Source organism: Pseudoalteromonas sp. SG41-1, from assembly GCF_014164575.1.
Lineage (GTDB): Bacteria > Pseudomonadota > Gammaproteobacteria > Enterobacterales > Alteromonadaceae > Pseudoalteromonas > Pseudoalteromonas rhizosphaerae.
The window spans coordinates 1-40,980 of sequence record NZ_JACJFL010000043.1; the positions used below are offsets into that span (position 1 = coordinate 1).

General features: G+C 39.8%; 35 protein-coding genes. 25 read left to right on the top strand and 10 right to left on the bottom strand.

Translation table 11 applies throughout. The features are described 5' to 3' along the window. Nucleotides 1-61 precede the first annotated feature (61 nt). From H5203_RS18045 to H5203_RS18085, 10 genes are all read right to left on the bottom strand, one after another. Complete coding sequence (locus H5203_RS18045; RefSeq protein ID WP_145242520.1) at nt 62-394, bottom strand: immunity protein YezG family protein; 333 nt, start codon at nt 392-394, stop codon at nt 62-64. Between the two features lie 24 nt (nt 395-418). Next, nucleotides 419-886, bottom strand: a complete 468-nt coding sequence (locus H5203_RS18050; RefSeq protein WP_145242518.1) for a YrhA family protein — start codon at nt 884-886, stop codon at nt 419-421. A 122-nt stretch (nt 887-1,008) separates the two neighbouring features. After that, the gene (locus H5203_RS18055; RefSeq protein ID WP_182820053.1) at nt 1,009-1,857 is read right to left on the bottom strand and encodes a hypothetical protein; all 849 of its coding nucleotides are present in this window, start codon (nt 1,855-1,857) and stop codon (nt 1,009-1,011) included. A 40-nt stretch (nt 1,858-1,897) separates the two neighbouring features. Continuing rightward, nucleotides 1,898-2,233: a DUF600 domain-containing protein gene (locus H5203_RS18060; protein ID WP_145242514.1), complete on the bottom strand. Its 336-nt coding sequence runs from the start codon at nt 2,231-2,233 to the stop codon at nt 1,898-1,900. A gap of 33 nt (nt 2,234-2,266) precedes the next feature. Then, a complete protein-coding gene (locus H5203_RS18065; protein WP_182730839.1) occupies nt 2,267-2,599 on the bottom strand; it encodes an immunity protein YezG family protein in 333 nt (110 codons plus the stop codon). A gap of 99 nt (nt 2,600-2,698) precedes the next feature. Further along, nucleotides 2,699-3,172 carry an SMI1/KNR4 family protein gene (locus H5203_RS18070; RefSeq protein WP_145242511.1) on the bottom strand — a complete coding sequence of 158 codons (474 nt, stop codon included), beginning with the start codon at nt 3,170-3,172 and terminating at the stop codon, nt 2,699-2,701. A 2-nt stretch (nt 3,173-3,174) separates the two neighbouring features. Continuing rightward, nucleotides 3,175-3,969: an HNH endonuclease gene (locus H5203_RS22695; RefSeq protein ID WP_145242508.1), complete on the bottom strand. Its 795-nt coding sequence runs from the start codon at nt 3,967-3,969 to the stop codon at nt 3,175-3,177. A gap of 325 nt (nt 3,970-4,294) precedes the next feature. Further along, nucleotides 4,295-5,155 carry an immunity 49 family protein gene (locus H5203_RS18080; RefSeq protein ID WP_145242506.1) on the bottom strand — a complete coding sequence of 287 codons (861 nt, stop codon included), beginning with the start codon at nt 5,153-5,155 and terminating at the stop codon, nt 4,295-4,297. A gap of 13 nt (nt 5,156-5,168) precedes the next feature. After that, nucleotides 5,169-5,648, bottom strand: a complete 480-nt coding sequence (locus tag H5203_RS22995; protein WP_259401970.1) for a hypothetical protein — start codon at nt 5,646-5,648, stop codon at nt 5,169-5,171. Nucleotides 5,649-5,767: 119 nt separating this feature from the next. Beyond that, the gene (locus H5203_RS18085) at nt 5,768-8,995 is read right to left on the bottom strand and encodes a type VI secretion system Vgr family protein (protein ID WP_259401971.1); all 3,228 of its coding nucleotides are present in this window, start codon (nt 8,993-8,995) and stop codon (nt 5,768-5,770) included. 314 nt (nt 8,996-9,309) lie between these two features. Between H5203_RS18085 and H5203_RS18090 the strand changes: the two genes are divergently transcribed. The 25 genes from H5203_RS18090 to H5203_RS18210 all read left to right on the top strand — a co-directional run bounded on the left by H5203_RS18090 (nt 9,310) and on the right by H5203_RS18210 (nt 40,845). Then, nucleotides 9,310-9,729 (top strand): hypothetical protein, encoded by a 420-nt coding sequence (locus H5203_RS18090; protein ID WP_145242501.1) that lies wholly within the window; start codon nt 9,310-9,312, stop codon nt 9,727-9,729. A gap of 34 nt (nt 9,730-9,763) precedes the next feature. Next, complete coding sequence (gene tssJ, locus H5203_RS18095; protein ID WP_145242499.1) at nt 9,764-10,231, top strand: type VI secretion system lipoprotein TssJ; 468 nt, start codon at nt 9,764-9,766, stop codon at nt 10,229-10,231. After that, the gene (gene tssK / locus H5203_RS18100) at nt 10,231-11,571 is read left to right on the top strand and encodes a type VI secretion system baseplate subunit TssK (protein WP_182820054.1); all 1,341 of its coding nucleotides are present in this window, start codon (nt 10,231-10,233) and stop codon (nt 11,569-11,571) included. The genes tssJ and tssK overlap by 1 nt, the downstream gene beginning before the upstream one ends. Before the next feature lie 10 nt (nt 11,572-11,581). After that, entirely contained in the window at nt 11,582-12,307 is a 726-nt protein-coding gene (gene icmH, locus H5203_RS18105; protein ID WP_257326852.1) for a type IVB secretion system protein IcmH/DotU, read from the top strand. Between the two features lie 9 nt (nt 12,308-12,316). Then, nucleotides 12,317-16,033 (top strand): type VI secretion system membrane subunit TssM, encoded by a 3,717-nt coding sequence (gene tssM, locus H5203_RS18110; RefSeq protein ID WP_182820055.1) that lies wholly within the window; start codon nt 12,317-12,319, stop codon nt 16,031-16,033. A gap of 8 nt (nt 16,034-16,041) precedes the next feature. Next, complete coding sequence (gene tagF, locus H5203_RS18115) at nt 16,042-17,034, top strand: type VI secretion system-associated protein TagF (RefSeq protein ID WP_182730835.1); 993 nt, start codon at nt 16,042-16,044, stop codon at nt 17,032-17,034. Further along, the gene (locus H5203_RS18120; RefSeq protein WP_182733902.1) at nt 17,031-18,590 is read left to right on the top strand and encodes a TssA family type VI secretion system protein; all 1,560 of its coding nucleotides are present in this window, start codon (nt 17,031-17,033) and stop codon (nt 18,588-18,590) included. The genes tagF and H5203_RS18120 overlap by 4 nt, the downstream gene beginning before the upstream one ends. 64 nt (nt 18,591-18,654) lie before the next feature. Continuing rightward, complete coding sequence (gene tssB / locus H5203_RS18125; RefSeq protein ID WP_145242489.1) at nt 18,655-19,176, top strand: type VI secretion system contractile sheath small subunit; 522 nt, start codon at nt 18,655-18,657, stop codon at nt 19,174-19,176. 10 nt (nt 19,177-19,186) lie between these two features. Further along, nucleotides 19,187-20,713, top strand: coding sequence for a type VI secretion system contractile sheath large subunit (tssC, locus tag H5203_RS18130; protein ID WP_145242487.1), 1,527 nt, complete (start codon nt 19,187-19,189; stop codon nt 20,711-20,713). Nucleotides 20,714-20,956: 243 nt separating this feature from the next. Next, nucleotides 20,957-21,442: an Hcp family type VI secretion system effector gene (locus tag H5203_RS18135; protein ID WP_007584479.1), complete on the top strand. Its 486-nt coding sequence runs from the start codon at nt 20,957-20,959 to the stop codon at nt 21,440-21,442. A gap of 54 nt (nt 21,443-21,496) precedes the next feature. After that, nucleotides 21,497-21,904 (top strand): type VI secretion system baseplate subunit TssE, encoded by a 408-nt coding sequence (gene tssE, locus H5203_RS18140; RefSeq protein ID WP_145242485.1) that lies wholly within the window; start codon nt 21,497-21,499, stop codon nt 21,902-21,904. 24 nt (nt 21,905-21,928) lie between these two features. Next, nucleotides 21,929-23,647 (top strand): type VI secretion system baseplate subunit TssF, encoded by a 1,719-nt coding sequence (gene tssF, locus H5203_RS18145; RefSeq protein ID WP_145242483.1) that lies wholly within the window; start codon nt 21,929-21,931, stop codon nt 23,645-23,647. Continuing rightward, complete coding sequence (gene tssG, locus H5203_RS18150) at nt 23,644-24,627, top strand: type VI secretion system baseplate subunit TssG (protein ID WP_220495325.1); 984 nt, start codon at nt 23,644-23,646, stop codon at nt 24,625-24,627. The genes tssF and tssG overlap by 4 nt, the downstream gene beginning before the upstream one ends. 27 nt (nt 24,628-24,654) lie before the next feature. Continuing rightward, nucleotides 24,655-27,393: a type VI secretion system ATPase TssH gene (gene tssH / locus H5203_RS18155; protein WP_182719401.1), complete on the top strand. Its 2,739-nt coding sequence runs from the start codon at nt 24,655-24,657 to the stop codon at nt 27,391-27,393. Nucleotides 27,394-27,427: 34 nt separating this feature from the next. Beyond that, entirely contained in the window at nt 27,428-29,449 is a 2,022-nt protein-coding gene (locus H5203_RS18160) for a type VI secretion system Vgr family protein (RefSeq protein ID WP_182820063.1), read from the top strand. Nucleotides 29,450-29,466: 17 nt separating this feature from the next. After that, on the top strand, nt 29,467-29,883 hold the full coding sequence (locus H5203_RS18165; protein ID WP_182719402.1) for a hypothetical protein: 417 nt from the start codon (nt 29,467-29,469) through the stop codon (nt 29,881-29,883). A 4-nt stretch (nt 29,884-29,887) separates the two neighbouring features. Continuing rightward, nucleotides 29,888-31,057: a hypothetical protein gene (locus H5203_RS18170; RefSeq protein ID WP_145242475.1), complete on the top strand. Its 1,170-nt coding sequence runs from the start codon at nt 29,888-29,890 to the stop codon at nt 31,055-31,057. After that, nucleotides 31,047-32,081: a DUF2169 domain-containing protein gene (locus H5203_RS18175; RefSeq protein WP_182820056.1), complete on the top strand. Its 1,035-nt coding sequence runs from the start codon at nt 31,047-31,049 to the stop codon at nt 32,079-32,081. The genes H5203_RS18170 and H5203_RS18175 overlap by 11 nt, the downstream gene beginning before the upstream one ends. Nucleotide 32,082: 1 nt before the next feature. Further along, nucleotides 32,083-32,988 (top strand): hypothetical protein, encoded by a 906-nt coding sequence (locus tag H5203_RS18180; RefSeq protein ID WP_182820057.1) that lies wholly within the window; start codon nt 32,083-32,085, stop codon nt 32,986-32,988. Continuing rightward, a complete protein-coding gene (locus H5203_RS18185; protein ID WP_182820058.1) occupies nt 32,988-34,112 on the top strand; it encodes a DUF4150 domain-containing protein in 1,125 nt (374 codons plus the stop codon). The genes H5203_RS18180 and H5203_RS18185 overlap by 1 nt, the downstream gene beginning before the upstream one ends. 1 nt (nt 34,113) lies before the next feature. Further along, complete coding sequence (locus H5203_RS18190; RefSeq protein WP_182820059.1) at nt 34,114-37,164, top strand: hypothetical protein; 3,051 nt, start codon at nt 34,114-34,116, stop codon at nt 37,162-37,164. Continuing rightward, nucleotides 37,157-38,218 (top strand): hypothetical protein, encoded by a 1,062-nt coding sequence (locus H5203_RS18195; protein ID WP_145242466.1) that lies wholly within the window; start codon nt 37,157-37,159, stop codon nt 38,216-38,218. The genes H5203_RS18190 and H5203_RS18195 overlap by 8 nt, the downstream gene beginning before the upstream one ends. A gap of 67 nt (nt 38,219-38,285) precedes the next feature. Continuing rightward, nucleotides 38,286-39,317 (top strand): hypothetical protein, encoded by a 1,032-nt coding sequence (locus tag H5203_RS18200; RefSeq protein ID WP_182820060.1) that lies wholly within the window; start codon nt 38,286-38,288, stop codon nt 39,315-39,317. A 50-nt stretch (nt 39,318-39,367) separates the two neighbouring features. Then, nucleotides 39,368-39,847 (top strand): hypothetical protein, encoded by a 480-nt coding sequence (locus H5203_RS18205; protein WP_259401973.1) that lies wholly within the window; start codon nt 39,368-39,370, stop codon nt 39,845-39,847. An 8-nt stretch (nt 39,848-39,855) separates the two neighbouring features. Next, nucleotides 39,856-40,845: a hypothetical protein gene (locus H5203_RS18210; RefSeq protein ID WP_182820061.1), complete on the top strand. Its 990-nt coding sequence runs from the start codon at nt 39,856-39,858 to the stop codon at nt 40,843-40,845. Nucleotides 40,846-40,980 lie beyond the last annotated feature (135 nt).

A 40,980-nucleotide genomic window follows, 5' to 3' on the forward strand; every position in this document is an offset into this window, starting at 1 on the left:
GTTGTGTGTCCTTAGTGTTTTTTGTATTAGCGTAATTTACGCGTTTAAATTAGTGTGTATTTTATGCAGTGATAACGTCATCATCATTATTATCACGCTCAAAGTTCAGATTAAATTGGCCTTGGCGATTAATGGTAAAAATAGCGCGCGTCCATTTTTCTGGTTGGTGCTTTGTGGCTTTATCAAATACTTGTTTGAATAAATTGACAATCTCGTCTGTCACGGTAATCGGCTGTTCGCTTGTATCAGCAGCAGTTTGATAATGGGCTTTGCATTCAAGTACGTTTTCATCTTCGCAATTTAAAATGAGCAGGGCTTCAAGCCAAGGCTCATTTATTTGCTGGTACAAGTATTGCCCAAGTTGTTGTGGGATGTTTTTAATATTTGGTTGCATGTGCTGTCCTTAGCGTTGTTTGATTTATTCAAAAATATTTGCTGTTTTAAGTAAAGAGCTTATCGCCAAAGTTAAAGTCGGGAAACTTTCTAGCTCTTCCCACGTGAAAGAGTCTACAATCTGAAATTGATTCACCTTTAAGTTATAAACCACCCTGGAGCTGCTTTCATCACAAAAAGCGACGAAATTACGTAAAGATTCTTCCGTATGAAATTCTTGATTGGCTTCAATAATTCCAGCTAAGTAATATGGTTCATTTTGTTCTTTAGCACTATAGACATTTAATCCATTTACAGAAAAGCCATTTGATATCTTTAATATATCTAAAAGTTCATTTGGGGGTTGAAAGTTGAAAGCTTTTGTGAAATGCGCATTAAAAGCTTTTAACTCATCTAAACTAATTGGTGTTAGAAGAAAGCCTTCGCCAAAATGAGTTTGCTCTTCTGAGTTTTTCTCTATCAGGTAATTAATTAACTTTTTTATATCACTCATAGTAACTTTGGTCTGCCCCTACATAGAAACTTAAAAAGGTCAAAGAGATCTAATAAAAGGGCTTTAACCCATAACATTTTTGCATGCTAAGCTAGCGCTACTAAAGCCTTTTCAAATCAAGTTTAATTTTGCTGAGATAGCTGTTTTTCATATAATTGCTGAATGTCTATTTCGGCTTCTTCAATATAGTCACAGTCACCATAACCAATGGCAAGCTTCAGTCGTTGCTGAAATAGATTGGTTGATTTTTCAATTTCGCCTAATTCAAATTTAAGCACGGCTAGCTGGAATATGCTGTTAAACTTATTTATAAAAGTATCTTCAGGGTAACCACAGTCTGTTTTTGACATTTCTTTTAGGTAATGCTCAGCATCTTTCATCAAACCAAGTTCGTAACTATTGTTTGCTAAATTATTTAAAATGAGATGTTTTATTTCTTCTAAATCAGGATTACTCAAAATTTCTTTATTAAGCTGCAACGCTTCTTTATATCGCCCAACCTCATGGAAGCAAGCCGCTTTTAACGCAATTAAATTAGACACTTCGTTTTGAGTACGGTGGTTAGCATTAGCGATTGCTGCTTGTAAGTATTCAAGTGCATTTTGATGTTCATTGAATTCACTATATGCTTCGTATAAACGGTGATTTAAAGAAAATACTTGCTCTTGATTTAACTTTTTTAAAGTTGCATTTAATTCCAAAGCTATCGTTGAGTGACTAATAATTTCAGATTCATAGTCATAACTCTTAGAGTAAATCATTGATAAGTAGTAATTTGCGTATAGCTTTTCTTCATTTGTTTGCGAACTAGCTAATAATTCACTTAAATCCTCTCGCATTCCAGAGAAGCTAAACATACGTTCAGGGTCTTCTATCGTTTTACCCAACTCGAGGATTTTAGATACAAGGGTAGATTTTTTTGACTTAAATATTTTGTTTAGTAATGTAGAACCCACATTGAGCTTTTTCATTTCGTTCATCCTTAAATTTTAAATTGGCTTTCTAGTGCATTTACGAAGTAACGATGATGTCATGAACGGTATTCTCACGCTCAAAATTGAGATTAAATTGGCCTTGGCGATTAATCGTGAAAATGGCGCGCGTCCAGTTTTCTGGTTGGTGTTTAGTGGCATTCACAAATAGGGTGTTGAATAAATCGACTATCTCGTCTGTCACGGTAATCGGCTGTTCGCTTGTATCAGCAGCAGTTTGATAATGGGCTTTGCATTCAAGTACGTTTTCATCTTCACAATTTAAAATAAGTTGTGCTTCAAGCCACGGCTCATTTATTTGCTGATAAAGGTACTGACCTAGGTGATGCGAGATGTTTTTTATGTCTGGTTGCATGTGCTGTCCTTAGCCATAGATAAATTGAATCTATTAGTGATCATAACTTTCAATTTCATCAGCCAGCTCTTGATCCCATTCAAAATCAATATTGAAGTCGCCTGATGGCTCAAGTGTAAAGGTAGCCTTATTCCATTTAATTTCTGGGTTATCTGACATTATCGTAGAGAGACTTTGGAACTCTTTAAATAAGTAATACCCTGATTCTAAATCAAAGCTTTTATCCTCAAAATTTGTATATGTTGCATCAAACTCAGCAGCATCACCAAAAAACTCAACCTCAACCTTGCACTCTTTCCAATCAGCAGTGATTTGCTGTACTAGATATTCTGCAATATTCTCGTAAATATTATCAACATTATTCATTATAATTAACCCCCTATAGCAATAAAAAATTACTTTGATGGAGTTGTTTTAATTATTGAATCCAAGAAAGCATCATTAGCTAGCTTTAGCTTTGTTAGGTCATAATTCGTCGTCATTTTCTTCTAGGATAGCTAAAAACTCATGGAAATTTACGCTAATATTTCTTATTGCTTTATCACCATCTTCGAGTTGTGAAGAGATAATAAATATAACTTCGGGCTCAGTCAGTTTATGACGAAAATCAAAAGCGATTAAATTTGAATCAAAAGTTATAGCGATAGGCACTATTTTATTCGATAAAAATTCATCTATTTCTTCTTTTTGTTCGGAGATGCTATAAATGTCAAAATTATCATCTATTAACTCTTGGCAATGAAGGAAGTGTGCGATTGAGCTTTGCCCTTTCCCTACTTTAAAAGATGAATAAAATGGCTTATCTCCAAAGTGTAATTCTATGAAGTTTAAAAACTCTGACGGGAATTTAATCTGAAGTTCGCATTCAAGTTCCTTTAAGTAATCGGGATTGTAAGTTGGCTTATTTTCTTCCCACAAATACGGTTCACATTTTAACATAATTAATACCCTCCTCCCCAAATAGACATACCACCAGTATGCCTAAAAGTGTCATGTGTTGTTCTATCAATAAGCTGCATTCTGCCAGTATCTTGATGATGATGCCATGTTAAACCCTTTGCTGGATCTTTCGATGGTGGTTTTTTCATAATATGTACTACTTGTTCATTACTTAATCCTAGCGTCTTGGCTAAACTTGGGTTTCTTTCTAATTGCATAGCAAGATTTTTATTTGCTGCTTTAAAATGTTCAGTAGCTTTACCCGAAGTTATATGACGATCAGGTATGTGGGTATCAAATTTACTGTCAAATATGGGGAAACCATTCGAATCATACTGTAATTTCTTGCCTTTTCGATGTAAGTACCCATTTTCATCCAGGTTATTCTTATTTCTAATTGTAATTGCATCAGAGGGTTGTCCACCAATAGGGATAACTTTCCCATCTGGAGTTAATTTAGGTTTTCTGGCAAGATCATTTATTTTATCCAAACTATTAGGGTCAATAGCGGTGTTTCTGTTAACCGTTTTAGCCCCCTTTAAATCATTCCCTTTCGGCGCATCTAATTCATTGGCTACTGTTTTCTTCGGTTTCCCTACTACACCTGTACTTGCCGGTGGCTCAAATTCATCGAGGGCTTTATTTACGCGATTGCCAATTTCTTGCGCTGCGTTTCTTACCCCTTGGTCTATTTGCGGGGTGACTTCATCAAGCTGTTTGACCATGGCTTGCATGCCGTCAATGGCCGAGTCTGGCAGTAGGAGGTCGTATTTCCAGCTGGTTGAAATATCTTGCAAGGTATCTCTAAAGCTTTTAATAATTGCTTTGACTTCACTGGCGGCTTGTTTGCCTAAGTCTTGCCAGTTTATTTTACGTAAATACTGAACAGGGTCGCCTTTGCCTACTTTCGTTGGGTAAAGAGCCGGAATATTGCAATAGCGCCTTCCATGGACTCACCGCTGTTTTTAATCACGACTTTTCCCACGCCTTTTACAGCAGAGTATTAAAGCGTTTATGGAGTAAAAGCTAATGAAAGGCTAGGACGCTAGTCTTTAAAAAAACTGTAGCGCCTAGCTTCACAACATCCATGTTGTTAAAGAGCGGGTTTATTTATACGTTCGTTTATTCTGGTTTTGGTGGGTTTACATTAATTAACCAATCAGGAATATACTCATTTTCAACAGTAAGTTGATAACCTTTGACTTCTTTAGCGATAACAGCCATTGCGGTTAGTGGTATTGAAATGGCGCCACGGTCATTCCACATGCGCTCTTCATCACTGTAATATTCTTGGTGCAGTAATAAAGCTTTTTCCATGGTGCTGTTGTAGGCTTGCTCACCATTTTCGGTGAAAATCGCTTCGATAACAGAGACCAACGGCCACTTGAGACGACTGGCATACAAATACGCTTCATCAATAGGGTAATCATCCGGGTTAGAGGTGATATACGCTTGCTCTAGCAGGTGCGCTAAGTCGGCGCTTGGGGCGAACAGTCCTTTGAGTAAATCAGCTAAGGCATAATCAAACGGTTTGAGTTGATTGCCGTAATTAGAGTTTACAAACACCTCATTGTCGATGGTGGTTAAAAAATCTATGGCCTCTTGGTTGCGTACGATAATCGCGGCATATAAAGCAAGTAGCCAAACAGGGTGCTCTGCGTTTTCAGGGTTTTTCTTGCCAACCACCTCTAGGTATTCATCGTCATAAAAAAATGGAAAGGCTTGACCATCATTGGCGTTACTTTGAAAAATACCGAGGCCTAATTGCGATGCGCGTAGCAAGTACAGCCAAGCATGATAACCATTGGGGTTTTCAATGGCTTCCATTGGGAATGATTCAATTAAATTTCGTTTAAATTGAGTTTGCAGCCCTAAACTTGGGTTTTTTTGGATGCGAGGAATGTTTTTTTCTTCGTGTTTTTTGTATCGCTCACACATGTGTTCATAACTTACTTTTGCAAAGCTGTAATGGCTTTTAATCATCTAAAAAATCTCCTTAAAATCCGATATCAAAAATAGACACATCAATAACGTCAATTAGTCCATTGTCATTGGCTTTTTGTTGTATGCCAATATACTCTAGCGTTCCATCTAGTTTTGCGTCTTCTAGTGAATCTAACATATCTTGAATACCTTCAACCTGCTTAGTAAAGGCTTTTTCGCCGACTTTACCATAGCGAGGGTCTTTTGTGAGGCGTTTCATCTGCTCGGTATAATTATCAATCACAGAATCCATGTACTTGGCGGAGCCTTGCTGTGCACGTTCCTCTCCAGCTATTCTGCTACCCCATGTTGCATTACCGCCTTTGGCTTCCATGATAAGGACTTTACCATCTTCGATGACATACACTTGGTCAAACTCGCCTTGTTTGCCGTTACCGGGTAATTTGGTGTTTAACGGTTTGGCGTTAGGGTAATTTTGTTGTACGTAAATGCGTGCGGCTTCTTCACCTAAATCTTCACTGGCCAATCGCATGGCTTTTTGTGCATCTGTTAATGCTTTAGCGTCGCCTGCCAGTAATGCAGCGTCACGTTGTGCAACGGCTTTATTACGTGCTGTTTCTAATTTTTTTAAACGCTTTCTTGCGGCTGAATCTAAGTTGCTGTGTTTAATTTTAGTTTTTGTGAAATGGTGTTAAACACATCGATTTGGTCAGATACAGTAACTAACGCGCCATTTTCATAACGCAGTTTCGGTGGTTTACTCCCATCTATGCGCTGTATGATAACTTTACCGTCTGCATTGGTGTATGCACGGTAGTTGCCACGAATATCATCGGGAAGATTCTCTAATAAATAGTCAGCATGGGCTTTGGCTGACACCTGCGTGGTTACGCCTCGGTTTGTACCTGGTTGTAATGTCGCATCGGGTTTGTCAATGTGCTCAATTAATTTAGGTTGCTCAGGCGACACGGTATGCGAGGTGGTTTTGTTAAGTTGCTTGCGTTTGAGTATGTCGGCCATCTCGACTAATGAGCGATTCGCATTGACGAGATGCTTGGATTTACTTGCCGCAGAGGCTGCGGCTCCCGCACCGCCCGTTAACAGCGCTAATAATATCTCAAACGCCATAACACCGGTTAAACGTTGTTTATCAACGTAGGAATGCGCTTCAATATAGTCATACGGGAAGCGCGCTAATGCACTGCGGGTGTCTGCATCGTCCATTAAGGCAAGTAATAGTTCAAACGCCTGTGATAATGCGCTGGTCGTTTTTTTGCTAAAGGCTAAAATGGTTTCAAGTTCTTGTTTAACAGCGTTTTTATCACCACTTGCAACGGCGTCAATCATTCTAAAACAGGCCGAATACACACTGATATTGATATCAATCCCTAGTACGACTAAATCAGCGATACCCGTTACAAGGGATTTAGCGCCTTGATACAGACCCGTTGCTCTTGCGCCGGTTTCAATCATCCATTGGGTAAAAAAGTCTTCTTGCTCAAAAATGGCATCCCCAATCGCGGCTTGCCTGCGAATTTCATCAAGCATGGAGGTAAGGTGTTGATTGAATTCTTTGCGCAATTGAATAAGGCGTTGCTCATCGGCTTGGGTGGTTGCTGACAATGTCACTTGGCTTTTACCTTGTGGTAAATTAGCCAAGGTTGCTACGCCATTCGCCAGGGTGCCGGTGTGTTCAACACCATCATTATCAATAATATGGTAGTCAACACCTTCAATGGCAGAGCCATCCTCGTAGAAGTATTCAAGTTCAAGCTGAGCGAGTGCGCCTGCAGATAGCGTATTGTCACTTAAATCAAACGCGGTGATTTGGCTAATACTCGCAGGACTTGAGGCACTTGGGCTACTGGCTGTTTGCGGGCTTTCTATATCGTAATCAACTGGTCCATCAAAGGTCACTATGTTACTGTCGAGCGTGAGTATATTGGTAGCGATGATGGTGGCGTTGCCTTGGCTATCGAGTTTAATTTCGCCGCCAGCGTTATGAATGATTAAATCGCCTTGCCCAGAGCCTGTGATGTTAATTGACTTACTGGTTTGTAAAAACGTTGAGCCATTTGGTACGTTGAGCTTTAAATCACTGTTATTAGTCTTTAGTAAAATATCACTTTGCGCGTTTATTTTAACCGCACGCCCCGAAATTAATGATAGCTCTTGGTCAGCTTTAACATCGATTTTTTTACCTATGAACGCATTGTTGCCGGCACTCTGGTAATTTATATTGCCGTTGTTAGTTTGTTGTTTGAGTTCATTTTTAACATCAATAAATTGATTGTTCTTTATCACGAACTGTACATTGCTTTGCTCGGTTTCTAGGCAGAGGTCTTTTCCTGCGTGCAAGTTTATAGTGCCTAGTTGGCTTATCCATTCTATGAATTGGCGGCCAGACTGTTTGGCGTTTAGCTCAAAGTAATGTTCACTGGCAAGGGTTTGTAAAATAACTTTTGGCTCATTGTCGTCATCATCAAATAGTAGTTCGTTGTGGGCTGCGGTTAATAATCGGTTATGCGTTGGATTGGCGGCGGTTACTATGCTTGGTTGATCGCTATTTAGTGCAAAGCCCATAATGTAGGCGTGATTAGGGTCGTTGTTAATACAGCCTATTAGTACCTCTGAACCACCGACGAGTGGAAAGTGCCATCCAGTGGCCTGAGTTTGGTTTTGGCATGCATACAGAGCTAACTTTTGCAAGGCAGGGCTTGACTGCGTTATTGGTCTGGCATTTTTGTCAAAATCAACGCGGGCTCGATATTGCCCGTTGTCATCAATAAATGCATTGCCGGTCAGTGATTCTACTTTCGCAGGGAATACCATCGGTTTTGCTTGATGGGGAATAGGGAGTGGCTTAAAGGGGGTGCCTCGCTCAATAAATTGCGCTGTACAACTGTATTTAGTTAAACCCTCATGGCTACTTTCGTCACTTGGTTGCTCGCTGTAGTGCTCGACTGCGATACAGAGCAAGTCACCACTGCTACCAATGCCGGTGTTATCACTTAATGAAATCGAACATCCCGCAAATAAATCACATACGTTACCAGTTAAGCTAATAACTTTATTTAAACTCGCTAGTGCATTACTAAAATTTTGTGCTTGATTAGTTGCGGCGGATTGCGATAACGCACAGGGTTCAAAGAATGATTGGCTATTGCTGGCAATGGTATTAAATTGCCCATAGGCTGCACTGTTTGCAGTATTGTTATAAATAGACTCAGTAAGTTGAGCATGCATAAAGCCAACAAATTGCTCTCTGTGTTGGTTATTCATTCCAGCGCTACTGGTAACTTCTAAAACGCCGCGCTCAAGGTAGGGACTATTTAAATTACTGTCGCTTATCACCAGTATTTCAGCCGAGTCTTTGCTTTCAAACCAATAAAATAAACCATGGGAAGCCAGTAAACGATGAAAAAACTGCCAGTTACTTTCCATTGCTTGTACGCACTGAGGCATATCAGCAAACGGTTGGGTAACTCTAAAATCTACTTGACCTTGAGAGTATCCGGCTTGTGATGCTAGGTAGTGTAAAACATCTTTTAAATTAACCCCGATAAATACTTTGCTATCTGAGGTGTTTTTTAGCGTACTCAATCGATCTTTAATGACGATATGATAGCGGCGTTTTTTATTGAATAACCCAAGATCGGTGCTTTGTGTTATGAGGCCTGCTTGGTGGCGATAGTAATTGTCTTTATTTACAAATGTAATTAAGGCCGATTGTAATAATAAATCGTTTAAAGGCTCATCTGTGAGGGTGTCGAAAATCAGGTCAAACTCAAAGCTTTTATTTAAGCGTTCAATTCCCTTTACCTGAGTTACGTTCATTGTTTTATTATTAATATCTAACAATAATCGTGATTTAGACATTTCCTTGTCCTTTTTCTACCTTGGTCGATAATGCGTGTAAAAATACACATTAATCTAGCGATAATCAATGAAATATTTGTAATCAACGATATTTAGATTATATGAAAATAGGTTCATAATGTGTTCATTTTTAAAATTATATGGTGTGGTCGCTTTTATTGGGAACAACTTTAAGTTAGAAATAGTTGTATTTTCGCACTGAATTCGGTTGACATTTTAACAATTATGTTTGTATCATGCGCTAATTCTAAGGACTGAATAATTACCGCGTTAGTGCAACTTTAAGCTGACTATGTTAAATCAAGGATGATAAAATGAGAAAAAAAGATTTTATAAATCAGGTTGATAGCCTTTACTCCTTGGCTTGGTCTCTAACCTGTAACATCTCCTCTTTACTTGATCAAACAGGTATTCCTGCACATCGTGTTTTTTCTGAATCTGTTATAGATCAGTTTTTCTTCTTTTTGAATAATCCTCCAAAGAACGATGGAAATATTATTTTAATTAATGAAAATATATCTAGTTATATTCAAGAGTTAATAGTTTTAAATTCTAAATTAATATCTTCAATCGATCATGTTGTCATCAAGTCTCTAGCTGTTGAAAATCAAGAAAATAAAAGTTCAGGTTTTTTTTCTAGAATTTTAAATGACAATCGCTGGTCAGATTGTGCGTCAGTGCGTTTTAACAGGGTTATTTGCCCTGTTTATGAAGAGATCCTTTGTAAAAACTGAATAATCAATTTTAAAATATCTAATGAGGTATTAAATGCGTTTTGCAATAAATAAAGTAATCTTAGCTGTGCTGTTAATGTCACTCACTGCGTGCATGAGCACTAATGTAGAGTTAGACATTACAGCAACAGATAATTTAAATTTAAATCAATTTGATGAAGCACTTCCAGTGGTTCTCAGAGTGTATCAATTGTCTGATATTCAGAGCTTTAAAACAGCGACGTTTGAAGAACTTTGGAAGTCAGATAAATCAGTATTAGCAAATTCATTGATCACGTTAGAAGAACGCACTATTAATCCTGCCGAAAAAACAACGATCGCTTTTGAACAAGCTGAAAATGCTCGTTTTGTGGCAATTGTTGCGTTATTCAGAGATCGCCAAGGAGACAAATGGAAAACGTATTATCAATTAGGTGATGGTCCGGTTAAATTATCGACTGCATTAGATGTGCTGATCACAAATAATGAAGTGCAGTTGCCTGACGTGGATGAGGCACAGTAATGAGTACTAAAGCCCCCGTAAAACCCGTCTGGGCTGAAGGTGTATTATTAGCACAACACCATTTTCAGTTATTTGATGAGTATCATGAGCAAAATCAAATTGTAAGACAGCGACTTATTTCTCCATTGGTATTTGGTATCCAGCATCTTGCAATTGATGAGTCAGCGTTATCACGTGGGCTATTAAAAATTACTAGCTTCAAATTGTTACTTGAAAATGGTCGATTACTTGATTTTGATCGCCAACAACATGACGAATTAAAGCTGGAATTAGATCCTAACCTAGATGAAGTGATTATTTACATCGCGATTGCTGCCAATAAAATCGTTAGTAATATTGAAGGTTATGCAACAACCGGTCAGCTCAGTGCCTATCATGCAGACTATATTGAGTTAAATGATGATCATGATGCTGCACGTAATCGTGAAGTGCTGATAGCGCACCCTAAATTTATATTACTAACAGATAGTGATGTAAAAACTTATTTTGATACTTTAGCGTGTTTGAAAATAGTCCGCGCAGAAGACGGCTCTTTTGTTGTTAATAAACACTTTGTACCACCACTGTTAAATATCAGTGCTTCGGTATATTTAACTGAGCTATTAAATCGCACCGCAAATTTAGTGAATGCGAAAGTCAATGTGTTGCTTAGTCGCAGGAAAAACTTTGGTTCAGTGACTGACTTTGGTCCAAACGAGATGAATAGCTTTTTATTACTTAATGCGATGGCACCTTCAGCAAAGCGGTTGGATCATTTAAAAAGTTTGTCATTAGTTCATCCAGAGCGTTTGTACTGTGAATTGGTTGATTTGATCAGCTCTGTATCGATGTTTGAACACAGTGATTTAGTAAACCAAGTCCCTCCTTATCAGCATAAACAACTCAGCCATGTATTTGGTAAGTTAGATGAGTTGCTAACTAAGCTACTTGAAGGTGTTGTGCCTAAGAAAATGGCTGGCCTTAAACTTGAAAAAATTTCCAATGCTATTCATCAGGTTGCGACTATTGACTCAGCAATTTTTGAGCATAACGACTTCTATCTCGCGGTTTATTTTGAAGCTGAGGATACTAAGTGGATTGAAACATTTAGCGACCAAGCTAAAGTTGGCGCAACTGAAAAACTCGATATTATGATTTCATCAGCCCTTGCAGGTGTTCAGCTAACTCACTGCCAACGGCCGCCAAATAAATTAGCAATAAAGAGTGGATATGAATATTTCCGTCTTGAATCACATGGTTACATTTGGCAGCAAATAATCGAAGAGCAGTCGTTAAGTTTATTTATTCCATTTGGTTTGCAAGCTGCGCAAATCGAAATAGTTACTGTCGCACGCAATTAAGTTAGGTGAAATGATGCAACAACAATCACAACAACAAGATTTAATCGCCTGTATATCACCGGTTATAAATGCGTTATCGCCATTAAAGCTCAAGCAATCAACCGATCTTGAGCTGAACGATTTTCGTGATCAGTTATTAAATAGTTTTGATGAGTTTGAGCGTAATTGTTATGCCCAACAAGTGACGACTAGTGTGATGCAAGAAGTAAAATTTGCTCTTACTGCAATGTGTGATGAGTTTGTAATGAGCTCCGGAGCGCATTTTCGTATGGACTGGATGTCACGACCGCTGCAGTTAGAGTTTTTTGGCAATAACCGTGCAGGTGAAGAGTTTTTTGAGCGTTTAGCGACTTTGCGTACTGGCGGTGAAAATAAATTTGCGGCGTTAGAAGTGTACTATATTTGTTTGCAATTGGGTTTTGAAGGTATCTATAAAGTTAAAGGAATAGAACAGCTTAAAGCTTTGATAGTTGACATTCGTGCACAAATTGAAGATGTCAAAGGCACGCCTAATGCACTGCTTTCTGATAATGGCGTACCTGCTGAAGGGTTTGCTATGAAAGTCGGTCGTAATGTCCCTTATTGGGTTATTCTGTCGATTTGTTTAGGCTCAATCGCTTCCCTATTTGCAGGCTTTCATTTTGTGATCAACAAGCAGGCTACACAGAGTACGCAAACCATAAGTAATCAGGTGGAAGTACTCACTCAATTGAATAAAACCAACGAGACACGATAAGGCAATACCATGCAAGGAAGAGTAAATAAAAGTGGCCTAGTGCATTTTTTACTGGGCTTAGTGTCATCTCGCGCCACAGGACAGTTGATCGGTCTAATTGCAGTGCTGAGCATTGTTTGGTTTGCTGGGCGCATGGTGGGCTTAGACACGACTGATAAAAAGCTGATTGCTATGGGAGCAGTTACGGCGGTATTCATTTTATTTATTTTTACTCGTTGGTTATGGACTAAGCGTTCTGGCGATAAGTTAGCTTCTGAACTTGCAAATCACAATGCGGGCTCAAGTGCTGAGCTTGATGAAATAAAAGAAAAAATGCAAGAAGCGTTAGGCTCATTAAAAGCATCGCACTTAGGCGCTGGTTATCGTGGTAATACCGCTCTTTATGCACTACCTTGGTATATGATCATTGGTCCATCAGCGACCGGTAAAAGTACTTTATTTGCTAACTCTGGATTACATTTTCCGTATTCAAACTCTAGCGAACTGCATATTCAAGGTTTTGGTGGCACACGTAACTGTGATTGGTGGTTTTCAGATCAAGCGATCTTAATTGACACCGCAGGACGTTACACAACTGAGCAATCAGAAAACAAAGAGTGGTTATCATTTTTAAATTTACTGAAAAAGTACCGCCCAAAATTACCTATCAATGGCGTAATGGTCGCAATTAGTGTAGCTGATGTTTTAACCTCTGACAGTGAAGAAATTCGCCAGCATGTAAAGTTAGTCCGTGAACGTATTGAAGAGTTGATCACGCAACTAGGTGTTATTTTCCCTGTTTATATCACTTTCACAAAAACCGATTTAATTAGTGGCTTTGAACCTTTTTTTAATGACTTATCTGAAAAAGAGCGCGAGCAAGTGTGGGGCGCATATTTACTTGATATTAGTGAAGATCAAAAAACCGATCCGGCTGAAATGTTCGAGCTCAGAATGGATGAATTATACGAACGTTTGTGCCAGCAACGTTTAAGTAAAGTGGCCCGTGAACGAAATGAGCATCGTAAACAGTTGATCCTTGATTTTCCTAATCAGTTTAAATCGGCCTCAACAAAACTAACCGAATTTGTAAACTTGCTATTTAAAGCGAATCCGTACCAAGAAGTTCCTTGGTTTGCAGGCGTGTATTTTACCTCAGGTACACAAGAGGGCACACCAATTGAGCGAATCACCAACGGTGTACGCGATCAATTTGGCGCGGTTGTGGTTGAACAAAAACAAGAAACAATCACCCAAAGCTATTTTATTAATCGCGTTTTTAATGATGTTGTTTTTAAACTACAAGATTTAACTCGGGGTAATCGTAAAAAGCGCCTAGTTGGGCGTTGGTTAAAAGGTTTAACTGTAACCACGGGGCTTGCCTCAATAGCGGCGATTACAGCGTTATTGATTACCTCATACACCAGTAATCAGTTATTGCTTAACCAAGGCGAAGCACGCGTGAAAGCGGTGGTTGAAGTTAATGTAAATAAGGCGAAGGCGGATCAAAAGCTAGCTGCAACACTTGCATTATTTGAGCATTATCAGGAGCTTGTAAGTTATGAAAAAAGCTTACCTTGGTATTTTATTTTTGGTATTTACGAAGGTGACGAAACAACTCAAAGTGTCGCGAATGTATTATTTAACCAGTTAAACCAATTGATCACACTTCCTGCTGAAAAACAGGTGTTAGCACAATTAAAACAGTATGAAAGTCGTTGGAACTCTGATGAGCCGGAGTCACGCGTAGGTATTCGACAACCTTATTACGAAGCACTTAAATTACATTTAATGCTAAGCACACACCCCGAACATAAAAATGATGAATTTGCTAAACAGCAGCTACTTAGTTTTATTAGTAATCACTTTAATATTGATTTAACAGCGCAACAAGATACACCCATTTATAGTCAATTAACTGCGTTGTTAGATGTGTACTTAGCTAATTTAGGTACTGATCTAGAGCACCCTGGGAATATTAATTTTTGGCAAGCAAATGAAACCGCAATTTATACTGCGCGCGAAAGTTTAAATACTCAACCTGAGGCTGAGCCTCTGTATAAGCAAGTGATAACAAGCTTTGCTGAGCGCAAAAAAGCATTACAGCTTAATCAGTTTATGTCGGCTAATAACCGTGATGTATTAAAAAGTAGCTATGCAATTCCTTATGTATATACCAATGCTGGTTGGCAAGAATATGTCTATCCTGAAATTAAACGTATTTCACGGTTAGTGTTCTCAGGCGATTGGGTTATGGGCACCAGTAATGACGAAGGGCAAAATGCTGTAGATGAAGCACAAGCTGAGTCCTTAGCCAAAGCAATGCGTGCTTATTACTTTAAGGATTACGGTAATACTTGGTTCGAATTCTTAAATAGTATTCAAGTCCCAGCGTTTAGAGACTTAAACGATGCAAGTATTGATTTTGCTCGCCTTTCATCAAACGATGGCCCATTGATAGATTTAATGATGCTGGTGAACAATAACATAATGATTGCTGACGAACCTTCAGCCGTTACCGCGAATAATGACAAAATTGCGACCTTAGTTGCCGGTGCTGCCGACGTTGCGCAGAAAAAAGCAGCAAAAGGAAAGCTAGCTAAACAAGCTATTAACAGCCCTGATTTTTCACAAATGAGTACGGTTAGAGCGCCAGAGCTGGAATCTCGCTTTGCTGATTTACGCCGTTTTACACAAAACGATGATAATAAGCGCAGTTCTGATTACATGGGCCAGTACATTAGTTCATTAAGCAGCATCCACTCAGACATAAAAGCGATGGCGGCGAGTAATGAAGATGATGGCCAAGCTATGATTTTTGTCCAAGATTTACTCTCAGGTAATAATCAAACCAATGCTTTGCAGTCTTCATGGATCATCATTGAAAGCCAAACACGTGCTTTAGACCCACAAACAAAAGAAACGTTGGATACTCTTTTCAAAGCGCCTTTACAAGCGGGTATAGCCACAATTATGGCCAAAGCACGAAGCCAGTTAAATGAAGAGTGGGAAAACCAAGTTTATACAATGTACAGCAACAGCATCGCAGGAAAGTACCCATTTAACCTAAATGGACCTGATGCCGCGATTGCTGATGTGTCGGAGTTTTTAAACACTGAGTCGGGCATATTATGGAACTTTACTAACACTCAACTGAAACCTTTTATGAAAGTACGTCGTGGCGTATGGGAAGAAAAACAGTGGAATGGTGTTGGTATTGGCTTTAGTAAAGAATTACTCGATGGTTTAACAAAAGCAAATAAAGTAACACGTTCACTATTTACTAGTGGCGCAGATTCTGCGGGCTTTAATTTTCAGATGATGCCAGTACCACAAAGAGGCATTCGTGAAACTTATTTAGGCTTTTCAGAGCAAGGTTATCGCTATCGTAATGAGCCGGAGGAGTGGCGTAACTTTTCTTGGCCTGGTCGTGGTGCTGCAGAAAAAGCGATTCTTTATGGTTTAGATAATAAAGGCAATCGAATTTCGATTGAGCAAGATGGTCCGTGGGCGCTACTTAAAGTGCTTAATAATGCTAATGTAAAATGGATAAAAGGCACTGAGTTCTTAGCTACATGGGAACTAACCGATAAGTCAGAACAGCAATTAACAGTACAGTTTTCCTTAAAATCAGGGCGTAATAGCGGTATTTTCTCAAAATATATGCTGACTTCGTTTGCTTTACCGAACTCGTTGTTTTCGAAATCGCCGCAATATGCGCAGTCGAATAATAATTCGGTACAGTAGGGGCGGTTATGTTTAATTTATTTTCTAAAAAGAAATCGCCGTTACTAGTAAAACAGTTTTCTTACGGTTATATGGGGAAAACACCAGTACGACCCGATTTTGTGAAGTTAAATATTTCATCGCGTGAATCAGTGGCATTTGATCATTGGTTACAAGAAGGATTTGCTCACCTTAATCGTGGTCGAAAGGCGAATAATGTTGCTGTACTTAATGGTGTTAAATCGTTGTTTTTTGTATCTGGGAACAGTGAAGACAGTAGTTTGCTTGGTATTTTACAACCAAGTAAAGATAGTAGTGGCCGTTTTTACCCTTTTAGCTCTTTTATACATAGCGGATTAGACACTTATAAACGCCATCCAGCATTTTTGTTTTTATATGCTAGTCATGTGATTGAGCACTTAATTGGTGTGAATGATCGCATTAAAGAAGCGCCATCAATTGATGCGATGGCGGAACAAGCTCATGCTTATAACAAGGTTGCTGATGCGTTGAAGCAGCAACCAAATTTAAATCAAGAGCTAGATAAACTGCGCATGATACCGATGAGTGTGTTGTGGCAGCATCTCCAGATGAATGATGTGCATAAGCGTGCTGTATTAATTGAAGAACTATCTGCAGTATTGAAGTCGATTGCAAATAGAGGCTGTCTACGCAGTCAATTTGGTATTCGTTTACCAATGCCACAGTTTAGTCATGAGAGCGCCTTGGTCGCTGGGTTTTGGCTGCATTTAATAGCATCTGTGGTTGCTGATCACAACTGGCAACCGTGGTTCTTTTATCAACTAGGGTGTGAAGATCATGCGCCTAGTTTAACGGTGTTTTGTCGTCCTGTATCGGCATCCTATTTTAGCTCGATTTGGTTAAATGAAGACAAATCAACACAAATTATTGATTTGACGAATTTACCATTGAGCAAAGTGCCAAGTGACTACAGTATTAATTTTGCCGATATGGATAACGTAAGTGTATACGATGCACTAAGACGATGGTGTAAAGCATGAGTTTAAAGCAACCACATACTCACAATAGCTGGCAACTATGGCTGGATGAACTTGCTGCACCATTGCAAGGTTTGCCGTGTGGCGAAGATTTAAAATACGAAGAAACATTTAAAAGTCTCAAAGCATCTTCATCGGGTGTTGGTGAGGTTGATTTTAAAGTGATGTTTATTCAAGCAACTGACTTATTACAGAATAAGAGTAAAGATTTACGTATTGTTAGTTACTTATGCTTAGCTGCAACCAGTGAATTTGGGGTGCAGGGGTTAATTAGTTCAATCAAATTGTTTAATAAGATATTGGCTGATTTTAGCAACGACGTACACCCACTTAAAGAGCGTATGCGCAGTGCTGTAAATACCTGGTTTTTACAGCAACAAGAACGTCTAAAAGGGATTTCGCAAAGTCATTCGGCAACCGCAGAACAATGGGCCGAACTAGATGCGGTATTAACCGATTACAACCAACACTCAGTACCATTATTAGATAGTGAATCAGGTCCTTTATCTACTTTAAACGAGTGGACTGACGAGCAAATGAAACGCAACCCAGTTGCAAAGGCAGTCGAGCCGTCAGTTGTTAGTAAAGACGATACTGAACAAGCACCAAGCGACGGTACACCGGCAATACATTCAACATCATCAGTGCACAGCTCTGTAAGTCAAGTTGCAAGTATTACGGTTGGTGATCTCAGCAGTGACACGGCTTATTTATCAGCTATTCGTGAATTACTAAATTTTGATAAAGAACAAAATAACATCGAGCGGGTGATTAAATTATCACGTGCTGCACGTTGGTCTGGGTTGAAAATACCGGCTAATGAAAATGGTAAAACACGCTTACCAGCACCAAGAGCTGCGGCTTTTGCACCGATTGAAAATGCACTTGCCAGTGAACAACCAGAGCAGGCACTCATGCTTGCAGAAGGCTTATTTATGGAAGGTGCGATGCAATTTAATCTCAACTTACAAATGTTGGTATTAAGTGCGTTAAAACAATTAAATAAAGGCAAGCTAAGTCACTGGCTTGAGCAGCAATTGATTAATTTAACTAGTCAGTTTCCGCTTTTAACTCATTTACAGTACGACGATGGCACAGGGTTATGCAGCCCAGCCAATAAAGAAACGTTACTTGAAATTAGCAATGCACAAACGCCAGCAAGCAATAATTCGCAAGGCAATATTTTTGATGAACATTATAGCTTATTGGCTGATGAAGTAGTGCAAGGACAACTCAGTGCTGCGCTTAGCAAGGTTGAGCAATTAAGTACCCCTACCGGGTTTGACCAATCACAAAGCCAATTATTAAAAGCCAAGTTGTTACTTAAAGCGGAGCATTATGAACACGCTTTGGCAATTTTAACCGAATTACTTGAGCAAATTGAAACTTTTCAATTAGCGAAGTGGCAACAACATTTTTGCATGGAAGTATGGCGTTTTGCCAAGCAATGTTACGCCAATCTGTCGTTGGCAGAAAGTGATGAAATGAGTTTAGCTGCTAAGCAAATTAGTCAGCGAATGATGGTAACCAATCCGGCTCAAGCAATAGCTTGGATTTAGTTACAAGAGCCTGACTAATGGGTCGAGGTTAATTGGAATTGATACAAACTGCAAAGGAAGAAACATGACAGATACATTTCAAAAAGAGATCCCAAGAGCTCGGATCAATATCTCTTTAGAGCTTGATACGGATGGCGCATCGCAAAAAAGCGAATTGCCACTAAAAATGCTGGTAATTGGTGATTACTCTAATGGTTTAAATACCCAAGACCTTGCTGAGCGTGAACGCGTAACAATCAATAAAAATAATATTGAGCAAGTGTTAAAAGATATGGCACCAAAGGCAAACTTTCAAGTTGCTAATAAGATCAAAGGCGATGGCGAGATCAACGTGAATTTACAGTTTGATTCGTTTAAATCGTTTGATCCAGAATCAGTTGCTTCACAGGTACCTGAGTTAAATAAAATGATGGCAATGCGTAACTTACTGCGTGACTTGAAATCGAATCTTTTGGATAACTCATCATTACGTAAAGAACTAGAGCGGGTATTACAAAACCAGCCAGAACTTGATGAGTTAAAAGCTAAGCTGGATGAAATTGCCCCGCTTGCTTCTGAAGACGAAAAACACCCAGTTACTGAATAAGGACGTTACCATGTCAATGCAAGAACAATTAAACGTTGCAGCTCATTCAATTGAGCAAGCTCCGGTATCAACCTACGAAAGCCTTTGTAACTTGGTCGATATTGCCCCAGTTGCAGATGAGATCAAATTAGACACTTTTCGTGATGCCAGCAACCTTGCTGAAACCCGTGCGAATGAGCGTTTAACAGCGGCAATCAATGTATTTTTAGATATGGCTGGCAGCAGCGGCCAAGAAGTTACGCGTATCGATAAGTTGTTGTTAGATGACTATATTGCGAAAGTTGATACGATTATCTCACAGCAGTTAGACCAGATTTTACATAATCCAAACTTCCAAAAAATGGAATCAGCTTGGCGTTCATTGCGTTATTTAATTAATCGCACGCCAAACAATGCCAACATCAAAATCGAAATGCTCGACGTTGATAAAGAAACCCTGCGTGATGACTTTGAAGAAGCACCTGATACCACGCAATCAGCATTGTACAAGCATGTTTATACCTCAGATTACGACACCCCAGGTGGCGAACCAGTATCGACTATGGTATCGAACTTTGAGTTTGATTGTTCAGCGCCAGATGTTTCATTACTACAAGAAATTTCACGCGTATCAGCTGCGGCGCACTGCCCATTTATGGGCAGCGTAGGACCTAAGTTTTTCTTGAAAGACTCACTTGATGAAGTATCTAAAATTCAAGATATTGGTTCGTACATGGAGCGTGCTGAATTTTTACGTTGGAAAAACTTCCGTGAATCAGAAGATTCACGCTATATCGGCCTAGCGTTCCCACGTTTCTTATTGCGCTTACCGTATGGTGAAACTAATCCACTGCGTAACTTTAACTACCAAGAAGATGTAAACAGTGAACACCATGAGCGCTATTTATGGGGTAACGCAACGTTTGCTTTTGCCGCCAATATTATTCGCAGTTTCCATGATAATGGTTGGGCAGTTAACATTCGTGGCCCACAGTCGGGCGGTAAAGTTGAGAATTTACCACTTCATTCATTCGAAGCAGGTAAAGGCTCAGAAACTAAGATCCCAACAGAAGTATTGATCTCAGAGACTAAAGAGCTTGAATTTGCTAACCAAGGGTTTATTCCACTTAGTTATTATAAAAATTCAGACTTTGCGTGTTTCTTCTCAGCTAATAGTGCGCAAAAGCCACAAGTGCTTGAAACGCCAGAAGCAACCTCAAACGCACGTATTAACTCGCGTTTACCGTATATCTTCTTAGTATCGCGCATTGCGCATTACTTAAAAGTGTTGCAGCGTGAAAACATAGGTTCGAGTAAACCTCGCCATGAATTAGAGCAGCAGCTTAACGATTGGTTAGGTGCGTTAGTTACTAAAATGAATAACCCTGATGAGTCGTTAATTGCAACGCATCCATTAAAAGATGCCAAAGTGACTGTTGCTGAAATTCCGGGTAACCCAGGTTATTACCGTGTTAGTACGTACATAGTGCCACATTTCCAAGTGGAAGGTATTGATGTGCGCTTAGCACTAGTAGGGCAGATGCCTGGCGAAAAATGAACTGCCAAGCCGCCGATGAAACGCATTTAACGCAGGCTTTTAAAGTGTAAATACGTCAATTTGGTGAGTAGCTGGTTGGTGTAAAAAACGTTATGAAAAAGATTGCCCCAAGTTGGTTGCATCCAACTTGGGACATGTTCCCCAGTGGCATGAAGCAGAGGGCTTTTTGGGGGGCATAAACATGGTTGTTTATGCCAATGCCAACTAACAGGAAACACTTCATTCTAAAAGGAGAATAATGAAATGGCAATTCCAGCGTATATGTGGTTAAAGGATGACCAAGGTAATGACATCAAAGGTTCTGTAACTGTTGCAGAGCGTGAAGGTTCAATTGAGATCCTACACTTTGATCATGAACTTCGCATTCCTACAGATAACGACACGGGTGAACTTACAGGTACACGTAAGCATGAACCGTTTGTAATTACTAAAGCGGTAGATGCAGCTACACCGTATCTGTATAAAGCGTGCTCGAACGGTCAAACACTTAAGCAACTTGAGCTTAAATGGTACCGTATCGATGACACAGGGACTGAGCGTGAGTATTTCTGCCACAAGTTGGAAGATGTAAAAATTACGTCAATCTCACCAACAATGCACAACGTAAAAGACTTAGACAAGGAGCGTTATCCGCACCTTGAAACAGTATGTTTACGTTATAAGCGCATTACTTGGACATACCTTGATGGCAACATCGAGTTCTCTGACTCTTGGACTGAAGGTCGATAAGTCGGAATTTTTAAAGGATATGCGCAAGCATATCCTTTTATCAGAGGTAAGTTCATGGCGTTATTCGATTTTTTAACTCAACCTGTCATTCGTAATGGACATCAAGGTTTTCAGACTGATGAGCAAAATAGTGTCTGTAACCATCTTAATGAGCTGCTTAATGCTCGCCGTGGGGTGTTAAAGCATTTGGCTGATTATGGTTTGCCCGATGTTGAAGATATTTACGAAGGTTTGCCTTATTCGCAACATACTTTGGCGTTTGAGGTTAAAAAATTGATTGAGAAATATGAGCCAAGAGTGCGTTATGCCAATGTTATTCCAATGGAAATACGTGAAGAAAATTGCGTGATCCGACTGGATATTCAAGCATTTCTAACCAGTGGCCAATGTATTAAGTTAAACACGCGGTTTGAATCAGGCGGTAAGGCTGATGTAATGCAGCACGCTAAAAATGGTGATTAATATTTCAATGAAAAGGATATTTTAATGCAGCAATATTTTGATGCTCAAATGCGTTTATTAACGCAGGCCGGTAAACAGTTTGCACAACATTATCCTGAGCATGCGGGCATGTTAAATATTGATGCCTTAAAAGATCGCGACCCGCATATCGAGCGTTTACTCGAAGGTATGGCGTATTTAACTGCGCACACACAAAAACGCTTGGATGAATCAGTACCAGAAGTGTCAGAGCAAGTGCTGCGTCAATTATGTCCTATTCTGCTTAGTTATTACCCTTCGAGTACGGTAGTGAAATTTAGCCCTAAGCTGGCAATGCAAAAGACTCACATGATTGAAAAGGGTCTCACATTAAAAGCAGATACCGCTGTTGTTGATCATAAAAATATTACTTTTACCACCACGCATAATTTAACAGTAGCACCATTCGATGTTGAGCATGTGCGCTATCAAGAATCACATTTAGGTGCAGAGCTGCGCATTGGTTTACGTTTTGTATGCCAAGGTGAGCGTAAAAATTATGACTTATCAAACTTGCAGTTTTATTTACGCGGCGATACCCCGTTATGTAGCTCTTTATTTAAGCTGCTGCAAACGGCAGAGAAACATGCTGAACTTGATTTTGGCCCTGCGCATTTTGAGCATAATAAAAAGCTTAAAGTAAAAGGTTGCAGTGCCAGTTATTTAAATATTGATGGGGCTCTTTTACCGAGTGCTGAGCAAAGCCATCCAGGCTATGCATTATTATTAGATTACTTTAATGCCAAAGATCGTTTTTACTTTTTAACTTTTACAGGTTTGCAAGACGTTGAGTTTGCAGATCATATAGACCGCTTTGAAATAGTTTTTCGTGGCTCAAGTAAATTACCACCCGGACACCAATTATCCCGTGAAAACCTACTTATAAACTGCGTGCCTGCAATTAATTTATTTTCCCAAGCGGCAGAGCCAATCAGAATCGAACCCAATCGTACCGACTATATGATCACAGCAGATCAAAATCGTACCGATCATATTTTCAGTTACACCGTCGATTCGGTAATGGGGCGCAACTCGCTCAGTGGTAAAACCTATGATTATACACCTCGTTATCAAAGTGTATTTGAAGATGAGAAAAAGCTATTTACCGTATTAACTAAAGATGTAGGTGCAGCTGCGCCAACTCATTACTTACAGTTGCCTTTCAATCTAAATGATGAAAAAGAAACACTATCTGTTGATTTAACTGCTTTTAATGCAGGCTGGCCTCGGCAACTACTGCAAGAAGGTGATTTAAATATTGGCGGGCGCGATATGCCAAGTATTGCCGAGGTTGAGAATGTTATTAGGCCTACTAATTATTTACCGTGCCCAGATCAACCAAAACATTGGCAGCTGATCAGCTTACTTAATGTTAAGTTTTCCCAAATAACTCAAGTAACCGAGCTTAAACGTTTATTAGTGCTATTTGATTGGTCGCAAAAAGCTGAGAATCGCTTGCGTATTGAGAGCATTCAAAAAATAACGGCTACTCCGATCAGCCAAATAAAGCGTGGAATTTTTATTAAAGGCGTAGATGTATTAATTGATATCGATGAGAGTAAGTTTGTGTGCGATGCCGATCTTTATCATTTTTGTAATATGTTGCACCAATTCTTTTTAATGTACGCACCAATTAATGAAAGTGTGCAGACTCGCGTTAATGCTATTCCTAGCTATAAAACCTGGTGTTGGGATATTGAGCCGGGCAAGAGTTATCAATTATGAGTGTGCATGAACCAGCCATAAAGCATCCCGTTTGGGCTAAATTGCCCAAACCGATTGAGCAATTAATTGCTAAGCCTTGGCAGTTTAATTTATTTAAAGCGATGAGCTTAATTGAAAAGCATTGGGCAACGCCTCACGAACTTGACAAAGGCATTAGTGAGCGGGTGATGTTTAAGCCCTATAAAGAGCTTGGCTTTCCAGCAACCGATGTACGTGCGTGTAGCTTAGATAACCAAGGACGCGGGCGACTCAGTTTATCAACGTCATTCTTGGGTTTGTATGGTGTTGATGCGCCGATGCCACATTACCTGTTAGAGCAAGCAGCAAGTGATGACGAAAGTGGTGACAGGGTTCGGCAATTTTTAGATATGTTTAATCATATTTTATATTGCCAACTTTTTCAGGCGTGGAAAAAGTCACAAATCAATGTTGCAGGACGTGGTGCAGATCAATTTGATCATTTAATAGAAGCCATTTTATCTACAAAAACAGATCAAAAAGTACAATGCGGCATTGCTAGCTTAAAACAAACCAGTGCAGCAGGCTTAACTCAACTACTTAAACATACACTTGCAGTGAAAGAGCTGCACGTTGACGATACCCGCGCTAATTGGCAAACAATTGATGCCCCAAGTACATTTGGTGATGATGCCCAAATGGTACTCGGTGGTTCTGCGGTATTAGGTAGCAAAGTATTAGTAAGTGGCAGTATTTTAACAATTGCCATCGGCCCTGTAGACAGTGAAACTGCCATTAGTTTGAACCCTTTGCATGAGCAAGGTAAAAAAATGGCGGCGTTATTAAGCACTCACTTACCAAGTAATGTGCAGTGGTTATGCCAAATCAAAGTGGCTAACGAAGCTGTAGAGCAACAGGCAATCGGTGTGTCACCGTTAATACTTGGACACAACAGTTATTTAGGTAGTGCTGCGGCAAACACAACCGTACACAGCTATACCCATCTTCAATATCAACATTAGTAAGAAACCAGATTTAAGGACAAAACAATGGATGCAAAAGGCATTAAACAACTTATCGACAAGCTAAATGGCCATACCGCGACCGCGCTTGAGTCTGCTGCAGGGTTTGCTAGCAGTCGTAGTCATTTTGAAGTGCTGCCTGAACACTTACTAATTAAGTTGATGGAAGAGGGCAGTAGTGGCGATTTAGAACAAATATTTCACTTTTTTAATATTAATCAAGATGCGGTATGGCATGAGTTGCTTGACTTTTTAAATCGCCAACCTGCGGGTAACCAAAGTAAGCCGGTGTTTTCTCGTCGTTTATATGAATGGTTAGAACGCGCATGGTTGAGCGCTAATGTGCAGCATAAAAGTGATTGGATCAACGGTGCTGCATTGCTTGATGCACTCACGGAGCTATTACCTTATAGCCCTGTGCTTCAATTACCAGCGTTGCTAGATAAAATTGACTCACGCTTTTTAGCCGAAAACCTCGATAAAATTTGTCAAAACTCAAGCGAGCGTTTAAACCCACAGGCAAAAACAGCTCAGCAAACGCAAAATAATGGCCAAAGTGAAGGTGGCGGCGCGCTTGATGAATATTGTGAAGATTTAACCGAAAAAGCTAAGCAAGGAAAAATTGATCCTGTACTCGGGCGAAACGACGAGATACGCATGATGGTGGATGTGTTATGTCGTCGTCGTAAAAACAACCCGATTTTAGTGGGTGATCCGGGAGTCGGTAAAACCGCCGTAGTAGAAGGTTTTGCACAGCGTATTATTGATGGTCAAGTACCTGATGAATTAAAAGGTGTGCGTTTATTAGTCTTAGACATGGGCTTATTACAAGCTGGCGCAGGTGTTAAAGGCGAGTTTGAGCGCCGTTTAAAAACAGTAATTGACGAAGTTAAAAACTCAACCACGCCGATCATTATGTTTATTGATGAAGCACACACCTTAATTGGTGCGGGTGGCGATGCTGGTATGAGCGATGCGGCTAATTTATTAAAACCCGCTCTTGCCAGAGGTGAATTACGCACAGTGGCAGCAACCACCTGGAGTGAGTATAAAAAGTACTTTGAGCGTGATGCCGCATTAGAGCGTCGTTTTCAACTGATCAAAGTCGATGAGCCAACGGAGCAAGCTGCGCAACTTATGCTAGCGGGTTTAAAAGATAAATATCAGCAACATCATAATATCCAAATTACCGATGATGCCATTGAAGCGGCTGTTGTATTGTCAGCTCGTTATATAACAGGCCGCCAATTGCCAGATAAAGCAATTGACGTACTTGATACAGCAGCAGCTCGCGTCAGAATGTCGTTTGCAACTGATCCAGCTGCAATTGAATCTGAGCGAGAGCATATAAATTATTTACAAACTCGGATTGCCAGTATTGCCAGTGAAAGCGAGCAAGGTTTAGCTGTCGATATGGATAAGTTATTGTACTTACAGCAAGAGTTAAATACTGCACAAGATAAACTTGCTGCATTAACCAGTGCTCGTGAGTCACAAATTGCCACTTTAAGCCAGATCAACGAATTTAAACAAGCAACCAATGCAAGCGAACAAGACAGTGCTGCACTACTTAGCTTGCGCCAAACTTTAAAAGAGCAAAACAGTCAAGATAATGGCTTATTTAGCGAAGTAGATGCTGATGCAGTGGCACAAATAATTTCTCAGTGGACCGGTGTACCTGTTGGTGCCATGGTTAAAGATCAGATCAGTAACCTCATTAATTTAGAAACGGCAATTGGTCAAGAAGTGATCGGGCAGCAAGCGGGTATGGCAAAAATTGCGCAAGCATTACGTGTCAGCAAAGCGGGGATCAGTAATGAACAAGGACCGTTAGGGGTATTTTTACTTGCCGGCCCTTCCGGTGTTGGTAAAACTGAAACAGCCCGCTGTTTAGCTAAGCAATTGTTTGGTGGCGAGAAGTTCTTAACCACTATCAATATGAGTGAATATCAAGAGTCGCATACAGTATCGCAGCTCAAAGGTTCACCTCCTGGTTATGTAGGTTACGGTGAAGGCGGTGTATTAACTGAAGCGGTAAGACAGCGCCCATACTCAGTAATTTTGCTTGATGAAGTAGAAAAAGCGCATAAAGATGTGCTTAACATGTTTTATCAAGTATTTGAACGCGGCAATATGCGTGATGGTGAAGGCCGTGAAATTGACTTCAAAAACACCGTGATCATCATGACGTCTAACTTAGGTTCAGCAGAGCTAATTGATGCATGCACACCACCAACAGTGATCGATTTGAGTCCAGAGCAAGACGATGATGTAGAACAACCGACTGAGCAGCAGCAAGCCATTAATGACGCACTCAATCCAACGGATGCACCGATTAATGAAGATGGTAGCCCATGGCAAGTGCCGTCAATTGGTGCGTTAAGTGAATTAATTAAGCCACAGTTACTACAATTCTTCGCACCAGCTTTACTTGCACGCATGCAAGTAGTGCCTTATTTAGCGCTTGATCAAGATGCACTGCAAGCAATTGTTAGTTTAAAACTAGAAGCGATTGCTAAGCGTCTTGCTACAAATCATAAAATGCAACTGCGTGTTGATGCAAGTGTATTGAGTAAGTTAACTCAGCAATGCCAGCTTTCAGACAGCGGTGCTCGGATGGTAAATGCAGTCATTGAAAGACAAATTTTACCGGGAATTGCTAAATCTATTTTGGAATATATGGCGCAAGAAGATATGCCAGATATTTTAACGTTAACGGTTGATGAGCAAGACGAAATCACCGCAATATTTGCCGATAACGCCTAATTTAATAGATAAAAAAGGATTGAAAATGGGACTCATGGACATCTTTAGTGAACATAAAGCGAATACCAGTCATTTTAGCGTAAGTATACAAGGCTTACCTGATGGCATGGTGCAGGTAACTGACTTCACATCAATTAATGATAGCTTATGTGAAGACTATGAATTTAATATTCAAGTATTGAGTCAGGAACATTTAACTGCGCAAACGTTGCTAGGTAAAGATGCCAGTTTGAGTTTGGTGTGGTCTATGACAGATCGGACTATCTCAGGTTTACTAAGTCGTTTTGTAGCCCATGGTAAAAGTCACCAAGGTTATCATTACACGTTAGTGTTGAGTTCTTATTTAACTTTACTTAAGCATCAACATTCCAATCGTGTTTTTACAGCGATGGATCCCGCTGCCATTATTAAAAGTGTGTTTAATAAAGCGGGCTTCCCAATGCAAAAATTTAGCATGCAAGCCAGCGGCCCTAGCCTCGATATGACAGTGCAATATAACGAAACTGATTATGAATTTGTTACGCGTTTAATGCGTAAACATGGCTTTGTTTATAGTTTTGTTGAGCAAACTGACGCGGATTGCACTTTTAAAGTATGCAATAGCAGCAAAGATATTGCGGCTCTGTTTGATGAAGTAAACTTAAGTTATGTGCCACCATCTGGGCAAGTACGTACTAGCGAAACAATCTTCGCAATTAGTCGCCAAGCCCAACTTCAGCCGCAAAGTATTGCGTTAAACGATTATAACTACCGCGCACCAGGTAATTTACAGGTATCGGCGCAAAATAGCACTTCGCAACCAGGATTTGGTGAAGACAGTCATTATGGTAATAACTATGCAACTTCTGGCGAGGGCAATACGCTTGCTAAAACGCGTCAGCAAGCGTTTGATTGTCAACGAGAGCAATTGATTATCGACAGTGATTGCAGGGCGCTTAGACCAGGAATGATTTTAACTATTTATGATCATCCAGATCATAATGGCCAATATTTGGTTGTGCGTGTTGATCATAAGGGTAGCCAGCAAGTAGGTGTGGAATATGGCGCTAACGTAAAAGGCTTAACTTATAAAAATCAGGCGTACTTGGTCCCATCGGATCAACAGTTTAAAGCACAGTTACTTCCAGAAAGACGTGTATTTGCAACTTTTAACGCACTAGTAGAGCAAGAAATTGATGATGATGGTAATTACGTAGTAAAACTGCCATTTAATCAAGATGGTGAAGGCCAACAAAGCCGCCCAACACGCTTAATGCAACCTTATGGTGGCAGTGGTCATGGCATGCACTTTCCGCTTACACAAGGTACTGAGGTATTAGTTTGTGGCGAAAATGGCGATTTAGACAGACCCATTATTTTAGGTGCGTTATACAACCAAAATGCACCTAACCCAGTTACCAGCCAAAATCCGACCGAGAATAAGCTCGTTACTAAAGCTGGCCACAGTTTAATAATGGATGATAAAAAAGGCGAAGAAAAAATTAGCCTTGCTAATAAAAATAATAAAAACCAACTATTACTCGATGCCACCAATGGCGCACATCAAGCAACGCTTAAGTCTGTAGATGGCGATGTAAAAATATCAGCGAAAGAAAATCTGCAATTTGTTGCTGAAAACGACGCCACCTTTACGGTTGCCAATGACTTTACTACGCGGGTAGAGAATAACTTGCAAATGCAAACCCGCGAAGGGGATATCACAGTAACATCGGCGGCAGATTTAACCCTCAAAGCCACCTCAAACACACGTATTGAAGCAACCGATGGCAGCTTAGAGCTTAAAGCGGATCAAGAGCTTAAATTACAAGGTGAACAAGATGTTAGCGCATATTCGGTTGACGGCAATTTAGAACTGCAAGCCCCCAATGGCGATATAGAAATTAGTAGTGGCGCAAATATTACCATTAAAGCGGATGGTCAAGGATCACTGCAATTGAGTCAAGGCGGTGCGAGTATTGAAATTGATGCCGGTGGTAACTTAACCATTGATGCGACAAGTATTACTTTATCGGCCAGTAATATCGCCGTGAAAGGCAGTGCAATTAGTAATAACTAGTTGAAAAGGAGTTTATTATGAGCGCTCAGATCCAAAGTATATTCAATCACGATCAACATTTAGCGTGTGTGAGTCGTGTCGACAGTTTTGGCCGTGTAAAAGCGGTATTAATTAATAATGTTGAACATCAAGTTATTGCGCAAGGCGCACATGTCAGCATCGCAGAAGTAGGGGCTAATGTATTACTTGTACATAGCGCACAAGGCTTTATTGTAACGGCGCTCTTAGCGCAAGCGGATCAAGCACCTGCCGCGCAAATTAATAATTCGCAAGGGCATATCGTTATTGAAGCCCAGCAAAGTGTTAGCCTACAAACGGCCAAGGGTAGTGTTGAGGTATATGCAGACGGCACTATCGTGCTTGAAGGGCAAGATATTACAGCAAACAGCGAGCAAGACCTTACCTTGGCTGGCTGGCCAATTAGGCTTAATTAGCACTATGTTCGCACCTGTATATAAAGTAAAACTTCATAATCAGCGCCTCACCACCTTGTTAAAGCACCGGCAAAAGCTGTTGCAGCAAGGGGCGTTTTCGTTGGCACGTTTTAGCGTGATCGACACGCAAATGCTCAATCATTTATATACCTTAAGTGAGTTGGCAGGCGAAGCGCCAACAGATTATTTTTCAGCGCAAAACTTAACCCAAGTAAGCGAGTTAACATGGCAGGCTTTGTGTGAACTTGCACAGCAAAATAGCGAACATAGTGAAGTATATCGTTTAATAGCGGCTGATTTATTCATTACTGCTATTGATGACTTTACTGCCTACTTTCATAGCTTAAGAGGCAGTGAGCAATTAGCGCAGTGTGAATTACTTCAACATAATTTAAAGCATTGGCAGCTTAACGATTTAAAAGCGCTACGCACCAGTGTACTTGAAGGTAAAGAAAAACCCCAAAACGTGGTTAAAACCTTATTATTTTCACAACCTCTTACAACCAGTGAATTACTCGCAGCGGTATTACACAAAGATTTCGAGATTGCCTTTGCTGCGTTAGTAAATAGTTATTGTGCAGGGCATGACGATGTAAGCGATAAGCTATTTAAAGTGTTTGCAAAAACCGCAGATGAACAGCAAAAAGCACAATTACTCGCTTTAGCGGGTTTACTTAATGACACGCGTTGGTACGAACCCTGTGCATTATTTTGCAAAGCAAATCCAGAGCACTGCTCGTTTGTATTAAGTCATTTTGTTTATAAACAAGCGCTGCCATTAGTGATGGATTTAATGACCATCGCAGTAACACAACCAAGTGCTTATGCAGCGTGGCTCACATTAACAGATAGGCCGCTTGCCAAAGCTGAAAAAATGTCAGTCGTCAGTGATAACAATGCAGTAAAACCGCAAAGCGGCATTAACCTTGATGATGCCGAGCACGTAAGGCAAGCGTTTGCAATGCAAGCAGGTGAGCAACTTTTAATGGGCATTAGTTTTACTAAAGCCAATAGCGCACAAAAACTCGCTAAATTAGCAGGCTCTTTAGTACAACGTGTTATTGCCCCACATTTTGATTTAACAAGTGCATGTGGTTTATTTCATGTCCAGCAAAGTGCATCGCAGTGGCAATTACTGTTAAGTGAAAAAGTGGAGAACGTTCATGCTTCATAATCTTTCTCCTTGGCAAGCCAGCACGTTTAGCGGCTGGTTAGAAGACAGTACTGAAGGTCAAGTGGTGGTGGTTAAACAAAGCTTTGAGTTTGATGAGCAAGGCAACGTTACAGCCATTGAACCCGGCCCTGAGATTGTTATTGCTGATGATTACCAAGGCGATCCTAACAGCTCACCGATTTGTGAAGTAAACGAGCAGGTGGCTTTTAAGTATGGCTTTGAAGTATATGGTAATTGCACTGCTTATCCGCCAAAAGGAAAAGACGCGCGCGTTATTGAGGTTGAGCTGGGCCTTGATTCGCCTTCGCAACCTTTGTTTAAAAAGCGTTTACGTGTAACCGGAGCGCGTTATTGGCGACGCTCGTTGCTTGGACCAGTCGCTACAGATCCAGATATTATTACCCCAGTGGCACTCAATTATATGCAGGCTTTTGGTGGTAAAGAGCTAAATAACGAGAGCAACACGTTCTTAGAAAACCCAATCGGCCGTGGTTTTAAACTTAAAAATAAGCACGCGGTTGGCCAGCAGTTACCCAGTGTTGAATACGCTAACTCATTACTTAGAAAACCTAGCCACAGCACACCGGTCGCAAGCTTTTCGGCCATACCAAGCCATTGGTCGCCACGAGTTGAACGCTTACCAGAAATAGACGAAACAGCACTTATGGCGGGAGAGTACCCGTTTAAAACAACACAGCCAAAAGATTTATACAACACAGCGCCCATTGATCAGCAAGTTGTAGCCGAGTTTGGCAAAGGCTGGGCGTGTCAGTTAACAGGGCTTTATCCATTACAACAATACGGACAACAACAACGTATAGAACTGCCGTACCAAAAACCTATTGTGGAAGTGGTAAATACACTAGCCCGAGAGCGGCTAACCATGCGCTGCGACACCTTAGTAATTGATTCCGACGCCCAGTGCTTTTCTCTGCTTTGGCGCGGTCATATTAGTCTTGAAAAAGTAGGCGCAAATAGTCAAATACTCGTTGCCTCAGAACAAAATAGCGGTAAAGAAAATTAATATGAAACAACTTACTTTTGACAGTCTTTATCATATTAATGCTGCCGGCTGTACATCAAGCAGCTTGTATACTGCAGTGGCTAATAAAATGCTTTTTTCTAAACCAAGTAAAGCATTAATTCGATGTGATATTAGTTTAGATGCGCCGTATATTTTTGTTGAAATAGACGAACTTGCGCAACTCGATAGAGTCACGCGCTGTTTATTAATGCTCTCGCACATACTTGAGCAAGTTGATATAGCCACGTTAAGGCAAACAAACCGCATTAGCCAAATTGTATTTTTACTGCCCGTTGATGAAATTGAACAGCCACTGATAAGCGATGAAACACTCGCTGAGCTACTCCAAGAGTGTATTGCAGAACAAATACCCGCCTATTCACAGATGCCAACATGTGACTTAACCACCATAAACAACGACACCTTAGTAATCGCTGTGGATTCATGTAATAGCTATCAATATGTGAGTGAACAAGCTAAACGCTGCACCGTGCAAGTATTAAACGGCCCACCGGGCGTTATATATGGCGAAGGTGGATATGCACTGTTAATACAGCCGCAAGGCAAGCTTACCGCGCAATTATATGACGGCCAAATGACGGCTCAATTAGCACAGGCCAATTGCACCAGCCAAGACCGTTATTTATTTGTGGGCGAACAATCACTTACTTGGCAAAAAAAATGGTTTGCTTACACACAAAAATTGTACAAAAAAGGCCAGCCGCTCATTGAGTGTGCAGAGTTAGCAACGACGATAGGCCATCAAGGTAATGCAAACTCATTAGCGGCACTTACACTAGCACAAAGCTATTTATGCAACCCGCTTACGCGCTCACTTGAGCAGGTATTTGTTATTTTTAATGCACCTAATGAGCAGCTAGTCAAAATTTCAAGGAGTGAAAAATAATGCCTTATATTAACGCCGCAGCAGGCAAACAAACAGGCAGCGTACAATATGATATTGATGCGCTGAGCGCTGATGTGCGCACCGGTGGCTCAGTAACATGGCGACATAACAACTCAACATTGCTTGGGCTTAACAATAGCGCCCGCAGTAATGGTGCGCTAGGTAAAGCTAACGGTATCGCTATTTTTGAAGATAAAGCCAGTGGTGACGCCGCCTTTTTAGCTGAGATTGCCAGGCCAAAATACCGCGAGAAAACCCTCGGTGAAATGGTAAATATTTTTATACCTGATTATATTATTCCACCGCCACAATGGGATAGCCAAAAAAACGAACCTAGGCTGCCATGGAATGAACCGCAAACTAATATGGATGTAAATAAACCCGTTAGTAACGCGCAAGCATTCTTAGATTTAGTATCAACGCATTTAGGTTGGCAAGCCGGTAACCAAGAGCAGCTTATTAAAGATACAGCTTCACAAGCACCACAAGTACAAGCTGTATCGGGGCAAAATGTGCTGATAAATGGTCGCACCGCTGTACATCAAGATAGTGGCGGTAAACTTATGACGGTGGATGTCTGCTTAACCACAATTGGGACTAGCGTTGTACCAATTCCATACGCAAATAAAGCGCAATCAAGTGACGTTACAGATGTTGCCAGCTCAGTAAAAGTCAATGGCAATGGCAATGGCGCCGCTAATATAAATAGCACTTTTTCACAAAGCTCAGGTGACTCCCCTGGTGATAAAAAAGGCGTCGCGAGTAAGAAAAACGACGGTGAAGCTGAATTTATCATGGGCTCGTTTAATGTATTAATTGAAGGTAAACCCGCTGTACGCCAAGGTGACCCGATGATCTCCAATTCTAAAAACACCCCACCTGCGCCACTTATGCAATCCGGCGGCCCCGCACCAAGAGGGTTGAGTGTGCAAGTGAGGGATAGTTTGAGTGATGCAGAAACAACACATGGAGCGAGTATTTTAGTCAAAGGTGTTGATAGTAACGATGCATCGCTTGGTGCAATAAAAGCGACTCAAGGTGCAAGTGAGCAAAAAGTGCCAATCGCAGATAAGCAAAATATCAGTGGCAAAAACGCGTCAATTAATTTTACAGCAGGTGCTTAATATGGGATTAATTAAATTAGATTCGGAGATAAAGGGTGAATGTGGGAGTTCATATATACCTTTCGGCTATACACAACCTTATACTTTAGATAATCCGCCAAGTGATGACAATAAAGCGCAATTTATTTCGGTAAAACCAACCGTTTTTACCGAGGCGTCCCTTGATAAAAACAAAGCTAAACCTGCGCAATTTCAAGTGTTAGGAGAAGACGAACGACCTGTTAGTAACTTAAACGGCTTTTACTATATATTCGTTAATGGTTATTTATGGCGTGAAATTGCAGCTGTTGACAATGGTTGTTTATCTGAAGTTGATTTGGCAACTGAATTTGGCAAAAACGAGCGTTCATATTCGGGTTTAGTTACCCAAACAATCTTGCTGCCTAAGAAAACAAATGGTTTAAACTGTGAGCCAGGTTCACTTAGTGACCCCACGGTACAAGTTGCTTTTTCCATCGCCCAATGGTCATGGCTGTATATTGTGAGCCTCGGCGGACTGTACAAAGATGATCCAAGACAAAAAAGTGCTAACGCCACTTCACCTACACATGTTGAAGACCAGGGATTAGCTGATTCATTACGAAACGCTCGCTGTCAACAAATTGATTTAGCAGTAGCAGAGCGTGAAGGGCAAATTACAATACATGACCCAGGTGGCATAGCGCTTTCTCTGTTAAATAAGTGCCAAGTGATTTTTTTACAGCTACAGCTTGAGAATAAAAAGCTAACAGATAAGAAACATTATGATTCAGGTGTGTTGGCTTATCAAGCGATGCTAAATGATGATTTGCATGAAAAAGTGATGCGCGATCATTATATATTCCCACATCGAACTTCGATGACTCCTATAAAAACCAAAAAAGAGGGATATGCAGACTTAAGTTCTGGTGCAAAGTTTTTACGTAGTGGAGCAAAGCATCTAGACAAAGAATATCTAGAGCAATACTTGTCAAATGACAAATTAGAGAAATATTTAAAGGAGTTACCAATAGCACAAAAAGAGTTTGTTGATTTTTTACAAGGCTTAAATAACGACTCATCTTTAACTTCTAAGCAAAGTGATTATATTGGTTTAGCTCCAGTAATGAATGATTGGGTAGCCCTTGAAAATGTAGATTATTTATTTGGCTTTAATTTTATTACTAATGTATTAAATATGTTGAGTATCGACGATGTTTCAACTGGTGTATTTAGACCTTGGAAAGAAAAGTTACCTGCTGAAAACGAGCGTAAAAAAAATATAAATAAAGCCACAAGCGCAATAGAAAGCTTTTTAAAAGCAACGTTTGAGCAAGGCAATTGGTTATCTGACTGCTTTATGATCCCAGAAGGGCACTTCGATATAAACCAGCCTGGGAGTGTTGTATTAAACAAGTTGCCGGAAGAAAAAAATAATGGCGAAGCTAAATTTAGATTTGAAGAGTTTAAGCGCATTCATAAAAAGTTGATCGAAGAAAAGCAAGAGCAAGACAGCTTATTAGCTAATAAAGGTTTAAAAGAGTTTTTTGGTAAAGCAAAAGATGCGGTGGGGTATTTAACCGGTGCGTGGGGGCGTGTTGCAAGTCAATATCAAAACGGCGTTTTAAAACCACATACTGTAAAAATTAGAAACTTAATGGTCTCATATAACAAGGCGCTTGGAATTAGTGACTTTGCAGATATTCATGTTAAACAAGCTGGGGCTGTATTAGGTGATAACCCATCAGTAATAGCCATAACCAATTATAAGCGCACGCAAAACAATAGGCAGCAAAGGCGTGCAATGTTACGTGAAAGCGTGAAAAATCCGCCACCAAATGCAGTAACGATTTATGATAGTAAAAATAATGTAATAGCAGCTGAAGACCCTAAAGCATTTGGCAGCAACAAAGGTTATTTTAACCCTAAAAACTGGACAGATTATCATGATCTAATTGGTCGTTATGATTCAATAGATGGTGATCTCGTCGTTGTTCCTAAAACACACAGATATGCGCTGTATTACGATAACCCAGACTTTAAACTAGGGGCTGTAGATACTGTTAAGCTCAAAGGTGTGAGAGTTTTAGAGCACAACTTGCCAATGGTGATGTTAGCGTTTGAAATGTTTAATGCCAACGAGATGATTAAAAAATTTAAGGCAGGGGACAAGTTTGATGTAAAGTTCGCCTTAGATTCAATAAATCTCGTGTATAGTCTTGCGACATTATCAGTAGAAGTTGCATCATTTCGCATAAGTCGATTATCCAACTTTGTTGGAGGTACAATACTTATAGCTAATAAAGCAATTGCTGTCTCTAAAGCTCTAGGTGCGCTTGGGTTGTTTATTTCATTAGTTGTAACAACTTATGATGTGTATAAATCTGTAATAAAAAATGATATGGATGCTGCTTTTTTCCATGCATTGAGTGGCGCTGTCGCTATAGCTGGTTTTATATATCTTGGTGCGGCATTGCTCACTACACCTTTAGGGTGGGCAATAATCGCAGTAGGCTTGATCATTGCAATTATTGCTATATTAGTCACCGATAATGAATTAGAAACGTGGACTAAAAATGGCCCATTTGCAAAAGACGCAGATGACCGCTGTACTGGCAGTTACAAAAAGTGGCAAACACAACCAAAAGAATGTTACGCCGCATTAGTAGGCACATTGATGAGTCCAAATGTTACATTAGGGGTTAAAAAGCTAACTGGTTCCCATTGCCAGTTAACCATTGATGTAGACACACCAAACTTTGCTTTAGGTCAATCGGAACTTCTCGTTCAGGTATATCAAATTGAAGATGAAGGAGTTTTACATTTTGAGCAGGAATTCCGTTACGATCATAAAAATTGGCAAATAATCCAAAAAGAAAACACTGAATCAGGAGCTATAACCGGGTTTAAATATACTATTCCGATATTATCAATGTGGCCGAAACATTTTGAAGTTGATTGGAAAGTAAAAGTGCAATACCGCCTAGATAAAAATGTGACCTTGCCCTATGTGGATATCGATGAGCGTAATGACTGGGATAAAGGTGAACAACCAGATAAAGCATGGATAATTAAGGAAATAGTATATGCTTGAGCAATATGCTGACACAGCTTACAGAGGTAAGCAAGATGCAAAATTTAGAGATGAAATAGCGACTGATGAGCGTGACTCTATGTATTGTCGTTACCAAAGTAAGCAGGCAATATACCCAAGAGGTAAAGTGTTTGGACATTGCTTTGATAGTTTTCAAGATTCAGCTTATAAATATAACTTATCAGGGAAAGCTGAATATTATAGAAAAGTTTTAGGAAATGATGATTTTACTCTTAATTTGCCTACAAAAGGGAGTAAGATAACGGATTCATTGGTCTTTTTTTGGATAATAGCACATTTAGGTATTTTGTTTTTTTTATTTACTCTACCGTTTTTTTTCACTTTATTTGGTCGTATTGAACTAGCGCTTGAATCTTTTTTATTTGTTTTTATATTTTGGAGTGGATCTAAATTATTTAATCTAACTATTTGGAAAGCAATCCGGATTAGAGTGTCCTCAGGGGTTTTATTTCATCGTAAAGATGGTTCTGTAACCATATCTAATGAACAAAGTAGCACACAAGATAAATTGCTTTTTGAAGAGTTTAATGCTCACTATTGTGTGGAAAATAATCCTGGAAGCGGCTTTCCTTACAGAGGCATTACTTTATTACATTACCAGAGAGATTTTTCTTATGATAGGACTGGAGCAAACTTAATAAGCAGTGGATTTATTCATTGGGAATTATTACAAAACTTCATGGATGTAACTGAACCCTTAGCAGATATCCCACAATTTGAATATTACCGTGAGTTTGATAAAACAACCGCTGAGTTTGATAAAGCGAATGGCCGTCCTAAGTATTTTTGGTATCGGGTCGATAAGCATTTCAAGAAGAGAGTTAATGAGGAAAAACTATTACTCATTAATGAATTTAATGATGAAGAACAGCTCAATAACTTATTGACGGGTAAACCTATCAGAAAGCTAACACCGCCGGATATATTTAAGTTCCCGTGGAAATATGCAGATGATATAAAAGCTGAAAGCGAGATAAAGTTTGGTAAAACACTGTGGCAAAAATTCACCTCATTTTTGATGATTGATTTATAGCTAAGTAAAGAAATAAATAGGATTTAACCCAAGCAGTAAGTCACTGCTTGGATAGAAAAGGATTTTAATGTCAATTTCATATAAATTTGCAAAACTAAATGCAAAAGTGATAGAAAAATCGCAGAACTTTAAACACTATATTTCCTCAAAAAAGTATGAGTATAGTTCACCTAAAGGGTTAATGATTGTCCGATTTTTATTAGAAAAAGAGGATAATAAAAAAGTACAGCCTCAAAGCTTGGATAATGAAAGCCGCTACTTGGGTTTTCATAATGCGGGGGATTGGACGCTAGGGTTAACATTAGGTCCTATTCTTTTAGGGGCAACAGGTAGTTTTGTATCTATATTGGCTATTTTTGGGGTTTTTATTATGGACAATATGGAATACCCATGGGCTTTTCTATTATTTACTATTTGCTGGAATTTTTTCTTTCTCAACTTCAGCCCCATTTTGGCGCGTCATATCTTGCCAAAACGTGAAATATATTTTGATCGCCAAAACCAAACAGTGAACTTTACGTGGTCGGTTGATAATGCCGAAAAAAATGAGCATGGCCATTCGACTTTTCCGTTTGAGGATATAGAAGCGTTTTATTCTAAAGCGAACCATTCACAGGGCCATGGTGTGACCCATGCTATGTATATTGCCCATAAAGATTATGAAAACCACCATGGTGCATTTAGTGAAATACGGGTTAAAGACAACCCACAAAACCCAAACTACTGTAAGTATACATGGGAGCGCGTAGTGCGCTTTATGGACTTAAGCAAACCGCTCGTTGATTCACCAGAAATCGAGCCATTTCGTCATTTAGACCCGATAACACGGGATTTTGATAAGCAAAATAATCGCCCTGAAAAGTACTGGCATTTAATGAGCTACAAACAAATGCAGCAGATAGAAGAACAGCTTGATAACGATATTTATCGCTTTAACTTTGACGGTGCCATCACCAACCCAAAACGCTGGGCAAATAAAGAAATCACCAAACCGTGGGAAAAGTGGCCAGTAGATGAAAGCCTAAACCAACCAGACAACCCCCCGTATTGGAAACGCCTGATGAAAACCCTTGCAATGCAAATTATTGCGGGTGTTTAAACGCGATTGCTCTTTAAAAATCTGAAAAGGAATTCAAACCTAGGCGGTATATGCTGCCTAGGTTTATCGTCACATGGCGACACAATGACCCCACTTTCTCAGATCCAAACCAATATTTTAAATATATCCAAAGCGTATTGTTTTCGCCTAAGGTGACTGTTAATACTCCTACTTTTTTTGATGGTCGCAATTATTATACGGTAAAAGTTGAATTGCCAATGTTCATAGTGGGTAAATCTGAGTTGCTTTTAGATGTAAAATACTCATGGCGGCATCCAACAACGTTAAATGTTTATAAAAAAGCAACCTGGGTTGAAGGCACTAAAGAGTATTTATCTGAATTTGATGAAAATAGTCTGAGCTTAAATGCAGCCACCTATGAGTTTGAAATTGAATCACCGAACATTAGTGTGTTTGATGTTGAAATAACATCAACACTTATTTACAACGAAAGTCTAACTTTGCCGATAGATTTTGATGCGTTTGAAAAGCCAATTGAAAATGCCTCACCTGATTTAGCAATCGCATAAGGAACCTGATGCAAAAGAATAATTACTTTGGTGTTGGAATCATGCAAAAGAAAACGAAGTTTAATCGTTTTTTTGAAGCGCACCGAATAATAAATGAAGGAAGCGAATTTAGAGGATTATGTTTTTTCCGACGTTGGCTAAATCAAGATAGGCGCATTTACGCGAATAAAAAAGAGCAATATAAAATAGCACCTTGTGGTAATAACCCTATAAAAGCCATATTATTTGGTCCAATGGCTATTGGTGCTGTATTAAGCTTAATTACATTAATTAGTATCTTATCACTTCCATTTTATGATGAAGGTGAAAATTTTCAGTGGTGGATACCACTGGTTACCTTTTGCTGGAACTTATTCTTCTTAAATTTACTACCAATAACGGCTAGATATATACCTGATAAGATGATGTACCTTGACAGGCAAAACCAAACGGTCGGGTTTACTTTTGATATACCAGGTTGTGAACAACGAGATGACTTAGGTAACTGTTGCTTTAAATGGGAAGAGATTGTTTGCAGGTTAACCTCGAAAATGGGCGCGCCGGGTGTGATGAATTACTTTCCAGAAATTAGTCATATAGACCAAGAGAAGTACCCTAAAACAACTGTTACCGGTTCAGTTGTCGAACTTTCAGCTAACCCTGTCCATTGTTATTTATTGTGGGAACGTTATGTGCGCTTTATGGATTTAAGCAAGCCATTGCCCGATGTGCCGGTATATGAACGACACCGCCATTTAGACCCCATTACAGCTGAATTTGATAAGAGGAATAATCGGCCTGATGAGTTTTGGTCCTCATTTTCGTTTTCGCAGCAATTAGAAATTGAAGAGGAAATTCTGAGTGAAGCATTTCCTTTCGATTGGCTTAAAGGTAGAGAGCAGGAAGAAATAATCAAACCTTGGCAGCATTGGAAAGCAGAGCCTGAGCGCATAGAACAATTAACGTGGAAATATAAAGCTAAGCACCTTGCGCTTCAGCTTTTTATCGGCTTTCCGTGAAACGGCTTAAGTTTCAGGGTCCATGATACGTTAACAATCAGAAAAGGAATTCAAACCTAGGCGGTGTATGCTGCCTAGGTTTATCGACAGGTTGGTGATTAGAAGGCGCAATTAATAAGACACCCCCCTTTAAAT

Bases quoted from the DNA above. Each gene is read 5' to 3' on its own strand.
- H5203_RS18045 (WP_145242520.1), bottom strand. From the start codon at position 394: ATGCAACCAAATATTAAAAACATCCCACAACAACTTGGGCAATACTTG.
- H5203_RS18050 (WP_145242518.1), bottom strand. From the start codon at position 886: ATGAGTGATATAAAAAAGTTAATTAATTACCTGATAGAGAAAAACTCA.
- H5203_RS18055 (WP_182820053.1), bottom strand. From the start codon at position 1,857: ATGAAAAAGCTCAATGTGGGTTCTACATTACTAAACAAAATATTTAAG.
- H5203_RS18060 (WP_145242514.1), bottom strand. From the start codon at position 2,233: ATGCAACCAGACATAAAAAACATCTCGCATCACCTAGGTCAGTACCTT.
- H5203_RS18065 (WP_182730839.1), bottom strand. From the start codon at position 2,599: ATGAATAATGTTGATAATATTTACGAGAATATTGCAGAATATCTAGTA.
- H5203_RS18070 (WP_145242511.1), bottom strand. From the start codon at position 3,172: ATGTTAAAATGTGAACCGTATTTGTGGGAAGAAAATAAGCCAACTTAC.
- H5203_RS18080 (WP_145242506.1), bottom strand. From the start codon at position 5,155: ATGATTAAAAGCCATTACAGCTTTGCAAAAGTAAGTTATGAACACATG.
- H5203_RS22995 (WP_259401970.1), bottom strand. From the start codon at position 5,648: ATGCGATTGGCCAGTGAAGATTTAGGTGAAGAAGCCGCACGCATTTAC.
- H5203_RS18085 (WP_259401971.1), bottom strand. From the start codon at position 8,995: ATGTCTAAATCACGATTATTGTTAGATATTAATAATAAAACAATGAAC.
- H5203_RS18090 (WP_145242501.1), top strand. From the start codon at position 9,310: ATGAGAAAAAAAGATTTTATAAATCAGGTTGATAGCCTTTACTCCTTG.
- tssJ (WP_145242499.1), top strand. From the start codon at position 9,764: ATGCGTTTTGCAATAAATAAAGTAATCTTAGCTGTGCTGTTAATGTCA.
- tssK (WP_182820054.1), top strand. From the start codon at position 10,231: ATGAGTACTAAAGCCCCCGTAAAACCCGTCTGGGCTGAAGGTGTATTA.
- icmH (WP_257326852.1), top strand. From the start codon at position 11,582: ATGATGCAACAACAATCACAACAACAAGATTTAATCGCCTGTATATCA.
- tssM (WP_182820055.1), top strand. From the start codon at position 12,317: ATGCAAGGAAGAGTAAATAAAAGTGGCCTAGTGCATTTTTTACTGGGC.
- tagF (WP_182730835.1), top strand. From the start codon at position 16,042: ATGTTTAATTTATTTTCTAAAAAGAAATCGCCGTTACTAGTAAAACAG.
- H5203_RS18120 (WP_182733902.1), top strand. From the start codon at position 17,031: ATGAGTTTAAAGCAACCACATACTCACAATAGCTGGCAACTATGGCTG.
- tssB (WP_145242489.1), top strand. From the start codon at position 18,655: ATGACAGATACATTTCAAAAAGAGATCCCAAGAGCTCGGATCAATATC.
- tssC (WP_145242487.1), top strand. From the start codon at position 19,187: ATGTCAATGCAAGAACAATTAAACGTTGCAGCTCATTCAATTGAGCAA.
- H5203_RS18135 (WP_007584479.1), top strand. From the start codon at position 20,957: ATGGCAATTCCAGCGTATATGTGGTTAAAGGATGACCAAGGTAATGAC.
- tssE (WP_145242485.1), top strand. From the start codon at position 21,497: ATGGCGTTATTCGATTTTTTAACTCAACCTGTCATTCGTAATGGACAT.
- tssF (WP_145242483.1), top strand. From the start codon at position 21,929: ATGCAGCAATATTTTGATGCTCAAATGCGTTTATTAACGCAGGCCGGT.
- tssG (WP_220495325.1), top strand. From the start codon at position 23,644: ATGAGTGTGCATGAACCAGCCATAAAGCATCCCGTTTGGGCTAAATTG.
- tssH (WP_182719401.1), top strand. From the start codon at position 24,655: ATGGATGCAAAAGGCATTAAACAACTTATCGACAAGCTAAATGGCCAT.
- H5203_RS18160 (WP_182820063.1), top strand. From the start codon at position 27,428: ATGGACATCTTTAGTGAACATAAAGCGAATACCAGTCATTTTAGCGTA.
- H5203_RS18165 (WP_182719402.1), top strand. From the start codon at position 29,467: ATGAGCGCTCAGATCCAAAGTATATTCAATCACGATCAACATTTAGCG.
- H5203_RS18170 (WP_145242475.1), top strand. From the start codon at position 29,888: ATGTTCGCACCTGTATATAAAGTAAAACTTCATAATCAGCGCCTCACC.
- H5203_RS18175 (WP_182820056.1), top strand. From the start codon at position 31,047: ATGCTTCATAATCTTTCTCCTTGGCAAGCCAGCACGTTTAGCGGCTGG.
- H5203_RS18180 (WP_182820057.1), top strand. From the start codon at position 32,083: ATGAAACAACTTACTTTTGACAGTCTTTATCATATTAATGCTGCCGGC.
- H5203_RS18185 (WP_182820058.1), top strand. From the start codon at position 32,988: ATGCCTTATATTAACGCCGCAGCAGGCAAACAAACAGGCAGCGTACAA.
- H5203_RS18190 (WP_182820059.1), top strand. From the start codon at position 34,114: ATGGGATTAATTAAATTAGATTCGGAGATAAAGGGTGAATGTGGGAGT.
- H5203_RS18195 (WP_145242466.1), top strand. From the start codon at position 37,157: ATGCTTGAGCAATATGCTGACACAGCTTACAGAGGTAAGCAAGATGCA.
- H5203_RS18200 (WP_182820060.1), top strand. From the start codon at position 38,286: ATGTCAATTTCATATAAATTTGCAAAACTAAATGCAAAAGTGATAGAA.
- H5203_RS18205 (WP_259401973.1), top strand. From the start codon at position 39,368: ATGCTGCCTAGGTTTATCGTCACATGGCGACACAATGACCCCACTTTC.
- H5203_RS18210 (WP_182820061.1), top strand. From the start codon at position 39,856: ATGCAAAAGAATAATTACTTTGGTGTTGGAATCATGCAAAAGAAAACG.